The following is a 55,300-nucleotide window of genomic DNA, read 5'->3' as shown; positions in this document are numbered from 1 at the left end:
GACAGGTACGACACGAGTTTCGCGACCGTGAACACCATCGTCTTCGTGTTGCCGTTCTGGTAGCGGTGGCCGTCCACTTCGAGCCACAGGTCGAGCGCCTGCGGATTGGCCACTTCATCGCGCGTGACGAGCCACGGACCGATCGGGCCGAACGTGTCGAAGCCCTTGCCCTTGTCCCACGTGCCGGTGCGTTCGATCTGCCACTCGCGTTCCGACACGTCATTGATCACGCAATAGCCCGCGACGTAATCCAGCGCGTTGGCTTCGTCGATGTATTTGGCGGGCTTGCCGATCACCACACCGAGTTCCACTTCCCAGTCGCATTTCTTCGAGTTGCGGGGAATTTCGACGTCGTCGTTCGGGCCTACGATCGCGCTCGTCCACTTGTTGAAGACGACCGGTTCGGCCGGCACCGGCAGGTTCGATTCCGCTGCGTGATCCGCGTAGTTCAGCCCGATACAGACGAACTTGCCGATATTCGCCACGCACGGACCGATGCGCGGATTGCCTTCGACCACCGGCAGCGAAGCCGGATCGAGCGCGCGCAGTTTCGCGAGGCCTGCGTCGGTCAGCACGTCACCACCGATATCGGCGACGACTTTCGACAGATCGCGAATCTTGCCTTGCGCATCGAGCAAGCCCGGCTTTTCCTGACCTTTCGGCCCATAACGAAGCAGTTTCATCGTGGCATTTCCCTGGTGTTCAGTGAAAAAACGCGCTGGCGGCGCGGACTGCGGCCGCCGTGCAGCTAGTTGGACCAGCCACCGTCGATCACGTGCGCGTGACCGGTAGTGAACGCGGATTCGTCCGACGCGAGATACAGCGCGAGCGCCGCGATCTCTTCCGGCTTGCCGACACGTCCCATCGGCTGACGCGCGACGAAGGCCGCCTGCACGGCATCGATTGTAGCGCCCTGGGCCTGCGCCTGCGCCGCGATGCGCTGTTCGAGCGACGGCGAAGCCACCGTGCCCGGGCAGATCGCGTTGCAGCGCACGCCGCGCGTCACGAAGTCCGCCGCGACCGCCTTCGTGAGGCCGATCACGGCCGCCTTCGACGCACCGTACACGAAGCGGTTCGGCACGCCCTTGATGCTCGAAGCCGCCGACGACATGTTGATGATCGAGCCGCCGCCCTTCTCCAGCATGCCAGGCAGGAACGCGCGGATCGTCCGGTACATCGCTTTCGCGTTCAGATCGAAAGCGAAGTCCCAGTCTTCCTCGCTCGCTTCGAGAATCGAACCTGCGTGCACGAAGCCCGCGCAGTTGAACAGCACATCGATCGTGCCGAGTTCGGCGGCGAGCGCCTTGATCGCGGCGGCATCACGCACGTCCAGCCTGCGTGCCTCGACGGGCTTCCCGGCGAGTGCATCGATGCGGATATCCGTGGCGATCACGCGGGCGCCCTCGCGCGCGAAGAGCTCCGCGGTCGCGAGTCCGATGCCTTGTCCGGCGGCAGTGATCAAGGCCGTCTTGCCGGCCAGTCTTTGTATCATCTACGGCTCCAGTTGAAATGGCGTTTGAGTCATACCGGGTATTGCAGCGTGTACCGGGATAAGCCTGGCACGCGCATGAAAGATTCATAGTCGATAGAAGGCCGCCGCATTGCCGCCGAACACCGCATCGCATTGCGTCTGCGACAACGATGCCAGCAGGGCGTTCGCGACGGCATGCCACATCGGGTAATCGCCGTTCAGGTTCAGCACCGGCCAGTCGCTGCCCCACATCAGGCGCGACGGGCCGAACTGCGCAAGCAGATGGTCGGCGTACGGACGCAACGTGGCCCCGGTCCAGCCCGGCGCCGCTTCGGTGGCAAGACCGGACAGCTTGCAGTGAACCTGCGGAAAACGCGCCAGCCGTTCGATGCCGTCGGCCCACGGCTGCCAGCCCGCCGAGCCATCGCGGATAGCAGGCTTCGCGCCGTGATCGATGACGATACGCAATGACGGAAAGCGCTGGATGAACGTTTCCAGCGCATCGACGTGACGCGCGAAAATCAGCGCATCGAACGCGAGGTCGTGTGCGATGACGGCTTCGATCGCCGGCCTGAGTGCGGGGTTCGCGATCCAGCTGTCGTCGGGCAAGTCCTGAAGCATCGGCCGCACGCCCTTGAACTTCGGCTCGCGTGCAAGTTCGGCGATGAGCGCGGGCGCATCGTCGTCGAGCAGCGGCACCCAGCCCACCACGCCCGCAATCGACGCCTCATTGCGCGCGAGGTCCAGCAGATAACGCGTTTCGTCGACAGTCGGCGCCGCCTGCACGACGACGGTTTTGTCGATGCCCTCAACAGCGCGCAACGGCGCGAGATCGGCCGGACCAAACGTGCGATAGAGCGGCTTCAGATCGGGCGTGAGCCAGCCGTAGTCGCCGCGATCCGGATTCCAGTAGTGCTGGTGTGCATCGACGCGCGTTGCCATGTCAGTCTCCGGGCACGGGCGCGCGTGGATCGAGCAGCCCTTCACGCAACGCTTTCCACAGGGCGGCCGGCAATTCACGCTCGAACGATGCGACGTTCTCGCGCAATTCGCCGGGGTTGCGCGCGCCCGTCAACACGGTGGCGACAGCCGGGTGCGCATACGGAAACTGCAGCGCGGCCGCGGCAAGCGGCGCGCCATGCACGCGGCAGATCGCTTCGAGACGCGTCACGCGGTCGATCACATCCTGGGGCGCGTCGCCGTAGTTGTACTTCAGGTCGCCCTGCACGCCGCGCGCGAGGATGCCCGAATTGAACGCGCCACCGAGCAGGATGCTCACCTGCTTCGCTTCGCATGCGGGCAGCAGGTCGTTCAACGTGTCCTGTTCGAGCAGCGTATAGCGGCCCGCAAGCAACGCGCAGTCGATATCGAATTCGGCCATCGCTTCGAGAATCGCCGCGCCTTCGTTCACGCCGAGACCGACCGCCTTGATCGCGCCGGCCGAGCGCAGCTCGTCGAGCGCCTTGAAGCCGCCGCCTTCGGTCAGCTGCTTCCAGTAGTGCGCGTTACGATCGCCGTGCGTATCGCGGCCGATATCGTGAACCAGCAGGATATCGATATCGACCATGCCAAGCCGGTGCTGGCTGTCTTCGAACGAACGCAGGATGCCGTCGTGCGTGTAGTCGTAGATCGCTTCGAACGGCAGCGGGTTCTGCCAGCCCTCGCTGCCGTCGTAAGGGTGCGTGCGCGGTACGAAGCGCCGACCGGCTTTCGTCGACAGCACATACTCGCCACGCGGATATTTGCGCAGCGCGTGCCCGAGGCGGTGCTCGGCTTTCGTGTGTCCGTAGTGCGGCGCGGTGTCGAAATAACGGATGCCGGCGTCCCAGGCGGCGTCGATCGTGCTCTGGGCTTCTGCGTCGGTGAGATCGCGATACAGGCCGCCGAGCGGCGCCGTGCCAAGACCGAGGCCGGTCACTTTCAGGTCGCGCCGGCCAATGCCGCGCCGCTGGCTGACCTTCGGATTCGCCGCTGTTGTCATGCAGATGTCTCCTCTCTCATCGTTACCGCGCTTCAGACCGGCGCGATTTCAACTACGCGATGCCGCGCTACGCTCGAAGGCAGGCATGCGGGCCCCACCGGCTCGAACGTCTTGTACGTCAGGATAAACTCCTGATGACCCAGCGCTTCCGACTTCGATGCCGCGCCCCGCACGACGGCGAGCGTTGTATCGAACACCTCGCGGCCGACTTCGTCGAGCGTCGCGCGGCCCTCAAGAATACGCCCGGCGTCGATATCCATGTCGCCGGCAAGGTTGCGATACGTCGACGGATTCGCGCACACCTTGATCACCGGCGAAATCGCCGAGCCGACCACCGAGCCGCGCCCGGTCGTGAACAGGATCACGTGTGCGCCGCACGCGATCAGCTCGCCGATCTCCGCGTTGTCGCTGATGTTCGGAAAGCCGAAGCGCGGCTCGCCATCCGGCACGACGTCGAGCAGATAGAGCCCGCCAGTGGGCGGCACATCGCCAGGTTTCACGATGCCGACAATCGGCGATGCGCCGCTTTTGGCGTACGCGCCCAGCGACTTCTCTTCCTGCGTCGTCAGCCCGCCGTCGGCGTTGCCGACCGCGAAACTGCCGTGTCCGAGAATGGAATAGTAACGCGCCGCCTTCGCAACGCAAGCGACGATTTCGTCGCCCAGATCGTCCCGTGCGGCGCGGCTCTTCATGTGGAATTCGCAACCGACCAGCTCACCGGTTTCCTCGAAGATGCAGGTCGCGCCCGCGTCGATCAGATGATCGAACGCGCGGCCCACGGCGGGATTCGCGGTGATGCCGCTCGTGCCGTCGGAGCCGCCGCAGATCGTGGCGATCACGAGTTCGTCGAGCGCCATCGGCACTTTTTGCTGCGCGGCCAGCTGCCGGCGCGCGTCGCGCACCCAGTCGACGCCATACTGGATCGTGCTGCGCGTGCCGCCCTTTTCCTGGATCGTCAGCACCTCGACGGGCCGGCCGCTCGCGCGCACGACGTCGACGAGGTAGTGCTTGTTCATGCTCTCGCAGCCGAGCGAGACGAACAGCACCGCGCCGACGTTCGGATGCGTGGTGAGCTGCTGCATCATTTTCTCGGCGTAGCTGTTCGGGTAGCAGCCCGGAAAGCCGATCAGATGGACGGGCGGCTCGCGCTCGCCGGAAGGATCGTCGAACGCGTCGAGCGGCTCGCGAAACTGCGTGACGATTTCGCGCGCGACGTGATGCGCGCATTCGACGAGATACGCCACCGCGACGACATTGCGGATGCCCTTGCGGCCATCGCTGCGCGGATAGCCCTGCAGCACCGGCACCGGCGTGGCCTCGAGCGGCTGCGCGGCGGCGGATGCAACGGAAGTGTCAATCATGATCGTTGGTTCCCGCACGGCGAAACGCCGTGTTCAGTGATGCACGAATGCGTGACCCGCGTCGTGCGTGTAGGTCGGCAGATAATCGCTTTCGAGGTTGTGCGTGTGCAGGTGCGCGCCGCGTGCGACGGCTTCGGTCACGTGACCGATCACCGCGCCGTAGCGCAGGACCTTTTCGTTCTGGACGAGGGCGCGCCGCGCGACCTTGTGGCCGAGATCGATGGTCTTCGCGAGCGTGACACGCTCGCCTTCGATCATGACCTCGGACCCGGCTTCGAGACGCGCTCCTGCGATCAGACAGTTGTCCTGCGGCGTCAGCAGGATGAGACGCGGGTCGGTTGATGAACTGCTCAAAATAGTGTCTCCGTGATGCGCGCTGGCGTGTTTCCGCCAGCGCTTCTTCCAGCGTTTCGCGTTTCAGGTCAGTTCTGACCTTCGCCACCCGCGAGCCGCGCCACCATCAGCGAGCCGAGAATGATCGCGCCGTAGATCGCCTGGATCCAGAACGACGGCACCTGCGCGAGCGTCAGCAGGTTCTGCACGACGCCGAGCAGCAGCACGCCGGACAGCGCGCCGAGCATCGTGCCCTTGCCGCCATCGAGCGAAATACCGCCGATCACCGCCGCCGCGAACACCGTGAAGATCATGCCGTTGCCCTGATTCGCGTTGATCGCGCCGACGTAACCCGTCACGATCAGGCCGCCGATCGAGGCGAGCATGCTGCCGAGCACGAACACGCCCCACGTGATGCGCTCGACGCGAATGCCCGCCGCGCGCGCCGCTTCCGGGTTGCCGCCGATCGCGTAGAGCGCGCGGCCGACACGGTGATAGCGCAACATGAACGCAGCGATGGCGAACGCGGCGGCCGCGAGCCACACCGAAACCGGCAGGCCGAGCACGATGGTCGTGGCGAGCGTGAAGAATGACGACGGCATGTCGAACAGCGTGCCGCCCTTCGTCGCGCCGACCAGCATGCCGCGCAGCACGATCAGCATCGCGAGCGTGACGATGAACGCGTTCAGCCGCAGCCGCACGACGAGAAAGCCGTTGATGAAGCCGATTACCGCGCCGACCAGCACGATCGCGAGCAGGCCCATCGCGGTCGGCCATTGCAGGCCGAAGCCCGCGGACGCCGCCGGCATCACGAGCATCGCACCGATTGCGGGCGCGATGCCGACCGTCGATTCGAGCGAGAGATCGAACTTGCCGGTCAGCACGATCAGCGATTCGGCGAGCACGACGAGCGCAAGCGCCGCCGATGCGCCGAGCACGCTGATCAGGTTCGCCTTCGTCAGAAAGCTCGGGCTGACGAACGCACCGATCACGAGCAGCAGCGCGATGGCCGGCAGCAGCGCGAGGTCGCGCAGACGCGCGAATTCGATCCGCGCGCGGCGGCGCTGCGCGACGGGCGCGCCGGCCTGTGCCTGACCCGTCGCGAACGCGGGCGTGGGCGCACTATTCTTCATGGAGACTGACTCCTTCAACTGAGGCGATAAGGTCGTGGTCCTGCCAGCCTGCCGGGAATTCGGCGACGACGCGGCCACGGAACATGACCAGCACGCGGTCACAGGTGCGCAGGTCGTCGAGTTCGCCCGAGACGACGAGCACGGCCTTGCCGTCCTCGCGCACGCGGTCCACGACGGACAACAGCGCTTCCTTCGATTTCACATCGACGCCCGCCGTGGGGTCGATCAGCACGAGCACGTCCGGATCGGTCGCGAGCGCACGCGCCATCACCACTTTCTGCTGGTTGCCACCGGACAGGCCCGACACGACGTGCTCCGGTCCCTGCGCGACGATGCCGAGCGCGTCGATCATCTTCCGGCCGAACGCGTTTTTCTTCGCGGGCGGTGCAATGCCGAATTTGCCCAGCAAGCGCGTGATCGTCATCGATGCGTTTTCCGCGATCGACTGCGAGAGCACGAGGCCTTCGTGATGACGGTCCTTCGGCACGCAGCCAATGCCGGCGGCGAGCGCGGCGGGCACATCGCCCGAGGGCAGCACGTTGCCGTCCACGCGGATTTCGCCGCGCTTGATGTTGCGCAGGCCCGCGATCGCTTCGGCGACGCTCGTGCGTCCGCTGCTCGTCGCGCCTGTCAGGCCGACCACTTCGCCGCGCTTCACGGCGAACGACACGTCGTCGTAATCCACACCGGCGAGATTCGCCACTTCGAGCGCGACCGGCGTGTCGTGCGGCAGCGCTTCGCGCGCCGCGGCATCGGCGACGTTCAGGCCGCCGCGCTCGCCCGTCATCGCCTCGATCAGCTGCTCGCGCGGCAACGCGGAAACCGGCGCGCTGACGATATGCCGCGCGTCACGCAACACCGTCACGGCCTGGCAGATCTCGTACACCTCCTGAAGATGGTGCGAGATGAAGAGGAACGTCACGCCTTCGCGCTGCAGTTCCTGAATACGTTTGAAGAGGCGCTTGATTTCGTCGCCGTCGAGCTGCGCCGTGGGTTCATCGAGAATGATGAACCGCGCGCCATACGACAGCGCGCGCGCGATTTCGACGAGCTGGCGCGCTTCGACGGACAGGTCGCCCGCACGGGCGTCCTCGCGCACATCGATCTTCCAGTGGTCCAGCAACGCGCGCGCATCGCGCCGCATCGCCGGCCAGTCGATCACGCCATGCCGTGCCGGCTGGCGGTTGATGAACAGATTCTCCGCGACACTCAGATCGCGGATGATCGTCGAATGCTGATAGACGCACGCGACGCGTTCGCGCCAGGCATCGCGATCCGCGATCGGCGGCGCCGCGACGCCGCCGAAACGCACCTCGCCGGCATCCGGCTTGCGCAGGCCGCTGAGCATCGACACCAGCGTCGATTTGCCGGCCCCGTTACGCCCGACGAGTGCATGCGACTCGCCGGGCATCACGCGGATGCTCACGTCTTTCAGCGCGGCCGTCGAACCGAAGCGCTTCGTCACATCGAGCGCTTCGACCACGGCGGACACAGCGGAGGACGTCATTTCACTCATTTGACGGTGTTGCCCCAGAGGCTCTTGTCGTCGACGTTCGCCTTCGTCACGAGCGGTGCGGGCAACTGGTCTTCGAGTCGTCCCGGCGCCAGCTCGATGATGGTGCTGCCGTGATCCGTCGGACCCGGCTTGAACGTCTGTCCGGCGAGCGCGGCCTTGATGTAGTACAGGCCGTACTTCGCGTACAGGTCGGCCGGCTGCGACACCGTTGCATCGATATCGCCGCGGCGGATCGCGTCAAATTCCTGCGGAATGCCGTCATTGCTGACGATCACGACGTGCTTCGGGTTGCCCGCCGGATACAGCATCTGCTTGCGGCGCAGCGTCTGCAGCGTCGGCGACAGATACACGCCGCCCGCCTGCATGTAGATGCCCTTCACATCGGGGTTCGCGGTCAGCAGGCTGTCGAGCCCGGTCGCCGCGACGTCGCCCTTCCAGCCCGCCGGGATTTCCAGCACGGTGAGCGCCGGGAATTTCTTCATGCAGGTGCGGAACGCTTCCGAGCGGTCGCGTCCGTTCACCGAACCGAGATCGCCCATGATCTGCACGACCTTGCCCGCTTTCACGTGCTCGCCGATGTAGGTGCACGCCTTCTCGCCGTACGCGTGGTTATCGGCCCGCACGACCATCGCGACCTTGCCCTGCGTCGGTGCCACGTCGACCGTGACGACCGGCACGTTTTTCGCCGCGGCGGCGTCCAGCGCGCGGCTGATCGCCGCCGAATCCAGCGGCCCGACGACGATACCCTTCGAACCGAGGTTCAGCAGGTTGTTCATGTCGGTGATCTGCTGCACCGGGTCGCCGTTCGAGTTCACGGGCGCGAGGATATCGATGCCCATCTGCTTCGCGTACTTCGGCAGGTAGTTGTTGTACGACTGCCAGAACGGCGAGGTGAGCATCGGCAGGCCGAGGCCGATCTTGCCGACTTCCGCGGCGTGCGCGGTCGTGCCGAGGGCCGCGCACGCGACGCACGCGGCGGCGAGGCTGAGCGATAACGTCTTGCGAATGAAACGGCGGGCCGTGTGCTGCCCTGTTGCCAGATTCGACATGCTTGTCTCCGGGATATGCGTTGTTGAACCGCTGGAAGCCGAGAGTCGGCATCCGGCACGTTGCCATGCGCTTTCTTATAAATTGGTGGTTTTTCATTCACCAATGAACGTATTATTCATATGCGAACTTTCTTAAGTCAAGGGAATTGCGCTGTACCACGTGTCCGTACTTTCCCTGGCGGCTCGCCGCGCGCAACGCTCTACACTCACGCGCCAGGCAGCCGATGAATTGCACGAGGACCTGAAACACGATGGCAACCGATCTGGAAGACAAGGACGACGCCGACCGCTATCGCGCGCCCGCGCTCGACAAGGGTCTCGATATCCTCGAACTGCTGGCCGAGCAGAAGGACGGCCTGACGCGCGCCGAGATCACGAAACTGCTGGGCCGCAACGCGAGCGAGATGTACCGGATGCTGGAGCGGCTCGTCGCGCGGCAGTACGTGGTGCGCTCGCCCGGCGGCGACCGTTATTCGCTGAGCCTGAAGCTGTACGCGCTCGGACACCGGCATCCGCCGATGAACCGGCTGATCTCCGAAGCCCTCCCGCTCATGCAGCGCTTTGCCGATCGTGCCGAACAATCGTGTCACCTTGTTGTGTACGACCGCGGCAATCTGCTTGTGATCGCGCAGGTCGACGGTCCGGGCACGTGGGGCATTTCGGTGCGGCTGGGTTCGCGCGTCGGCCTGATCGACACAGGCTCGGGCCGCGTGATGCTCGCGTTCCAGACGCCCGAGCAGCGCGCGCATCTGCTCGCCGAACATACGAAGGTGAAGGGCGAAGTCACCATCGATCGCGACGCGCTGGAACGCGTATGTGAGGAGACGCGCAAGGCGGGTTTTTCGCGGAAGGACAGCCAGCAGACGGTCGGCGTCACCGACCTGACGTTCCCCGTGCTCGGGCCATCCGGCCAGGCGATCGCGGCGATGACGTGTCCGTATCTGCGCCGTATCGACGAGTACGTCGCGCCCACGCTCGAAGCGGCGACGGCGATGCTGCGCGAGACGGTCGACGCGCTTTCGATGTTTCGCGAGCGTGTCTGACGACGAATGAAGGGGCAGGCGGGAACGGACTTGTGCGAGGCGCGGGACGCGTTAGAATAGCGGCCCTTTCCGAAACCGCCGCACGATTCCCGTGTCGTGCGCGCCCAATGTATACGTCATGGCTAAACTTCTGAACGATCACGAATTCCAGCGTTTTTCCGAGCTTCAGCAGAAGCAGGCCAGCTTCACGATCACGAGCGGGGAAGCCGACGAGTTGCGCGACATCGTCGCGCGCGCGCAGAAAAAACGCGACGATCGCGCAGCGGCGATGCAGGCGATCGAAGCGCACATCCAGCAGTTCGACATCACGCCCGACGAGCTGTTCTCGTCCGAGCAGATCGCCGACGCGGCGCGTACCTTCGGCCTGATCCCGGCGGCGAAAAAGGAACGCGTGCTGCCGCCTTCGTTCACGTTCAACGGCAAGCCGTATCAGTGGACGCGGGCGCTACCCGAGGAAATCCGCGTGCCGCTGTTCGAAGCGTTCACGGGCGGCCAGTCGGTGAAGGGCTTTATCGCCACGCCGAAAGACGTGCTCCGGTGCGCTGCGGCGATCGCGCGCCTGGAAAAGGAAACCGGCGCTGTGTATGCGCAAGCGTGGCTTGAAGAACTGGCCGTCTCGCGCGCGCAGGTCGAGGAGCAGGCGGCGAAGCTGGCGGCGTAACTGGCCGTACAACTGGCCACATGGGCGGGCCAGGCTGCTGCGAAAAGGCGCATGGCATTGCGCCTTTCATTTGCGCGCGATCTGGCTGCTCACGGCTATCCCGTACAGCGGATGAGGTATCGGTGTTCTGTGACCACGCGATGCTCATCGTCACGCCCGGATCAGGATTTAGCGAGCCCTCGTAATCCTGGCCACCATAGAACACACCCTCGATGAATGCCTGTCCCTCATGAACCGCGAACGCAATGATTGTTCGCCGGCGGTAATTGGTAATACGCAGGCCCGGTCGTATGTCGTCGCGACGTGTGCCCCGGCGCGGGAAGATCCGCAAACTCTCGCAATACGCAACGATGCCATCGACGTAGCGCGCCGCCAGCGCCGGCGAAGCAGCCTCGGCGATATATCGCTCGAGTTCCTCGAGTTGCGCGAGCGCTTCAGGCGCAAACTTGACCGGCGGTGTCGTCATGCGTTTTCTATGTTCCTTTCTTTCGTCTGGCGGCAAGCGCCGAACGCACCTCGCTTACGCCAAGTGCCCGTGAGGGATCGGCCACCAGTGCGTCGTGGGCTGGCGCGACCTGCTCGCGCAGCCATGACTCGACGGCACGATCGCGAGCGACCAGCGTGCGCAGGCCATCGCGGATCACCTCGCTTTCAGTGGCGTATTCGCCGGAAGCAACCTTTGATCGCACCATGTCAGCCATTTCGTTCGGCAAGGTGATGCTGAATTGTTGGGTGGAACGCATGACGACTCCTCGAGCCAATGGTGTAGGATTTAATCCTACACCATTCCCCGCGATGACGCTGGTTCAATATTGCTGGCATCACCATGATCACACTCCGTATAACTAACTAATACGAAGCGTAAAGCAGAACGACATTCCGATAAATAGAACGTTCGGCATAGTCACCCTCACGCCCCGCTATCGCCCGCCTCTTCATCCAGCGCCATCCGGAACCCCACCACGCCCGGGTCCTCCGTCTTCGTCACGCTAAAGCCGCATGCCTGCGCGAGCCGGATCATCGGCGTGTTCTCGCGCAGTGCCTCGCCGACGAGCCAGTGCGTGCCGCGCGCCCGCGCGTACGCAATGATCCGCTCCATCAACAGACGCCCGAGCTTGCGTCCCTTCTGGTCCGAGCGCAGCGCCACCGCGAATTCAGCCGTTTCGTTATCCGGATCGGCGATCGCGCGCACGACGCCAAGCGTGTGCATCGAACCGTGCTCGTCGGTGATCGTCGCGATCAGTGCCATCTCGCGGTCGTAATCGATCTGCGTCATCCGCGCGAGCTGCGAATGATCGAAACTGCGTACCGCGCCAAAAAAGCGCAGACGCAGATCATCGGCGGTCATCGCTTTCACCAGCTCGTTGTGCGCGGCTTCGTCTTCGGGGCGAACCGGCCGGATCGTGACGCGCAGGCCGTGCCAGTCGAGCGTCTCTTCGAAGCGGCGCGGGTACGGCACGATCGCAAGGCGGCTGCGCTTGCGTCCAAGCCGCACGCACGGCGCGACGAGCACGGTGCGCGTCTGGAACACCCGCAGCGTCAGCGAGAGTCCGACGATCTCGCGCACGTCGCACACTGCCTGCGAAAGCCCGGTCAACGCAACCAGTGACGGTTCCGCGGACACGAGGCGCGCATACGGCGAACGCCCAACAATGTCGCGCGCGAGCACCGGATTGAGCGGCGGCAAACCGTACGTGTGCATCGGCGGCGACACGCCATCGGTCGAAGGCGCCGTGAAGCGGAACACGGGTCCGAAGTTTTCGTCGTCATGCAGTTCGACCGCGATGTCGACGATCGCCCGCTCCGCCGATTCCTGCTGCTCTACAACGAGGCCAAAGTGGCCGAGTAGCCGCGCGGCTTCCTCGCCGGTGAGCCTGACTGTCGTCGCGTCCGCCACCTGCCCCGCTTCGGCCGCCGTCAGCGCGGCGCATGCCAGGGCCTGCGCCGCGTCGATCGATTCGGGCAGTTGCGCGGGCAAGCCTTCCGGCGTTTGCATCAGCAATTCGCGGCCAAGCCGGTAATCGACAAGACGCGCGAACGCGCTCGCAAGACGCTGCGGCGTGGTGTGCACCGGAATGCCGTGCGCGTGCAGCGCATCGCGCGTCGCGGTATCGACGCCGCCAAAAAAACACACCAGTAGCCCGCGATACGCAAATTTCTGCTGGGCGCACAGCACGCGCGCTACCTCTGCGGCGGGCGCGCTGTGCGTCGATGCGTGGACCACGAACGCCGTGCCTGTCGCGCGCCTCGGCGCCAGCATTTCGAGCGCGATGCCGAAGTGCTCGGGCCGCGCATCGTCGCCGAGCAGCAACGGGTTGCCCGGCGTCGCTTTCGGCAGCGCGTTGGCGACGACCTCGGTGGCGTCGTCGGGCCAGCGCGCCAGCGTGTCGCCCGACGCCGCGAATGCGTCGGAGGCGAGCGCGGCGACGCCGCGGTCGCTGGTGATCAGCGTCGCCGTATCGCTCGCGGCCACGCGGCCTACGCCCAGGGTTTCGATTTCATCGAGCAGATCGTCCAGCGAATCGACCCGCACCATCCCCGCGCGACGAAACGCGGCCGTGTAGAGCGCGTCGGCCGGATCGGAGCGGCCCGCGCGCAACGCGAGCACCGGCTTGTTTCGCGCCGCCGCGCGTGCCGCCGACATGAACTTGCGCGCCGCACGCACCGTATCGAGTTCGAGCAGGATCGCGCGTGTGCCCGGATCGCTCGCGAGATAGTCGAGCACATCGCCCGCATCGACGTCCGCTTCGTCGCCGAGCGCCACGGCATGCGAAAAGCCGAGCCCGCGCGCATGCGCCCAGCCGAGCACGGCGTTCGTCAGCGCATTGGACTGCGAGACCCACGCGACGCCACCTGCCTTCACCGTGCACGACGGCGCGCCGAGATGCGCGCCGAGCGCGGGCGTCACGACGCCTAGACTGGCGGGCCCGACAATGCGCAGCAAATGCGGCTTCGCCGCGGCCAGCGTGTGGCGCAGCGCGGTCCGGTCTTCATCGCAGCGCGTTTCGCCGACGATGATCGCCGCGCGCGTGCCCATGCCGCCGAGACGATGCACGATCGCGGCCCACGTCGCGGGCGGCGTGCAGATCAGCGCGACGGTTGGCGGCCCGGGCAGATCGCCGACGTCGGACATCACGCGATGTCCGTCGAGTTCGTCGCACTTCGGATTGACCGGCCACAGCGCGCCGCCGAAGCCACCGTCGAGCACGCGTGTCCACACCATTTCGCCGATGCTGCCCGCGCGCTTCGAGGCGCCGATGACGGCAACGGATTGCGGCCGGAACAACGCGTCGAGATTGCGAACGGTCACAGGCACTCCGCGAGAGCGAGAAGATGAGCCCGGGTCGACCCAGGCAGGGAGGAGGCACGCAGGCGCTACGGACGTGCGCATCCTCCAACAGGATAGGCGAAGTCGGCGCGCCGGGCTCGCCCGGATCCCGCAGCGGCATGGCGAATCCAGGGCGGCAAGCTTGTTGAAAGTGCCGCGTGCCGTTAGAATCGCCCGGTCATTGGGGAGTAGCCTTCCTCCTTCCCCGGAGGAGAATGCGTCAACATATCTGGCCCGGCGGTTCAGTCGCCTCGGGCCATGGCGCATTCGACCGCACCGGTCTGGCGAGACCATTGGCGTACTGCTTCGTCCCGGGTCGGACGGGAAGCGGTGCGTCATGGTTCGTGTACGTCCGGCCCCGGAGACTCCCTGTGAAGCATCGCTGTTCCTTTCCAGCCGCATCGTCCATCGATACGCGATCCCGCGCTTGCCGTGCGGAGGGATGCGCGTGACCTCACTCCTCGTCGAACTCGCCATCATGCTGGTCGTCATTCTGGTGGCGGCCGAGCTCTTCACGAACGCACTCGAACACCTCGGCGAACGGCTGAAAATTTCCGAAGGCGTGACCGGCTCGCTGTTCGCGGCCGTTGGCACCGCGTTGCCCGAAACGATCGTGCCGCTCCTCGCCATCGCCAGCAGCACGGGGCCTGGCGGCGTGAACCAGGAGATCGGCGTCGGCGCGATTCTCGGCGCGCCGCTGATGCTCTCCACGCTGTCGACGTTTCTGATGACGCTCGCCGTGCTGCGTACGCGTGGCGTCAATGGACGCATCGTGCCGGAGCGCACCGGCTTTACCCGCGATCTCAACTATTTTCTGTTCGCGTTCTTTCTTGCTGCGGTAGCGATGTACGTGCCGCACGAACGCACGTCCGTGCGCGCGCTTTTCAGCGTCGCGCTGGTCGGCGTGTACGTGACGTATGTGGCGATGACGTTCCGCGCATCGAGCGGTCTCGTCGCGGAAGGACACGGCACCGAGGCACCGGGCCGCATGCTGCTCGCGCGCATCGGCCTGCCCACCACCCTGCTCACGGTCGGCGTGCAGCTGCTGCTCGCCGTCGCGCTGCTCGTCTGGGGTGCGGAGGGTTTCATCCATGGCGTGCGCGGCGTCTCCGAAGGGCTCGGCATTTCGCCGCTCCTGCTCTCGCTGCTGATCATTCCGGTCGCGACCGAGCTGCCGGAAAAGGTCAACAGCATCCTGTGGATCCGTCGCGGCAAGGACACGCTCGCGTTCGGCAACATCACCGGCGCGATGGTGTTTCAGGGCACCCTGCTGCCCGCGATCGGTATCCTGCTGACGCCGTGGGAGCCGCGTATCGAAGTGGTGACGGGCGTCGTCATCACGCTGATCGCGGCCGCGTGGATACGCATCAATTCGCGTGCGCCCGGTCTCGCGATCTGGGCGTTGCTCGTGAACGGGCTGCTCTACCTCGGCTACCTCGGCATTACGTTGATGCGATGACGCGACTGCGTGGTCGGCGTGATAGTTTAGCGCTCGTACGTGAGCTGTAAACCCGCTTTATCGCTCACATATGAGCGGTAAGGCGATGTCTTCTTGACCGCGCATCGTGCTGCGCCGGATCCTCAAGCATCGTCAGATCGGGGAATCAGTCTTCGCGGCAGGTCCGGCGAGACTGCGCGAGCGTGTAGGTCCACGAAAACGCCGAGAAGACGAAGCCCATCGCCACGGCCGACAGACCCAGCTCCTTGCTGAGTCCCGGTGCGGCGATCCCGAGCACGGACCGGTCGAGATAATTGATCGCAGTGCCGACCGCGAGCAGCGCAAGAATGCCGAACCTGACCCGCGTGCGGCGCTTCGCCTGAACCCCCGCAGCCGCGGGGTTCGTGTCCGGTGCTGTTTCCGTCGCCATACTGTCTCCTCAGGCATCGCCTGTGCTGGGTCAGATCGCCTCGTCGGGCGTTTTCTGTCATCGGGCCGCGTATCGGCAGGCGGACGCGGCTCTGTTCCCGGCGGCGAGATCGCTCGATGATATTCCTTCGACCAGCATCACGGAATCGTCAGTGTGAACGGAACGCCGCCCGCTACATCGCCTTCTTGAACGGCGCGCCGGAATGCTCGCGCAGTTCGTTGAAAACGATCTTCGGCCATGCCTTCTGCGCGACCTCGATCTCGGAGATGTGCGAGGCAAGATACGTCGGCGCGTTCGATGCGTCGAGCGCGATCCGCGCCGCGTAGGAATCCGTGAAGCGGCGCAATTCCGCCGGATCGTCACACGTCACCCAGCGCGACATGCGGTAACGCGCGGGCGCCATCCGCACGTCGACCTTGTATTCGGTCGACAGCCGGTGCGACACCACTTCGAACTGCAGCTGGCCGACCGCGCCCAGGATCGTCAGGCCGCCCAGGTCCGGACGGAAGACCTGGATCGCGCCCTCTTCACCCAGTTGCTTGAGCGCTTCGCCCAGCTGCTTCGCGCGCATCGGATCGACCACCTCGACGGTCTGGAAAATTTCCGGCGCGAAAAACGGCAGGCCGACGAACTGCAGCATCTCGCCTTCGGTCAGCGTATCGCCAAGCGAAAGCGTGCCGTGATTCGGAATGCCAATGATGTCGCCCGCATAGGCTTCGCTGACCGTTTCGCGGCGCTGCGACAGGAACGTCACCACATTGCTCGCGCGGAACGTCTTGCCCGAACGCGTCACCTTCAGCGCCATGCCGCGCTCGAAATGCCCCGAGCACACGCGGATGAACGCCACCCGGTCGCGGTGCGACGGGTCCATGTTGGCCTGCACCTTGAACACGACGCCCGTGAACTTCGGCTCGTCCGGCATGACCGGACGTTGCACGGCCATGCGCATCGAAGGCGGCGGTGCGAGATCGACGAGCGCGTCGAGAATTTCCTTCACACCGAAGTTGTTGATCGCCGAGCCGAACAGTACCGGCGACTGCTCGCCGGCCAGGAACGCTTCACGATCGAATTCCGGCGACGCGCCGGTGATCAGCTCGATCTCGTCCTTCGCACGTATCCACGCCTGGCCGAAGCGCTTTTCGCCTTCTTCATCGGAAGGGTTATGCAGTGTTTCCACCGCGCCGCCGGCCGTGTCCTGACCGGCGCGGAACACGCGCACCTGGTCGCGCTGGATGTCGTAGACGCCCTGGAAATCCTTGCCCATGCCGATCGGCCACGTGAACGGCACCGCCGCCACGCCAAGATGCTGCTCGATTTCGTCGAGCAGTTCGAGCGGCTCGCGCACTTCGCGGTCGAGCTTGTTGATGAACGTGACGATCGGCGTCTTGCGGCTGCGGCACACTTCGAGCAGCTTCAGCGTCTGCGCCTCGACGCCGTTCGCGCCGTCGATCACCATCACGGCGGCGTCGACCGCGGTCAGCACGCGGTACGTGTCTTCAGAGAAGTCTTCGTGGCCCGGCGTGTCGAGCAGGTTGATGACGGCTTCGCCGTACTCGAACTGCATCACCGAACTCGCGACCGAAATGCCGCGCTGCTTTTCGATCTCCATCCAGTCCGACGTGGCGTAGCGATTGCTCTTGCGGCCCTTCACGGTGCCCGCGATCTGGATCGCGCCCGAAAACAGCAGCAGCTTTTCGGTAAGCGTGGTCTTGCCCGCATCGGGGTGGGAAATGACCGCGAAGGTGCGGCGGCGTTTGAGTTCGGAGACTGACATCGGTGCTGGGAATCACGGTAGGGGTTCGAGCGCGCGCCACGGCGTACGGCCGGCGCTGGCTGGTGCGCCGGCTGTGCCAGACGCGGGCGGCGAAGGTGGGGAAAACCGCTCGAAAAACGGGAAATCCCGGCACAGAACAGCGCCGGGACGAATGATACACGTCATGGCCGGCCGCGTCGGGAAACGGGGCAGGCCGTCGAATGGCCGATCAGCTCCGGCTGGCTTCGTTCAGCGTGAGGGGCCTTGTTTCCGGCGCCCACGCAATCGAAACGGACATGGCGCACGCGGTGACGCGAGCCCGGTTTCCGGCAAAGGTGAGGGTTTTCGGGACCTGCCCGGCGATGGCGTTGGCGACGTGTTTCAGGTGAAGAGCGAAGGCACGCGGGTGAACCACGATGGCATGCACGCGTGGGTGCATATCGAGCCGATAACATCGCTGAAGTGTCGATCGTCAGCGCGATGCGCGCATGGTCCTGTTGGGCGGAGAGCCTTTTACTGGAAGGCTTTGCGAGACACGAGGAATAACACACGCGCTGCGCGTTCACCTCGCGCAGTCATCATGCGAGGCCGCGTTGCGTGACACCGGTGTCGCGTCGCGATACATGGCGCACGGACGTCGAGGCATCGTTCCATCTGCGGCGACAGAGAGCGGCCGATCGTCAAAGGTGAGAGTTTTCGGGACCAGAGGAAACGGTGCAGAAGCGGCAGCAGCGCAACTCACCCGCGTACGCACTAAGCGCACAGCACCGCACACTGCGTTGTGCAGCTGATCAGCTTTCGGTCAGGAAGCGTTCGCGATTCTTGCCGGCGAGCCATCCTGGTGAGCGTCCACGTCCGCTCCACGTTTCACCGGTTTTTGGATTGCGATAGCGCGCCGGCAACGCCGGTTTGAGGCCTTTTGCCTTCGCGCTCTTCGTCCCCTTCGTACCGGAGGCGGCAAAGCCGAGTTCTTCAGCCGTGATGTCGAACTCTTCGATCAGCAGCCTGATGTCGGCAACGACCTGCGCCATCTCCTTCTCGCGCGCGACCGCGACTTCCTTGTGAAGCTTCTCGAGTTGCGCAGTCAACTGCTTGTAGCTGGCCATGAGGCAGGGTCTCCAGTCAGTGTCGATGACGGTCTGACTTTACCAGTCCGAAAAGACGCTGGCCATGTGCCGTCATTCCGGCATGCTACGCGACCTGCCTTGCGTGCTGCGTGAATCAGTCGTCGATGGCGTCGTACAGGTGGCGCTCGAAGTCGACCGACATCGGAAACAGCTCGATATCGCGCCGCTGGATCAGCATCATCGCGACCATGTCTTCGACCGGGTCGGCAAGCCAGCTGGTGCCGTACGCGCCGGGCCAGCCGAACGATCCCGTCGAGCGGTAGCCGAGCGGCAGCTGCTGCGCCGGATTGTCGACGACGGCCAGCCCCAGCCCGAAACCCTGCCCTGCCCAGACGATGTGCCCGAATGACGGCTGCCGGCGCTGGTCACGGCTCAGGAAATTCGAGCGCATCAGGTCGACCGAACGATGCGACAGCAACCGCGTATCGTCCACGCGGCCGCGCCCCAGCAGCAGGCGGGCGAACTGGAGATAGTCTTCCGCGGTCGAGACGAGCCCGCCGCCGCCACTGTGAAAGCGCGCCGGATCGGCCCAGCGGCTGCGTTCCGGGTGATCCTCGACAACCCGCTGTTTCGTCGCCGGATCGATGGCGTAGGCAGTAGCGAGGCGCGAAAGCTGCGCCTCGGGCACCCAGAACGCGGTATCGCGCATGCCGAGCGGCTCGAAGATGCGCGTGCGGAAAAAGTCGCCGAGCGACATGCCCGTGATGCGGTAGACCAGCACGCCGAGCACGTCGGTTGCAATGCTGTAGTGCCAGCGCGAACCGGGCTGGAACATCAGCGGCAGCGCCGCGATGCGTTTGAGCCAGCCGTCCGGCCCTTCCGACGATTCAAAACCGTTGAAGGCGCCCAGATACGCTTCGGCCAGCGGCCCGAGCGCCGTGAAGTGATAGGCAAAGCCGGCGCGATGCGTCAGCAGGTCGAGAATCGTGACCGGCGCGCGGGCTTCGACGGTATCGTCGAGCGGGCCAGCCGGGTCGCGCAGCACCCGCAGGTTCGCGAGTTCCGGCAACCAGCGTGCAACGGGCGCATCGAGCGTCAGCCGGTCTTCCTCTGCGAGCATCATGATCGCCGCGCTCGTCACGGGCTTCGTCATCGAGGCGATGCGAAACAGCGTGTTGCGTGCCATCGGCTGCCCGGAAATGTCGTCGAGCGCGCCGAGCGTGTCCATCTGCGCGATTTCCCCGCGACGCCAGACCAGCGTCACGACACCGGCCACCTCGCCCCGGTCGACATAGCCCTGCATGGCCGCGGTCAGCTTCGCCAGCCGCGCGGCTGAGAATCCTGCGTGGATCATGAGTTGTCCTGGTTGCACGGGTGAAGCGGCACTCGCACAGGGCGGTGCGCGAGGCGCATCCGCGCCGCCGGAGGATTGTCACACGGGAATAGACCGTGGCGCGGCGGGCGAGCCGGCCACGCGCGCGGATGTGTCATTTGACCTGTATGCGCGCTTCCAGCGCGCGCAGCGCGTCATTCAGGCGCTTGACGCGACTCGCCTGCGAAGGCACGAGCGCCGCGCCCAGCACGCGATCGATCCGGTCACGCCAGTACGACAGCGGAATGCGATCCTGATCCGAAAGTCGCGAGATTACGTGTTCCAGATGCTCAATATCTTTTTCGAGTTGGTGATGATTCATTGCTTTCCCCGGAATTGCTGTTTCTGATGCTGTTCTCTCCGCTTGAAATGTGCCGCAATCACGCGTTTTACCTGAAAAAGGAAAATCCTGCTTCCCGACGCTCTGCCCGGCGTCGTCTGAAAAATGCAAGGAAACGCATGTTACGGCAATACTGCGGAACATCGGTGCAGACTATAAGACAGGGATCTTCCATTCATCCGTTAGCCGCCGCACGGAAAAACACCACCGCATGCGCGAGATTGTCGCAAAGGCTGCCAAGGTTAACGGCGGTTAATTGGACTGTATATTCCTCATTTGCGGAAAAGACCGGAAATGCGCGGCCGGTTGAATCTTCCATCGACCACCAGGGCCGCGACGACACGGGGGCGCAGTGGAACGGGACGAAGAACGGTATGACCGGCTGGTACACCGGATATATGACACCGTCACGGCTTCAGAAACCTGGCAGGTACTTTACGCAGAGCTTGCCGAACTCATTGACGCGAAAACCATTCATCTCGTTGGTTTCGATAAAAAGCACAATGCGCTTTCATTTAGCGACGGTTTCAATCTGCTTCCAGGCCGTGAACTCGGTTACATCCGTCGTTATCACCACATTGATCCGCGGCTTTCGATGCTGTGGTCTCAACCGGTACTCAAGTGGTTACATTGTCACGAGCATTTTGACGAAGAATTTGTCCGTAATAACCGGTTCTTTCAGGAATTCCTTTTACCAGGCGGACGTCGTTATGCGTCGTGCGTAAAACTCGTCGACGATGAAACGGTTACCGTTTTTTTCGCATGTCTGAGAACCATTGACCAGGGTCCATTCGCTCTGGACGCGATAGCGATACTCGAACGCCTGACGCCGCATCTCGCCCGCGCGGTCAAATTTCAGGTACAGCGCTTTGTGTTTTCGACGGACGCGCTGGTTGGGCATGCGCTCGTCAACCGCTGGCGTCAGCCGGTCATTCTCGCGAGCACGGAAGGCGACGTGCTCCGGCTCAACGGCGCGGCCGAGCGCCTGCTGCAGACCACGATGATGGTGCGCACGAACAATCGCAAGGTGACGCTGCCCGCGCCGTTCCAGCAACGCTTTCTGGAAGACTGCGCGGCGACCGAAGCGCATCTGCGCGTCGCCAACGCCGACGTGCACGCGGATGCGGCGCGCTATCGCGTGATGCGCATTCAGGACAGCACGAGCCCATTCCCGCAGGACACGCTCTACGCGTTCTATAACCTGATCGCGCCGGGCGAAGTGTCGGCCGTGTTCGGGCTGCGGGCAATCGTGATGCTGATTTTCTATCACCCGCCGTCGGCGCCGCCCGTCGACGAAGACCTGCTCGCCGCCGCGTTCGATCTGACGCCTGCCGAGTGCCGCGTCGCGCATTTTCTGGCGGAAGGCATGTCGCCGAAGGAAATCGCCGCGCGCATCGGCGTACAGCACGACACGGTGCGCAAGCAGTTGCAGGCGATCTATCAGAAGACAGCGACGAACCGGCAGCCCGATCTGGTCCGGCTACTGCTGCATTTACCTGGAAACGGCGGCGGCCAGTAGGAAAGCCGGTTCATTGCGGTGAGCCGGCTGAGGCCAGATTCAGCTCGCCTTCCTGCATGCGAAAATCAGGTTGCGCACGCCGTCGACGGTTGTCTGGCGCACGATCTCGAACGGGCCGCCGCACATGCCGCGCGCCTGCTGCTCGCAGCCATCGCCGCCGGCCGCGGAACACTGGACCTGCGTGGTGGGCAGACCATCGGGAGAAAACAGCGGCGGCGCGCTGCTGCAGCCGGCCAGCGCGGCGAGTGCCATGCCCGCGCACGCGGCAGCGGCGGCAGACAGGGCGCGTGCGGCGAAGCGCGGTTGCGCGCGGAACGGACGATTGCGTTTCATTGAAAAACCCCGGTTGATCTCTTTTTCTGCCGATCCCGCGATTTTGCCACGCGGCCGCGGCGCTGCGTCAGTCGGGCGCCGCAAGCGTCTTGTAGGGCAGCGGGCCGCCCGGCGTGGGCGTCACGCGCATGAACACCTGCTCGACGTCGGGAATCGCTTCCAGACGCTTCTGCAATGCGGCTGCATCGAACGATGCCGGCGCGCAGCCTTCCGCATAGACGAAGCGACGCTGCACCGTGATCCAGATACTCGTGCCGGCGAGCTCTTCCGGCTGGGCGAACCGCGCGCGAATCGCAGCGGCGATGTCCGGGTCGTACATATAGGAGTTGGGCTTCGTGCATTTGTGCGCGAGCCAGCACGTCGTGCCGCGCTCGACGCGATAGTGCGCGTCGTCTTCCATCTGCGCCCTCGTCATTAGCGGACCGAGTGGCACCGGACAGTCCGCCACCGCGTGCGACAGCGCGAAAAACGGGTCGTTGTACCAGTTCTTGCGCTCGACCGCCGATGCGCCCGCACCCGATACAGCCGACGCGGCCGGAGCCGTGGAAGCCATCTGCGCGGACGTGTACTGTGCGTGGAACGCGATGCCCGTCGCGAGCAGCATCACGGCGAATCGCCCGTGATTCATGTCACACCTCGATACCGTAAGCGGCGATCTTCTTGTAGAGCGTCGCCCGTCCCATACCGATACGCGTCGCGGTTTCCGTCACGCGGCCGCCGCTGGCACGCAGCGCGTCGCTCAGGAACCGTCGCTCGAACGCGGCCATCGCGCCGGTCCAGGTTTCGTGTCCGGCATCCGTCGCGGTCGTGGAACCGGAGCCGGCCGCGCCCGTGACGTCGATGCCCGCTTCGCGTGCCGCGACGGGCGCGCGCGCCGGCCCGAGGAACGGCGCCAGCGCCCGGGCGTCGATGCGCTCGCTGTCCGACAGCATCACCGCGCGCTCCAGCGTGTTGTGCAGTTCCCGCACGTTGCCCGGCCAAGCGTATGCGGACAACAGGCGCAACGCGTCGTCCTGCACCTCGAAATGCGCGCCCGGCACGTTCAACGACAGATCCTCGAGTATCGCGTACGCCAGCGCTTCGATATCCGACACGCGTTCGCGCAGCGGCGGCGCGTGGATCGTCAGCACGTTGAGCCGGTAAAAGAGGTCCGCGCGAAAGCGTCCGGCGGCGACGAGCGCCGGCAGGTCCGCCGAGGTCGCCGCGATGATCCGTACGTCCGCACGCACGATCCGGTTCGAGCCGAGCGGCTCGAACTCCTTGTCTTGCAGCACACGCAGCAGCTTGCCCTGCAGGGGTAGCGGCATGTCGCCGATTTCATCGAGAAAGAGCGTGCCGCCGTCGGCGAGTTCGAACTTGCCGACGCGGCCCTTGCGGTCGGCGCCCGTGTAGGCGCCCGCCGCCGCGCCAAAGAACTCGACTTCGAGCAGCGTATCCGGGATCGCCGCGACGTTCACTGTCACCAGCGGTTTGTTCGCCCGCGCGGAAGCGCCGTGAATCGCATGCGCCAGCAATTCCTTGCCGGTGCCTGTCTCGCCGAGCAGCAGCACCGGCGACTCGACCTGCGCCGCGCGCCGCGCCTGGCGCTTGACTTCGAGGCTCGCCGCACTCGTGCCGACGAAACTCGCGAACGTATATTTCGCCCGCCGCGCCTGCGCGAGCGACTGACGCGTCGCGATCAGTTCCTGCTGGACGCGCGAGTAATGCGAAAAGAGCGGCGTGAGCGCCTTGAGTTCGTCGAAGAGCGCAAACCCGACAGCGCCGACTGTCGCGCCCGCGTCGTCCTTCAGCGGCAGACGGGTGACGACGAGCGGCTCGCGGTCGGTTTCAAGGATATCGAGCAGGATCGGCTTGCCCGTCGCGACGACGTCGCGCATCAGGCTGTTCGGAATCACCGCTTCGCAATCGCGGCCAATGGCCTGCTGTGGATCGGAGAATCCGAAACGCGCCGCGTAACGCTTGTTGATCCAGACGACGCGCGCATCGGCGTCGACGATAAAGGTCCCTTCGCTGAAATTCTCGAACGTGCGAAAGAGCGAATCCATCGCCCTTCGCAATACATCGCTGTAGTTATCAGGCAGGCCTGCCCAGTCGTTCATCATGATGTCGCTGTCTCCCACTATCGTTTTATGTGCGCCGCCGTCTACATATGTAGACAGCTTATCTCAACGTCGAGATCGCCAGCAAGGCCGTCTGTCTTGATATTGCCATGTTTCAGGCGCCCGGGATTGCAGCTTTCAATCTCCAATTCGAGACTTTATGTACAATCGGTCGCGCCGCGCGCTGGACAGCGGGCCGCTCACGTACCTGGCACCCCCACTCCGACGCCGTCTGGCGGCGATTGGCACGGAAGCTGCGTACGCGAGCGCCGGCTCGTTGCGTCCACGGTCAGGCCGTCGACGCGCGTGCGCACAACAAACCAGTTCTGGAGACTTAATGTCCTTTGTCATCGTCCTCGCCGCACTGGCGTTTCTGATGTTCGCCGCCTATCGCGGCTACAGCGTGATCCTCGTCGCGCCGATTGCCGCGCTTGGCGCCGTGCTGCTGACCGACCCGGCCGCCGTCGCGCCGGTTTTTTCCGGCATCTTCATGGAAAAGATGGTCGGCTTCGTCAAGCTCTACTTCCCTGTGTTTCTGCTCGGCGCCGTGTTCGGCAAGGTGATCGAGCTGTCGGGCTTCTCCGAATCGATCGTTGCCGCCGCGATTCGCTACATCGGCCGTTCGCGGGCGAATGCGGTGATCGTTGCGGTGTGCGCGCTGCTCACATACGGAGGCGTTTCGCTCTTCGTGGTCGTGTTCGCGGTGTACCCGTTCGCCGCTGAACTGTATCGCCAGAGCAACATCCCGAAGCGCTTGATGCCGGGTGCGATCGCGCTGGGCGCCTTCTCGTTCACGATGGATTCGCTGCCGGGCACGCCGCAGATCCAGAACATCATCCCGACGACGTTCTTCAAGACCACCTCGTGGGCCGCGCCGTGGCTCGGCGTGATCGGCTCGGTCTTCATCATCGTGGTCGGGCTCACGTATCTGGAATGGCGTCGCCGTGCGGCGATGGCAACGGGCGAAGGCTACGGCACCGAACTCGTGAACGAGCCGGAACGTGTCGAATCGAAGGCGCTGCCGCATCCGCTGCTGGCCGTCGCGCCGCTCGTCCTCGTGGGCGTCGCGAACTTCATGCTGACGCGCATGATTCCCGAATGGTATGGCGCAAGCTACACCGTCGCGCCGGAAATCCTGCCGGGCGTGCACGCGCCGGTGACGACATCGGTGAAAGCCGTGGTCGCGATCTGGTCGGTGGAAGGCGCGCTGCTGCTGGGCATCCTGCTCGTCATGCTGACGGCGTTCGGCCGCGTGCGCGAGCGTTTCGCGACCGGCACCAAGGCTGCCGTGGGCGGCGCGTTGCTGGCTTCGCTGAATACGGCCTCGGAATACGGTTTTGGCGGCGTGATCGCCGCGCTGCCGGGGTTCCTCGTGGTCAGCGACGCGCTCAAGAGCATTCCGAATCCGCTCGTCAACGCGGCGGTGTCGGTCAGCTCACTGGCGGGGATTACCGGATCGGCGTCCGGCGGCATGAGCATCGCGCTGGCCGCGATGTCGGATCTGTTCATCAAGGGCGCGGAAGCCGCGCACATCCCGATGGAAGTGCTGCACCGCGTGGTCGCCATGGCCAGCGGCGGCATGGACACGCTGCCGCACAACGGCGCCGTGATCACGCTGCTCGCGGTAACCGGCCTCACGCACCGTCAATCGTATCGGGATATCTTTGCGGTCACCGTCATCAAGACGCTGGCGGTGTTCTTCGTGATCACGGTGTACTACACGACCGGGATCGTCTGATTCTGGCTGGCGGGCGGGCCGGTAGACGCGCAACGCGCCGCCGACCCGCTTGCCGGCGCTCTGGTGACGGACCTGAAAGGCTTGAACGCCTACAGCTCCGGGTGCGCCAGGTCGCCGGCGACGATCTGCTCGCCCTGCACCTGGGCGGCCGCCAGCGCCTCGTTTTTCGTCGCGAAAGGGCCGAATTCCGGCGCACCGTCGAAGGGAAACAACACTTTCCCATCCGTCTTTCGAACCACCCGCAAAACCCCGTAGAACCGGAGATAGCCGGCGAGTTTCGTCGCGGCGAAGACGTCGAAATCGTCTTCCGACGTGGCGGGCATACTGGGGATAAATCTGAAGTTGGGCATGACAGGCTTCTGGATTGCTGTGCCGGGCGGCCATCCAGCGACCTCAAGGCCCGCTGTCGCACCGCTGGCGAAAGAGACAGGGACGGTGACGTCCCTTTTACCGCGTTACTGCCAGGTTTCCCGCTGCCACGGACCCCATTCAGCGCCCGCGAGCTTGAAACGGGTGTAGGTCGCACTCTGCCCGGTCGGATTTTCCGATGTATCGCCTGCCGGTTTGACGTCGGTGGTGTGAAGCGCGAAGGCCTGATGGTCGTCGGTATCGATCGTCACGCGGCCGATGGGATCGGTTCCATCCTGTTGATTTGACTCAAGAATTACGAAATAAGGGGTGAGCCGGCGCCAAAAGGCAGTCAATTCATCTTGCAAATAATGTGTCATGGAGTTCCTGGATGTGTGGGTCCAGTTTACCCTGGTCACTATCGGCAACGATTTGTGACCACCCGGGCGCACCAAAAGAATGCGCGAATATCGCAAAAAATCGTTACCCCGTGTACTTGCTGATAGGCGGTTTTCATAAAGGCGTGGTACAACTCTAACTTCGCGTCTGCCGATCCAGAAATACGGCGGCCGCGATGGAACACAACTTTTACTGGATTAAAAATGGCAACTGGTACCGTGAAGTGGTTCAACGATGCGAAGGGTTTCGGATTCATCACGCCGGATGACGGCGGCGAAGATCTGTTCGCACACTTTTCTGAAGTTCAAGGTAGCGGCTTCAAGTCGCTGCAAGAAAATCAGAAGGTTAGCTTCGAAGTGAAGCAAGGACCGAAGGGCAAGCAAGCCGCCAACATCCAGCCGCTGTAAGCAGCTGGACAAGTCGGTTTTGCGACTACGAATGGCCCGCCCTCGCGGGCCATTCGTACTTTAACGGCAGCGAAACAGTCGCCGCCGCGTGACGGGTCGTTGGTGTTGCGCGTGTCGTGCGCTTCATGCCGCTCTACCCGCACGGGTATTCAACGTGTTGATCCATCGCCTCGTCGTTCGTATCGCGCGACGGCAACGGCACATCTACGCATCGCACAACAGCTTGCGCGCGGCCCGCACGCGCCGCCTGCGCTCCTGCTTCAGCCATCGCAAGACGGAATCCCGGGCGCCGCGGTCCTCAAACAGGTTTTCGTTCTGTTCAAGCAGTGCTTCACTCGCGACGACGTCGTTCAGCGCACCAAACCGCTTCTGGATTTTCGTGAGGCGTTTGAGCGTCCGGCGATGATCGCCGTTCAATACCGGTTCAAACAGCTCGAGCAGATAGCGCAGTGTCTTGCCTGCTTTTCGCACTTCATGCAACGACGCGTAGTCGGATTTCTTCGCACATGAAGCGCGCTTCATCCGTTTGCGCAGTAACTTTTCGCACGCCGCGACCCGACGGTCTCCAAATTTCCGGAGCGATACGCACTCGTGCACAGTGTTCAGCGCCTTCGCTGCGTCCGAAAGCGTTGCGCGCAGCACGTCTTTCACGCCCGCGTTCGCGAGTGTCTCCACACTCATGGTCAGTGCCTGTGCACGCACCGCTTTTAGCTCGCTCGAAGAGGCGGATTCTGCCTCTACTTCTTCTTCGAGCAACTGCAGGAGAATGTCCCAGTCGCGCGTTTTGCCGGCAGTCGTCGCGAGGAATTTGAGCAGCGAACGCTGTTGCCTGACGACGTCTTTATCGAAGAGCGGCCTGTAGGCCCACCACAGCGAACGCAAGCGTCGCAGCACGACACGCAGCCCGTGAATCGATTCGGGCTCGGCGCCCTCGCTTAACAGCGCAGCGCATGCGATTGCCTCGTGAACGAGTGGCGACGCAAGCGATGAGAATGCGGCAGCAGCGTCCTGCCGGGCTTCAATGCCGGTACCTGTGTCAGTTGTATCGTCGCGCTTCATTCGATCCCCCACACGAAGAGGGTTTTATGCGAACCCGGAAAAGAGATTGCCAACGCGCGTGCGCATCCTCTTGCTTCATCATAGACGCACGGGAGAGCAGTGCTCTCGACCCTATGACGGGAGAGTGGACACTGAAAAACAAGCCATTGAAAAACAAACATGGACCACGGGGCGCGTAGTGAGCAACATCGTCTGGCCAGAATTGCCAGATCGCCGCCCGGCAGAACTTTCATCCAGGCGGCGCTCGCGATCGTGCCTGGCATCATTGCGGCACTCGCGCTTCACATGGTGTTCGGTGATGAATTCGCTACCCGCAAGGCAGCGAAATTCTATGCGCCTGTCGAAGGCAAGGCTTACGGAAGCGGATCGCGAGATTTACATACCCAAGCCGGTATTCATGGACATCGTCTTTAAAAACGGATCAGGTTTTCAGTCGAAATCTAAAGTCACCCGAGCGATCATGGCGCCTTCAGGTGGCGATCGCTAACAACATGGCGAGCACGACGGCAAAACCGGTTCCGGTTCTGGCCGTGTCCACTGCGTCGTCGAACCATTTGCGCCCGACGACGCGCATCCACGACTTACGACGCAGCAACAGTGTCCGCAGCAGCAGCGATCTTTTTGACCGCGACCTTCTTCACCGCTGTTGCCTTTTTAGCCGCCCCTTTTTTAGCTGCCGTCTTTTTGACAGCAGCCTTTCTACCGGCAGTCGCGACAGTACGCTTTACTGCCGTTTTTACACCGGCGGCTTTTTTCACGGTCACTTTCTTTGCAGCCGCCGTTTTCTTTGCAACGACCTTCTTTGCCGTTGTCTTTTTAGCAGCAGCGCCGCGTTTAGCCGTGACCTTCGCTTTCCCGGCGGCACCCGATACCGCAGCGGCCGATTCCGCCGCCGCATCGATCAGAAACTTCGTGCGGTCCTTGACGTTCTTGATCCAGACTGGCGGACGTGCGTGGCCACTCCATGTAGCACCTGTTTTCGGGTCGCGATACTTCGCCGGAAGTTTGCCTTTGGCAGCACCGACTGGTTTTGCCTTGCCATTCGCCGAACGACCGCTTAAAGCATTTGCCTCACGTCGTGCTTTTGCTTTCGCTTCGATATCCGCTGTCGTCAGACCATGCTTGAGCATCAGTTCACGAATCTGGTTTACCGCTACTTGTGTCTTGCGCGCGATAAGCGCATCGGCTTGCGCCTGGAGTTTTTTCAGTCGCGCCTGGATCTGTTCCAGTGTGGCCATCAGAGCCTCCCTTCAGGTTTAGATGGTCGCACTATGCCACGTACAACCACTCAATGACAAAAGTTTTGTCAATACTTCACGTTTTTAAAGCAACAGCTGCATCATTCACCGCTCGCTTCTTTCGCTTTCGACATTCACTTTAAAGCCGCTTTTCAAGCTTGCTTCATATCTCCGCCAACCGGATTCAGATTCTGAAAGCCGTTCGCTTTAGCTGCATAAACCAAAATCACGACAGCCGGTTGCATCGCTTTCGAAAGCTCCGTCCCGGACTGGAATCAGCACTGCTGAAAAACACCATCCATGGGTTCCAGACGGCAGGCCGTCATGACTACGCCCCGCGGACACTCAGGATCCACGTCGCAAACTGTTCCGGCAAAGCGCTTACCCGTGTCTCGGGCGACCTCGGATTCTTCGACGGGCTGGGCGCAGATGTCGGGACTGTTTATCTTTCAATACGCGAGAACATCCGGCCGGGTGGCGAATATGCCGGGTCGGATCGTCTCGAATATGATGCTTTCCTTGAAGAGCAGCAAGCCGTCTGGAACCCCGGGAAAAGAGGTATCAGACGCTTTTCATTCCACATTCAATCGTGTTTGCCGATGAAACGGAACTCGTCGCCCCCGAATAAGGTGGCGGTATTAAAGCGACCGACAACAGGCACGCGGCGGCATCTCGCGAATCTCAAGCTACGGTTCGCGAAGCATGCGTCTAAACAGGCTGTGGAGTTAGCAGTTGCTAAAAAGGCACGCGTGAAACCAGCACCGCTGTCGCAGGTATTGCCTCAGGCGTCTTCGCCGGAAAGTCGCACACGCCTTCCGGGAACGTGAGCCATGAGTGTCGCGACAATCTCTTCCGCGCTGCTTTCCGCAGGCACGACGCGGCGACACGCATCTTCTTCCGCATGCGGCGACCACTCGACAAACCGGTACGGGCGCCCCCAGAGCGGCTGAAAAGGCTCGGAAATCCGGCACGTCCGTGGTGCGAATCCGCGCTCCGCGCTGGACATGGCCCGAAGCTGTTCACGCACATTATCCTGAACCATCGTCGACTCTCCATTGCTGGTTGCATTTCGCTTCACGTCGAACTCCCCTCGTGCCTAAAAAAATTGCCGCCGATGAACTGGCGGCCAAACAGGGGTCGACTCATAGTCGCAGCGAACAATTAAGCGAGCCTTAAGGCGAACGTAAAAGGTTGGATTTAAACAGGCCTGGCAGCGAAACAACGTATGCAGCGACGCGCGAACCAGTCGGCCGTGTGTATTCCGCAATCGTTACGGCGGGCACGCAGCTTGCGCGACCGGTGAATGACACCGGTGAGGAGAGCGTCATAAGCGCACCCGGTCCCACCTCGCAACCACCCGCGGGCGACGACGGCGCGAATAGCGTCGGTGCTCTCCCAGGTGACAACCCAGGTCCGGCCTTGCAATACCCGCAGGGGTGACTCCCCGAAAGCCCGAGCCAGATCCCGCATATATGACATTACCGTGCGGCGGCTAACGGTCTGGTACACGAATTGCTGATGAAATGTCCCGCGTGGCCTCCTGCCGGAGCATGGACGCTACCGGGCGGCGCGTTCCGGTGGCAACGCTAAAACGCGCACGCTCCGTGCTTCTGTTAGTTAAATTAATCCGGGCGCCACGCGAAGTGTGAGGTTTCGCTGGCCAACCGGATGCTGCGAGGAACGTCATGGAGACTGTGCAGATCGAGCCCAGTATCTCGCCCGACAGACGGGCAGTGATCTTCGTTCTGTCACTTCGGGAGAAGGACCATGAGTGCTCGATAACGCGCGAAGCGCTGGAGCAGCATTTCTGGCTGCAGCCCGGCGCATCCGAAGCGCGAATCCTCAGAACGTTCAACGACGGCCGCAAACGCATTTTCGCCGTCGCGGAAAGAAAACTGCTGGCTAATCCTGGTGGACGCGTCGTCGTTACCGCGAGCGACTTCGGCACGCGACGCTAGCCCAACGCATGATCGACACGGCGAGCATGGTCCTGGTTATCAGCGGGCACCGCATCCACATCTGCAATGACTAAAGCTTTTTAGCGCCCGCAACTGTCTCCAGCGTTTTGCTGATTGCGGGTTTCACACGTGTCGCTTCGGGCCGCATTTTCGCTGCTGGCGGCACGGCGCCAGTGCTGTGATGCATCGCGCGATGGTAAGCAACCGTCGATACAAGCAACGCCGCAAACACAACGGCCAGCAGATAGTGAACGGCCGTGCACGGTTCGCGAATCACACGAAACTTCAGACGCGCATCCCATGCGGTAATCCCGTCGCGCTTAAGTAGTACCGCATTCAGGATCATGACAAGCTGCTGCGCAGCGGGCAGGCCAAACGCAAAGCCGCGCGCCCACACCGAGAAATTACGCGCGAGATAACGGCCAAATGAAGGCGCGGCGCCATCCGGCTCCACGACGCGAATGCCCAGCAATGCCTTGCCGATGCTATTCCCGCACGCGGCGTGAACCAGGGCGTCGAGAAAGAGCGCAAGTGGCAGATAAACCATGCCCAGAAAACTCATGTTCACCATAAGCATCGAGCGAAACTGCAGCAGGTGCCAACCCGTCACCGTGTTGACAAACGCCACGACGTAGCCGGCAAGGAACGTCCAGAGCAGCAGGTCGAGTGTCCGCGCAGCGTAGCGACGCCATGCGCCCGTCGCCGCCGGTGCGACCGTCGTCGGATCGGCGCTCACGGCTGCCAGATGCGGCGCACCGGCGGGCGATGTTGCATGCGGGACGCTGGCTAACGGCTGCGTTTTAAACGTGACATCGCCTTGCGTCGCCGGCAGCCTTTCCTTGCCCATCGCGCTTGCGAAGAGCCACACGATGGCCCACAGCAAGGCAATCGGCCCCATTCCGAGCGCCAGCATCGCGAACAGTGGATTGAGTGTGTGAACGGCGAAACCGCAGGCAAACGCCAGCCAGATTGCCGAAGGGACAGCGAGTGTCCTGACCGTCCATGACCTGTATGTCATGTCGCCCCCGCGTTCTTTTCAGATAGAATTTTTCTGAACTCTACTGCGGCGCCCGGAGTGCGTCTACAGGCGAGAGTGCGGCACCACTCAGTTCCGCACAAGGGGTACCTTCGATCAGAGCCGTAGTCCGCTCAGGAACTGATACCACAGCGTACCGAGGCCACCGCCCGGCACATCTGCTTTTGCATTTGCATGACGGGTATCTCCGTCGGATGCAGCGGAGTGATGTGCGGCGTCAGCGGCTGCGACCTGAGCCTCCTCGACCACCGGTGATGTCTGCCGCGACGCGTGCAACGCCACCGCGCTTGCCGCGATCTGCGCAGCGAGACCGGCTTCGCATTGCTGACCGATGAGCACGCCGAAAACGACATCGCGATTATGTCCCTCGTCAGCGAAGCGCATTGCCACGGCGACCCGTTCCGCGTATTCCGCTTCGGCCACCCGGCGCGCCTCCGCTTCGCGTTCGGCCTGCTCGCGCGCTTCACGTTCCCGGTGCGCTTCCCACCAACGCATCTGCTCGGCGTACACGGCGTCGTAGACCTCGCGCTGCGAGACGTCGGAGAGGATCGCGTACGCGCTCTTGATGTCCTGAAACGCCGCGCGCGCAAGCTCCTCGTGTCCGGCGTTGCGGTCCGGATGCCAGCGCATCGCGGCTTTCCGGTAAGCACGCTTGATTTCTTCGCCCGTGGCGCTCGCGGACACGCCCAGCGTGTTATAGAGGGTTGTCATTGCCTGTCAGCCTGTCGATCACATTGCGGGTCATCGTAGCATGTGAAAAATGCGCGCCTGTTACAGCAGTCCGCCGATTGCGTGCCGGATGGGGGAACCAGCAGGTTATCCCCACTTTGTGTTGGCAAGCCTGTGGACAACCGCGCCGGATACGTCGCAAGTGCATGACCGGAAACGACTATCGCCCACCGATGCAAACGCAGGCGCGTGATCTGCGCAGCGCTTTTTTTGGCGCGCTACCTTCTGACGGAACCCCATCACGCCGGTCGCCCACACAAGGAGACGCCCATGAGTCACGACATCAAGTTCTGGATGGTCCCGGGCGCGCCGACGCCGGTCGGCCCGTTCTGTCACGCCACCGAATCAGACAGCTGGATCTTCATCACCGGACAGATGCCGACGTCACCCGACGACGATCACGCGGCGTTACCCGAGGGCGTCGTCGCGCAGACAAAGCGCGTGATGGATAACCTCGTGCTCGTGCTGCAAGGCATGGGATCTGGACTCGGACACGTCGTATCGGCACGCATCTTCCTCACCGAATTCAAACGCGATTTTGCGTCGATGAACGAGACGTACCGCGCGTATTTTCCGAAGAACGCATTGCCGGCCCGCACATGTATCGGCGTGACGGCGCTCGCGTGCGACGCGCTCGTGGAGATCGATTTCATCGCGCGCAGGCCGTAAGTGCTTCGTAACGTAGCGTTACCTTTCTCGCATCGCTGTTTCACCTGTGTCCGACCTCGCCTCATAGACTTCGAGCCGTGGTCACTGACAACGCACACGACGTGCAAGGAGAAACAGATGAACAAGAAGATCCTTGGAACAGTACTGGGTATCGCCGTGCTCGCGGCGTCGTCAGCCGCATCCGCGCATGTCGATGTGGCGATTGGACTCGGCATTCCGGGCCCTGCGGTGTACGCACCCGCACCTGTCTATGTGGCGCCCGCGCCGGTCGTCGCAGGCTACGGCTATGGCGGCTACGACGACTGGCGCGCGCGTCAGTGGCGTGAGCGCGAATGGCGTCAGCGTCAGTGGCATCGTGAAGCCTGGCGCGAACACGAATGGCGTGGGCGTCACGGCGGATGGCGCGGGGATTGAGTTCAGCCCGACGCTCAGGGGAAACAGAATCGGCGCAAGTGACGGCAATCCGCCCTTTGCGCTTTTTTCATCATTGACCGCGTGCAAACGCCGTTTGTCGCGCTTCAGCCTGTTCGCCGTTCGCTTCGCCAGTGCAATTGCTGTCAGGCCCGGCGACTCTTCGCTTTCACTGCCGCATCGCCGAATGCGTCGCTGCAACGATATCGCTTGCCACCGAAGCGAGGGCTCGACTATATGCGCTAGCGAGGGCGTCGTAGCCAGGACCGGTAGCCGTCCCGGTTACAACAGAGCGCCCGCTCATTTTTTCTCCCTGCTTCGGCGGACGCACGGACCAGATCACACGTAGCATCACTGTGCCGTCCATTGATGAATCGAAGTTTTGCACGTCGACCGATACGCGGTATGCGTTTTCGCCCACACGCTGCGGATAAGTGGATACGATGGCTCCCGGAATTAACTGTGCAAGATCCGCAGCAAGTACGCGTGCGATCTGACTCTTCAGGGGCTCCGCCCAACGAGCAAATTCGTCGATCGACACACGGTTCGCGCTCAGCCTCGAGACTATTTGCGGTCGATCGATCAGTTCGGGAACCGAAACCGGATCGATCGCGATGATCACGCGATCTACCGCTTTCGACGGTTCGGCAACCTGAGCCGGGCTCAACGTGTAGAACTTCGACTCCGGCGATGTTGCGCACCCCGCGAGAAGACCCAGCGCGATTATCGTGAAAGATAACGACGTCAACCTGTTCATGGCTTGTCCTCGACCTTGCCACGGAGAAGCGCCTCTGGATGCCGGTCGAGATACTCCGCAAGCGAGTGGATCGAGACGGCAGCCCGTGACAGTTCCTGCATTGTTTCCGCGGCGTTTTGCTGCAACGGCGAGTCGCTTTGCAACGTGCGATTCGCCGACGTGAGTGCCTCACGAGCCGCGCTTAGTGTTGCTTTTGCCTCAGGCGCAATATCTGTATTGAGCTTGTTTAGCAACGTGTCGGCGTCATTGAGCGTTTTACGCAGGTCCGTGCTGATTCCCTCGAATGGAATGCTGTTCAGTCTGGCGACGAGGCTTGTAATGGAGTCCTGCAAGCCCTGCAGATTGCCTGGCACCGTTGGGAGTTGCGGCGTCTTTTTTCTCCAGTTCATGGTCGCCTTAGGCGCGGCGGGGAAGAAGTCGAACGCGATATACAGTTGTCCGGTAAGAATACTCGCCGTCCTCAACTGCGCCCGCAGCCCTTTCGCGACCAGGTAGTCAGCGAACGTTTTTCGTTCCGACTGCGTACCCTCGACGTTGCCGTGCCAGTCGTCGCGCGATATCAGGCGCTCAGGAAAAATGCTTACCTCGACAGGGATGCTGAATTCCTTCCTGACCGGATCGAACTGCGAACGGATCGCCGAGACTTCACCGATAACTATTCCGCGAAAGTCGATGGGGGCGCCAACCGTCAGGCCACGCACAGATTCGTTAAAGGTCAGCACATATTTGTCGACGATCGCGTCATGCCGTTTCATGGCGTCGGCCCGGTCGAGAAAAAGCGCGTACCGGTGTTGCGCGTCTGCTTCATTTTTGTCCGTTGTATCTGGCGGGTTCTCGAATGCGAGGCCACCGACCAGGATCGATACGAGCGATTCGGTGTTGATCTTCACGCCGGTTGTATCCAGAGTCACATCGACGCCGCTCGCGTGCCAGAAGCGCGTGTCATTCGTCACATACTTGTCGTAAGGAGCATTGATAAAGACGTGCAGGGTCATTCCGGTGCCATCGGCGTCAAGTGCGTAAGAGACGATCTGACCCACCTGAAGGCGCCGGAAGAATACTGGCGAGCCGATATCCAGTGAGCCGATGGTGTCGCTCTTCAGCACGAACTCCCGTCCTGGCGCCCCCGATGCGAGGACCGGCGGCGACTCGAGACCGGCGAAGTCGCGTCGCGCCGTGTGCGATGTGCCGATGTCCATGCCGATGTGAGCACCAGATATCAGTGTGCTGATGCCCGACACGGTGCCGCCTGTAATCCGTGGCCGCACCACCCAGAAGCGCGTGTTGTCGACGAGCATGCGTGAGGCACTGCGGGACATTTCGGCGGTGGCAAGCACGGTCTTGTGATCGTCGGAAAGTGTCAGGCTCCTGATTACGCCAATATCCACATTCTTGAACTTGATCTTCGTCTTGCCGGCCTCGATACCTTCACCGGTAGCAAAGCTGATCGTGATGGTCGGACCTCTTTGCAGGACCGACTGTGCTGCCAGCCAGCCGGCTAGCAGCACGGCGACTAGCGGGACTAACCAGACAAGCTGCATGCGCCACTTCGATGGCGTGACAGAAACCGCGACGGGAAAATCGGGTGCGGTGAGATCATCGTTCTGCTCAGGTAACTTATTCACCGCCCGGCTCCACGGCGTCCCATATGAGTCGCGGATCGAATGACAACGTGGCGAACATGGTCAGCACGACGACCGCACCGAATGCAAGCGCCCCAGGGCCCGCATCGATCGTTGCAATCGAGCCGAATTGCACAAACGCGACCAGAATCGTGATGACGTAGATATCGAGCATCGACCAGCGGCCGATGAACTCCACAATCCGGTAGATACGTGTTCGCCCACATGGGATGAGAGGGGAGTTCAGCTGGGTACTCCAGGCTAGAAAAGCCAGTGACAGGATTTTGAGCATCGGCACTACGATGCTCGCGATGAAGACAATGACTGCAAGCGTCCACGATCCAGCGTTCCAGAGATAGACGACGCCGCTCAGTATCGTGTCGGCTTGAACGCCGAACAGGGTACTGGTGACCATGACCGGGAGAAGTACGGCCGGGATATAGAGAACCATGGCCGCGAAAAGGAAGGCCCAGGTGCGTGTGAGGCTGGCGGATTTTCGCAGATGCAGGGATGCACTACAACGTGGGCACTTCCTGGTTCGAACATCAGCGGGGAGCGGGCTGCCGAGCATGCCGCAGTCGTGACAGGCGAATAGACCGGCGCGTGCGGCGGTAGTCCCGGTGGTAATGGTCTTGATGGCGTGCGGCATGACGCCGTTGCCTCGTGCAGACTCGATACGTGCCCATATTTCACGCGGATTGAACTCGGCGGCCGCGGCCGCGAGCAACACCATCACCGCTCCAAACGCCCATGTCGCGATGCCGGGGACAACGGTTGCGAAATGCTGAAGTTTGACGAGCGCAACCAGCATGGCAAGAACAAGCACCTCGATCATTCCCCATGGCGCGACATGTCGCAGCAGACGAAGACCGGACTCGGGCCGTCGGGGAATATGTCCAAGATGCAACGGCAAGAGTAGATAGATCACAACCGCTATGTTCAGCGAAGGCATCAATAGCGTGGTCACGAGGACCAATCCTGCAATGGGCCACATACCGTTCACGTACAGATGTGAAGCTGCTCCGAAAAGCGTGGCTTCAACGAGCGTGCCGTTGACCCAGAGCCCGAAGACCGGAAAGCAGTTGGCAACCACGAACAGGATCGCGGCGGCCAGCGTGAATGCCAGCGCCCGATCGAACGTCGCGGGCGAATTTTTATAGAGCGCGGCATCGCAGCGTCGGCATTTCGCGGTACCGCCCTGCGGCAGTAGCGTCTCCCACTGGAGAAACTCGCATTCGCGACAGGCAATCAACTTCATTTCATTCATTTTCGGCATCCGGTTTCTGGCGCACGATCCCGACGCCCCATGCCTTTTGACCTGCGGCTCCGGCTTGCCGGCAGGGGGCGCGCAACGCGTCGGACTCCAGTCAGGTCAATGAAGCTGTGCTACTAGCGCATCAGCTCCCTTGTCGAGACCCGTCTTTGCAGCACTCAATGAACCGAAGGCTGCCGGCAGATTCATGGCATTCGGATACTGCTTCGAAACGTATGCCTTTAGCAGCTGGCCGCTCGCGCTGTCATAGACTTCCACCGCGTAGGAAACCGATCCGCTGAATGCGCCCTGCCCTCCGCGGATCGACTGCACTCCGTTATAGAGATTGCCCGCAAGGTCGAAATGCATGACCTGTCCGACAAGCAATGTCGTGCTTTCGGCGCCCGTAAGCGTCAGCTTGACCCGCAAGGTGTTCGGGCCGGCCTGCTTCGCAATGTCGAACCGCTTCGCCAGCCTGTCCGAAAACGTCTTCGCCATGTAATCGGCAAGCGCGGTCCTGTCGGCGGCCTTCATGTCGCCGAACTGGTTGTCATGACCCTGATACACGACCACCGGGTCCAGCACGATCTGCGTGTATCGCGCCAAGACCACAGGAGCCGTGTATTTGTAGGGCACCTTGCCCGCATCGTCATCCCGGTTCTGCTTCAACTGCGACGAAGAAGAGATGCCCGTGTATGCAACGGGTTGCACACCCGCGCATGCCGTGAGAGCCAGTACCACCGTGCCGGCGAAAAGAAGCGGGACGAGTTTGTTCGTGAACATTGCGTGTTCCTTGAAGGGCAAATTGACTGCCAGGTGGTGAGTGCCGGACGGCGTTCAGTTCAGGCGAGAACCGATAAGGCCGAACAGTAGCATCACCATGGCCGGATGTAAACCGTCCAGACGGTTTGTTTATTTGACAATCAGCGCGGTACAATCCGGTCCTTCAGAGGCGAACGCTTTTCACGCTGGCAGCTGGCGAGGCCGCGTGCCGAACCGGTTCACTTCAACGAATTACCCGCACAACACCATAACGTCGCGGCAGCCATCAGGGCTGCACCACAATCGTCGCGACGTCATCAATATCGATAATGGACAACCAGACCCGTTCGGAGATTTCCCGCAGAAAGGCCATTGAGGCTGCTCTCGTCATTCTGACCCGGGACGGTGTCGGTGGGCTCACGTTTGATTCGCTGGCGCGCGAAAGCGGCATCAGCAAAGGTGGACTGCTGCATCAGTTCCGCACCAGGCACGGCGTGTTGTGCGCGTTGCTGGAATATCAGCAACAGCAGTTCGAGCAGATTGCGCGCGACTATATGGCAAAGGAAGGCGCATCGAAGGCCGAACCGAACCTGGCGGCCCAGATTGCGATTTATCGGGAGTCCATCAACCAGCCGCATTCCGTGGCGCGGGCGGTGCTCGCCGCACTGGTCGAAAATCCCACTCTGCTCGACGATATGAAGACGTCCGATGCAGCGAAAATGAAAGCGTTGCAGGATGAAGCGACCGACCTCGATCTATCGCTGTTGCGATACTTCGCTGCCAGCGGTCTGGCATTTCACTCTCTGCTAGGACTGTCACCTTTGAGCAACGCTGCGCGGAACAGGCTGTTCGAGCGTCTCCTCGACGAAGATAGCTGGCAAGCCCGGAAGCCGCAGCCGAAAGCGCGCAGGAAGCCCGCGCGCTGAGTGTCGACCGCATCGGCACATGTCGATGTGGCGCTTGAGCCTGCCTGAAACGACACGGGCGGCCTGCCCGGCCGCCCGCCCTGCTCACGACGTCACTAACATCCCCGGCCCACGCAGGTTATCCCCACATTTTGTTCACAAGGCTGTGGACAACCTGCGCACACCTCGCTCAAGTCCCTGACACGCAACGACTATCTGCCTGCGGCGAGACCGCAGGCAGCGCTCATTTCGAAGCCGTCGTCACAAGCACCGGCTTGTCGCGATAGAGCGTCGGGAAAAGCCGCTTGAGGTTCGCGACCTTCGGCAGGTCGTTGATGGCGATATACATCGAGTCCGGGTGCAGCGTCAGATAGTTCTGGTGATAGCCCTCGGCCGGATAAAACGCCTTCAGCGAATCGGTCTTCGTCACGATCGGCGCGGGGAACGCGTGCGACTTGTTGAGCTGCGCGATGTAGCTCTGCGCGACCTGCTTCTGCATGTCGTTTGCCGGAAAGATCGCCGACCGGTATTGCGTGCCGACGTCCGGGCCCTGCCGGTTCAGCTCGGTCGGATCGTGCGCCACCGAAAAGTAGATCTGCAGCAGCCGGCCATACGTGATCTGCGACGGGTCGTACGTGATCTGCACGGATTCCGCATGGCCTGTCTGCCCGGTGCTGACCGTTTCATATTCGGCCGTATCGCGCGCGCCGCCCGAGTAGCCGGAGACGACGTTCGTCACGCCGCGCACATGCTGGAACACGCCCTGCACGCCCCAGAAGCAGCCGCCCGCGAGCACCGCCGTCTCCGTATGCGCGGCCGTTGGCGGTTCGTCCATGGCCGGCGGTGCGATCACGACAGCGGCTTCCGCCGACATCGCCGTGCGCTGCGTGACGACAAGCGCGCCGCCAGCGAGGCCAAGCGCCACCACGACGGCCAGCGCGCGCGTGCGCGTCGACCGTCTGAAAGTTTGAGTCAGGAACTTCATGATCCACGTCCTCGTTCAGCGCGCCGTTTCGCGTCATGCCCGGCCGGCGCAGGACCGTTGCTGCCTTACGTGCGGATAACCGCGCCGGGACACGGCCGTCGCGGCACAGGCGTCATACGGCCTTGGGCGTAAACGTCATCGCAAGGCCGTTCATGCAATAGCGCAGACCGGTGGGCGGCGGGCCGTCATCGAAGACGTGTCCGAGGTGCCCGCCGCAGCGCCGGCAGTGCACCTCGTTGCGCGCCATGCCGAACGACGTGTCGGTCTGCGTCGCGACGGCGCCATCCAGCGGCTTCCAGAAGCTCGGCCAGCCGGTGTGGCTCTCGAATTTCGTCTTCGATGAAAACAGGTCCAGCCGGCACCCGGCGCACGCGAAGATGCCCGCGCGGTGCTCGCTGTTAAGCGGGCTGCTGTACGGGCGCTCGGTGCCTTCCTCGCGCAGCACGTTGTATTGCGCGTCAGTCAGAATCTTGTGCCACTCGGCGTTCGAATGGCTGACTTCGAACGACGTGCCGGCCGCCTGCGCCTGCGCGGGCGCGGCGCCGAACAGGCGCCACGCGGCCGTGCCGCCTGCGAGCGTGGTCGCCCCGAATACCTTCAGGAAAATCCGTTTCGAGCGTTTCATGATATTCATCCGCGTAATGTCTCCGGCCCCGGTGTCAGGGCCGCCACGGCGCCTGACGCTGGCCGGAATCCGCACGTTTGCCTGCGGGGCCCGCCAAACGTTTTTGCGCGTTCGTGAACGTAAGTCGCGCGACGCGCCGATAAATGACAGTACGCCTGCACTGTTTACACATCCAGTACCAGGTTATTCCGTGAAATATCCGGAAATGTTCGAAAGGGGGCATCCGGAATAAAGTACGCGCGAGCGGCGTTTGACTTGAGACCATGACAGGGTCGCGAGCGGGATACACTAGCGCCCCATTTCTAACAGCTTTCATCGCCTCATCCTTCTAAAGACGCCACCGATGAATACACAAGCCAACCCGTCGCGCGCCGAGCGGGCCGCCGCGACGACGCCTTCGCAGTACTCCCGCACCGCGATGCTGCTGCACTGGATCATCGCGGTGCTCATTCTCGTCAACGTTGCGCTCGGGTTGAGCGCGGAATCGCTTCCGGACGACTGGGTGCGCCCCGTCATCGATACGCACAAGTCGATCGGCATTACGGTGCTGGGCCTCGTGCTGTTGCGCATCCTGTGGCGCGCGTCGCACCGGCCGCCGCCGCTGCCGCGCAGTTTTCCGGACTGGGAGCGCGGTGCGGCGCACGTCGCGCACTTTCTGCTCTACCTGCTGATGATCGGTCTGCCGCTCTCGGGATGGATGCACGACTCCGCGTGGAAAGGCGCGGCAACGCATCCGATGCGTCTCTTCGGCATCGTGCCGTGGCCGCGCATCGGATTCATCATGAACATCGATCCGGCCGTGAAGGAACATCTGCATCTGCACGACAGATTCGGCACGCTGCATACGTGGCTTGGCTACGCGCTGTATGCGCTCCTCGCGATGCATATCGGCGGTGCACTCAAGCACGAATGGATCGACCGCAAATCAGTACTGAAACGGATGCTGCCGTGACCCAGGATGTCGACCTTCCCGTCGAGAACGCGCCGGTGAATTCCGCCGACGCGGCGCGAAGCGCGAAAGCTTCGCTCGAAAGCGCGCTCGCGCTCGCCTCGCCGCGCATCCTGCCGCGTCCGGCGACGATGCTGGGCATGGCGATTCATTGCAGCGTCGTCGCCCTGTGGCTGGTGCTGTTCGCGCGGGCGTTCTTCCTGCACGGCGTCGTCGCGTGGTCGACGGGCATCGCGTACGTGATCTACGACACCTTGCTGCTCGCGTTCGTCACGCTGAAAACGCTGCCCCTGATCCGCCCGGTGCAACCGCCAGCCGCGCCGGCACGCGCGGCTAACCTGGCTAACCTGGCTAACCCGACGATGCCGGACATGGGCGTCATCGTCGCGTCGCATAACGAGGCGGCCGTGCTGCCCGTAACGCTCGCCGCGCTGCTGCAGCAGACGCACGGGCCGGCGCAGATCGTCATCGCCGACGACGGTTCGACCGACGGCACACACGATCTCCTCACACGTCGCTTTGGTCTGATCTCGCCCGCCGAAGGCGAGCTGAGCGCGCCGAGCACGCTGTATCCGAACCTCTACTGGCTGCGCGTGCCGCACGGCGGCAAGGCGCGCGCGCTGAACGCGGCCATTACCGTCATGACGACCGGGACGGTGATGACCGTCGACGCCGACACGCTGCTCGCCGCCGACGCCACCTTCGCGATGCGCGCCGCGTTTGCCGGGAACCCCGATCTGGTCGCCGCCGCGGGCATTCTCGTGCCGGTCTGCAGCAAGACCGTGGCGGGGCGGCTCTTTCAGTTTTTCCAGACGTACGAGTACATGCGCAATTTCATCGCGCGCTTTGCCTGGATGCGCGCGGACAGCCTGCTGCTGATTTCAGGCGCGTTTGCCTCGTTCCGGCGCGACGCGCTGCTCGCCGTCGGCGGCTTCGATCCGCAGTGTCTGGTCGAGGATTACGAGCTGATTCACCGCCTGCGCCGTTACGCGGTCGATCACGGTTTGCACTGGGACGTAAGCGTGATCGGCAACGCGCACGCACGCACCGATGCGCCCGGCACGCTGGCGGGTTTTCTTCGCCAGCGGCGTCGCTGGTTCGCGGGCTTCCTGCAGACGCAGTACTGGAATCGCGACATGACGGGCAATCCGCGCTACGGCACGCTCGGCATGCTGATGCTGCCCGTCAAGGCAATCGATACGATGCAGCCGGTCTACGGGCTCACCGCATTCGTGCTGCTGCTCGGCTTCGTGTTCGGCGGACATGGCGCAATCGTCATTTCGATCTTTGGCGTGATTGGCCTGAAAACCGCCATCGATCTCATGTTCTACCTGTGGTGCGTGCATCTGTACCGTCGCTGGACGGGCGACCGTTCGGGCTCCAGCATCGGAATGGCAATGGTGGCCGCGATCGCCGAACCGTTCACGTTCCAGTTGATTCGCCATGCGGGCGCGGTGCTGGGCTGGCTGCATTTCCTGCGCGGCGGACGCTCGTGGGGCAAGCAGCGCCGTTCAGGTCTCGTCGCACCGGACGAGCATTGATGTGCTGCGCCTGACAGTTGCGGCTGGCAGGCGCGCGAGCGAGCGAGCGCTTTTTAGTGTTTCTGATGCGCCTCGCCGCCGATGCCGGGGAAAAACGCGTTCCATGCCGCGCGGACGCCTTCGGCCGCCGTGACTTCGGCGTCGATGGTTTCTGTTTCGTCTGACTGGGCGGGATCGGAAACAAGGCCACGCCAGTGTGTAAAAACGAGCATCGGTTTCTCGGTCCACTCGCCTTCGCTGAACTTCGCGAAGGCCGTGTCTCCGTTAACGAGCTGCACCTCGTACCAGCCGTCGCGGACAGGCGCGTGCTGGTCTGACGGGAACCACGCAGTTGATTCGATTTCCATATTGACCTCATTGATCCACGGAGTGTGAGATCAGGAAGAGGCATTCTTCGTGCCTGATTTCAAGGTCGAAATCCCATCCGGCACGCTGCGGCGCATCAAACGGTTTCGGGTTCGGGCAGATGAAATCCGGCGCCGGTCACCGCGGGCTGCTATGCGATTTGCGCCACTGCTGGTAAGCGGCCAGCGTTTCTTCGTTCGGCGGATAGGTGCCGCGCAGCGGCGCGCCCGCCTCGATGCGCTCCGTGATGAACGCTTCCATCAGTTCCTGCTCGCCCGCCGCGTGTGCGATCTCTTCGGCGAGATGGCGCGGGACGATCACGACGCCATCGGCATCGCCGACGACGATATCGCCCGGATACACCGCCACGCCGCCGCAGCCGATCGGCACGTTGACGTCGATAGCGTGATGCTTCGCCAGATTCAGCGGCGCGCTTGCGCCCGCGCAGAAGAGCGGCAGACCGAGCGCGGCGATCGTCGCGCTGTCGCGGATCGGACCGTCCGACACGATGCCCGCGACGCCGCGCATTTTGAGGCGCGTCGCGAGAATCGAGCCAACCGATGCGACACTGCGCTCGCCCCGGCAGTCCTGCACGAACACGCTGCCAGGCGGCGCGGTCTCGATGGCCTTGCGCTGCGGATGATCAGGGTCCTGAAAAATGCCGACGTGATCGATATCCTCGCGCGCCGGGATATTTCGCAGCGTAAAGGCCGGGCCGACGAGATTCGGCGCACCGGCCGCGGGCTTCACGAGCGGCACGATGCCCTGGATGAACACGTTGCGCAGGCCGTGCTTGAAGAGTTGCGTCGTGAGCGTGGCGGTGCTGACATGGCGCAGTTGTTCGAGCGCTGCTTCGCTGACGGGGTGTTCGGTCGAAGTCATCGGATGGGTTCCGTGGTGAGATTCAGACGGGTTCGCGACATGACATGCCGGCGCGTTTTGCCGGCCGATGTTATCGCTACGACCATGCCCACACCCTCCAGGGATTACGCGTACACGCACGCTGTCCACCATCGCGAAGCGCAGTATGCTGGCGGCAGCCGCGCTGCGCTTCCTGCAGCGAGCCAATCGCAAAGGATCATGACCATGCCTGCCTTCACCGCGCCGCCCGCCGTCGTCACATTGCAAAGCCGTTTCGATTTCGACCGCACCGTGAACCTTGTCACCGAGGCACTGACTTCACGCGGCATGACGATTTTCGCCGACATCGATCAGGCCGCCGCCGCGGAAAAATCTGGAACGACGCTGCGTCCGACGCGGCTGATTCTCTTCGGCAATCCCAGGGGCGGAACGCCGGTCATGCAGGCCAATCCGCACGCCGCGCTGGAATTGCCGCTGAAGATCGCGATCTGGCAGGACCCGCAGGAACCGGTATGCGTCGATTATCTTGATCCCGGCGCGTTGCTGAGCGAGCGATACGGCATCGATGCCGCGCTTACCGGCGCATTCCGGCAGGTCGCGCAGCTATTGGCACAGACGTTCCAGTAAGGCCGGTCAGTGAAACGGGTTGGCGAATGAATACATCATCGCGATGCCGGCGCCGATCAGGAAGTTCGCGTCGATCAGTCCGGCCAGCAGGAACATCCGCGTTTGCAGCTCGGTCATCATCTGCGGCTGACGGCCGGATGTTTCGATGAAGCGGCCGCCCATGATGCCGATACCGATACACGCGCCGATCGCGCCGAGTCCGATGATGAGGCCGCATGCGAGCGCGACGAACGAGACGTTGGTCATCTGCTTTCTCCGGTGGGTTGCATGGCTCGACTACGACCCGATTCTCGCCAGTCCCGCGCGGACGTTCAATTACCTCACAGGTAAGCAGATCGTTGCACCGTTCGCTTACGCGACCCGCAGTCCAAGCTCCTCCATCAGCAACGCGGCCTGTGCGTGCGAAATCGTCGCGCCACGAAACTGCGCGGCATCCGTGAGGCGCAGGCCGCCGAGGTCGGCGTCCCGCAGATCCGCGCCGGCGAAGCGCGCGTTCTTCAACAGCGCGTTGCGCAGACTGCCGCCGTTGAACACGGCATCGCGAAAGTCAGCGCCGCCGAGATCGGCATCGGAAAAATCGAGCTGATCGAGCGCCGCCTTTCTGAACGACACGCCGCGCAGGTCCGCGCCGATCAGCAGACACTCGCTGAACTGCAATCCGAGCGTCGATGCATGTTCGAAAGTGGCGCCCGTCAGCTTGCTCTCGCTGAACGATACCGACGCGAGTTTCGCGCGCCGCCAGCTGGTGTTGTTGAGATCGCAGGAGCGAAACGTCGCATCGTGAAGATCGGCGGCGCCGAAATCGGCCTGCCGCCCGCGGCAGCTGCGCCAGCGCGTGCCGTTGAGCTGCGCGCCGAAGAACGACGCCTCCACCAGTGTGCAGCGCGTGAAATGGCATCCGCTCAGGTCGAGTCGCGAAAGATCGGCCATGTCGAACGCGCAGTCTTCGAATGAGGGCGGTGTCGTGGCGCCGGCAAGCAGCGCTTCGAGCGATTCGCGCGTGAAGGTTGTCGATGCAACGGGTTGGCTGGTGTGACCGACGCGGCCAGGAGCAGCGTCCGGAAAGAGTTCGTGGTTCATGTGAGGTCGGAGTGTGCCGCGCACGATGCGCCGCGCGGCATGGGTAAGGCACATGAGCCATTTTAACTTCAGCACCCTGGCCGCCATCCCGGGCAGGAAATCATGGAAGTGTTTATATTTATCGTCCTGTCCGACGAATACCGCCGCATACCGCCGAATACCGCCAGATATGCATTGAATGGCGCGGCGTCACCGCTCACCACCCCGAATCAGGAACTCGAGATGACCGATCTTTCCGCCTTTCCGATTACAACGAAGTGGCCCGCGCAACATCCTGAGCGTATCCAGCTCTATTCGCTGCCGACACCGAACGGCGTGAAAATTTCCATCATGCTCGAAGAAACGGGCCTCGCTTACGAGCCGCATCTCGTCAGCTTCGAGACGAACGACCAGATGTCGTCCGCGTTTCTTTCGCTGAACCCGAACAACAAGATCCCGGCGATCATCGACCCCAACGGGCCGGACAGCAAGCCGCTGGCGCTGTTCGAATCCGGCGCGATCCTGATCTATCTCGCCGACAAGTCCGGCCGGTTCATGCCGCGGGACGCCGCCGGCCGTTACGAAACGATCCAGTGGGTCATGTTCCAGATGGGCGGCATCGGGCCGATGTTTGGACAGGTCGGCTTCTTCCACAAGTTCGCGGGCAGGGAGTATGAAGACAAACGTCCGCGCGACCGCTATGTCGCCGAATCGAAGCGTCTGCTGGGCGTGCTGAACGGACGTCTCGCCACACGCCAGTGGATCATGGGCGACGATTACACGATCGCCGATATCGCGACGTTCCCGTGGGTACGCAACCTGGTCGGCTTCTACGAAGCGGGCGACCTGGTCGCGATCCATGACTTCCCGCACGTCACACGCGCACTGCAGGCGTTCATCGCGCGCCCGGCCGTCGGGAAAGGGTTGACGATACCCGCTCGCACGCCTGCCTGAAGAAGTGTTGCAGCGGAGGATTCCCCCGCGCTGCGCCGCCATGCGCGTGGACAAAAAAATGGCCGCTGGAAACCAGCGGCCATTTACCCCCATGCATGCGGATTTGAATCCGCTGCGTTTTCTTTTGTTTTTGTTTTTGTTTTTGTTCTTCTTCTGGTTGCTTCTTCGTTTCCCCGAACTACCTTTCCCCGAACTTTCGTTTTCCCCGACTTACCGGTCCCACTCGCTTCCAACCTCGTGCTTATCTTTACTGCTTAGTCACACTTGGTTACGTTTGGTTACAGTCTAGTCGTTCCGGTTTGACACGCTATTGTCGTTTTCTCTCTCAGGGTTTTCCCTTAATCAAGAGGCAGTTCTTCTGGCTTTTGACACTGCGTGCAGCGGCCACACTGAGGATGGCTGCGCCCTCCCGGCCGGCACTCAGCTTGATGATGGCGCCGGCGCCTGGAAACCCGGCTCCTGATACAAGTCCCTGCGACACGCAGCTCATCTGGTCCTGCGAAGGCCACTTTGTAACGACACATGTACAAACGGCGCCGGGCGCGAGGCCATGCCTGCGCTTGCCCGTGCGTCCCGTCGAAAGGATCACCGGATCAATCAAATGGCTTGCTGCTTTCAATTCGCGGTGCGACATTCATGGAGCCCGGCATCCGCAGGCATGCTGGCTGCCCATCCGCGCGTCACCCTTCCCGACATTCCGTGGAACACGTCATGACTCCCGGCATCGCTGCCTTTGATCCAGACAGGCAACTGCTGCCCTTTCGCGAATCGCTCATGGCCATGCTTGGCGTGGCCTTCGTCGCGATGCTCGTGGCGCTCGACCAGACCATCGTCAGCACCGCGTTGCCGCGCATCGTCGCGGACCTCAAGGGCTTCGATCTCTACGCGTGGGTCGCGACGTCGTACATGCTGGCGTCCGTGATCACGATTCCGATTTTCGGGCGGCTCGGCGACCTGTTCGGACGAAAGCCGTTTCTTGTCGCGGCGGTTCTTGTATTCACGATCGCGTCGATCCTGTGCGGCGTCGCGACGAACATGCTGTTTCTGGTGGTCGCGCGCGGGCTGCAAGGCATCGGCGGCGGCATTCTGATCGGCACGATGTTCGCCACCGTTGCCGATCTCTTTCCCGATGCAAAGCTCCGACTGCGCTGGCTGGTGTTCGTTTCGACCGCATTCGGCGTCGCCAACATCGTCGGGCCGACGCTAGGCGGCATGCTCACCCAATACGGCGGCTGGCGGCTGGTGTTTTTCGTCAACGTGCCGATCGGCGTCGTCTCGCTGCTGTTTGTGCTGCGCTTTCTGCCGCACATCCGCCACGCGCGTCAAAGCGGACCGGTGCGTCTCGACTGGCTCGGCGCAGTCGTGCTCGCGATTACGTTCGGCGCGCTGCAACTGCTGATCGAACTGTTTCCCCGTCAAGGTGTAACACGCGCGACGATGGCACTCGGCGCGGTCACCATCGGCTGCGCCATCACGCTCTGGTTCTGGGAAAAACGCATGGGCAACCCGATCGTGCCGATCGACATGCTGCTCGACCGCAAGCTCGCCGCGCTCTTCGCGATGGCGGTGCTTGGCGGCTTCGCGCTGTTTTCGCTCGTGTTTTACGTGCCGTTGCTGTTTCAGGGCGGCTATGCAATGTCGCCGCACGATTCCGGCATGCTGATCACGCCGCTCCTGCTCGGCACGACTGTCGGCAGCGTGCTGAACAATCGCATTGTCACGCGCGTGCGGCGCGCGAACGCGATCATGTATGTGGGTTTTGCGTTATTCGCGCTGGCGTGTCTCGTGCTCGTCGCGCTAAACGGCATGGAGCCGCACATCGTGTGGATGTCGTGCATGGGCGTGAGCGGCCTGGGTCTGGGGCTCGTCGCCGCGAACCTGACGATCTTTTCGCAGCAGATCGTCGAGCGCGATCATATCGGCGCGGCCACCGCGCTGCTGCAATCGCTACGCACGTTCGGCGGCATGCTCGGCACGGTGATGACCGGCGCACTGCTCGGGCATCTGTACACGATGGGCGTGCACCGCTCGCTGGATGCGTATCAGGCGACGCAATGGTTCAAATCGTTCGCCAGCCCCGAACTGCTCGTGGATCGCGACGAACAGGCCGCGCTGATCAACCGTCTGATCAGCGCGGGGCATTCCGGCAATGCGATGATGAATTCCGCGCGCGATGCGCTGGTCTCATCGATACATGTCGGGCTCGCGCTCGCGACCCTCGCCGCGCTGATCGGCCTGTGTCTCGCGTGGTTCGTGCCGCCCGTGCATGTGGGCCACGAGGCGCCGGCCGTGCGCAAGCCCGGATAGGCGACCGGCGTGCGTGTGCGCATGCACGTCGCGGCGAAGCTATTTTCGAAAACCAGACAGGGAGTATGAATGACCGGACATGAAATCCTCCATCCGTTAAGGCCTTTTCTGAAGAATTACGTCTGGGAGCATGGACACGTCGGCACACGTTTTCTCGACTGCACCGACGGCGGCGTGAAATTCGACGAAGGCAAGAAGTCCCGCTTTGCCGCGGAAAAGTATCGGTATGTGCCCCTCGGCAAGGATGTCGAAGACGACCCCACCGTGGAAGGTCCGGCGATCCATGAAGCCGGCCTCGCCCGCTTTCTGCGCGCCGCGCAGATGGGCAAGCCCGAGGAGGCCGGTTCAGCCGCGGAAGTGCAGCGCGCCGTGCACGACTGCGTGGAGCTCGGCGTATTCAGCGCCTACCAGCGCGAAGCGCACGCCGCCCACGCACGCTATTCCGAAGAAGCGATGTTCGACGACGAAATCCGCGCGGCGGTGGTCGGCGATATCCGCAGGATGTACGCACCGATGCGCGGGCAGCTCGCGCTTTATGACTTCACCGTGCTTTACGGGCTGCCCTCGCCGCTCATGTGCAGCGACGCGCCGTTCATCGACTGGCGCGTGCGGATCGTGCCCGCGCTGCCGTTCGTGTCATTGCCGCTCGGGCCGTACGCGCTGCTCGTCGGCGGCTCTTCGGGACGAACGAGCAAGGCGGCGCCCGTGGTGTGGAAAGCCGCAAGCGCGCTTGGGCCGCTCAAGGACCATAACCGGCATCAGGTGGAACGCGCGCACCGCTGGATCGTCGCGACCAGCGACGACCAGCTCGTCGCCGTGCAGCCGCGCTTCGCGCCGCCTGCCGCAACCCCTGACGCAGCGGCGGGGCCGGCATGAGCGACACGCTGATGATCACCAACGTGCGTCTCGCGGATGGCCGGCACGTCGACATTTCGATTGCCGGCTCGCGCATCGCGGCGATCGGTCCCGACCTGAAGCGCGAACCCGGCGTGACGGAAGAAAACGGCGAAGGTGCGCTCGTGCTGCCGGGTTTCGTCGAAGGTCATACGCATCTCGACAAGACCATGTGGGGCATGCCGTGGTATCGCAACGAGGTCGGCCCGAAGCTCACCGACCGCATCGAGAACGAGCGACGCTGGCGCGCGACGAGCGGGCATGACGCAGGCGTGCAGTCGCTCGCGCTCGCGCGCGCGTTTCTGCATGCGGGCACCACGCGGCTTCGCACGCACGTCGACGTCGACACGGATGCCGGCCTGCGCCATCTCGAAGGCGTGCTCGCCACGCGCGAAACGCTCAAGGGCGTGATGGACCTGCAGGTTGTCGCCTTCCCGCAGTCGGGTCTGCTCAGGCGCGACGGTACCGCCGCGCTGCTCGATCGCGCGCTCGCCGAAGGCGCCGACGTGCTCGGTGCGCTCGACCCCGCTTCGATCGACGGCGATCCGGTCGCTTCGCTCGATACGACGTTCGATATCGCGTCGCGACATCAGAAGCCCGTCGATATCCATCTGCACGAGCCCGGCGAAACCGGCGGGCGCACGATGACGCTGCTGCTCGATCGTGTCGAAGCGCTCGGCATGCAGGGGCGCGTCGTGATCAGCCATGCGTTCTGTCTCGGCGATCTGCCGGAGCGCGCGCGTGATGCGCTGCTTGAGCGCCTCGCCCGTCTGCGGGTCGCGCTTTTGACGACGGCGCCGCCTTCCGTGCCAGTTCCGCCGCTCAAGGCATGTATGGCGGCCGGCGTCACGATCTTCGCGGGCAACGACGGCATCCGCGATACGTGGACGCCGTATGGTTCGCCCGACATGCTCGAACGCGCGATGCTCGTCGGCATGCGCTACGACCTGCGCCGCGACGACGATCTCGAACTCGCCTTCGACACCGTCAGCGGCGCCGCGGCGCGAGGCTGCGGCTTCGCGGATCACGGTCTTTCGGTGGGCACGCGCGCCGACCTCGTATTGCTTGACGCGGAGACGGTCGCCCATGCGCTCGCCGCGCGACCGGTGAGGAGGCGCGTCATCTCTCACGGACGGATCGTCGCCCGAAACGGCGAGGGCGTCGCGCGGTAACGGCCAGTTTCAGCGCTCACGTCTTCTCACACCAGCCGCGTTGAAAAAACTCACACCACATTCGTTACACCAATACGGAAGGCGGCTGAAGTCCGCGCATTGCGCGCGAGCCGCAAGGAAATCCTCATGACCATGCCGCAGAGCTTTCGCAATCCGTTTGTTTCGCTCTACCAGTCTGTCGTGGATCAGGTCGCGCGCGCGGCCTGCGATCTGACGACCAGCCTTGCGTCGCGACCTGGTCTCGAAAACGGCCTCGTGCATGCGGCGGAACAGGTGGCGGCACTCAAGGCAAAAGGCGCGGCGGCGTTACCCGACGCGCCGCCCGACGGCATCGCACAGGACTTGTGGAAGTGCGCGAAGCTGGGTTTCGCCCTCATGGAAGCGCGGGCGCACGGCGATACGGCCGCGGCGGAGAGCATCGAAGACGTCATGCGCTACAACGTCTGCGACCCGCGCTGGGCAGGCACGATTTCCAGTTACGTGCAGTACTTCGGACCTGACGGCAGCCGCGCCAAAATCCCCTACATCCGGCCCGCGACAGTCGGCCCTGTCACCGTGCCGCTCAAGGCCGGCGCGAAAGTCGCGCTGATCGCCGACTGGGGAACCGGCACCGACATCGCCGTGAATCTGCTGAAGGAAGTGGCGCTGCAGAATCCGGATGTCGTGATTCATCTCGGCGATATCTACTACTCCGGCACGGCGCATGAGTGCGACGTGAACTTCAGGCGAATCATCGATGCGGTGCTCGAGCGCGACACAAAAGACCTGCCGGTATACACGCTCTCAGGCAACCACGACATGTATTCAGGCGGTGCCGGTTATTACAGCCTGATTGCCTCGCTGAACGATCGCCCGTGGTTGCAGCCGGCCAGCTACTTCTGTCTGCGTAACGACGACTGGCAGTTCATCGCGATGGATACCGGCCTGCACGACTACATCCCGGTCATCGGCGAGGACGTGCTGACGTTCATCGAGCCCGAGGAAGAAGCCTGGATCATCGATCGTCTCAGCGAATTCGACGGCAAGACGATCCTGATGTCGCACCACCCGCTCTTTTCGGCGTTTTCGCAGATCGGCCCGCGCGGCGCCGACGGCACGTTCACCGCATACAACCCGAAGCTCGTCGCGAGCTATCAGCGCTTCGCGAAAGCCGCGAAGCAGCCGGTTGCCGCGTGGTTCTGGGGCCACGAGCACAATCTGTCCGTCTACGATCCGTTTCAGGGGCTGCAACGTGGGCGCTGCATCGGCCACGGCGCGGTGCCGGTGTTCGTCGACGATGACACAGCACCGTTCGCGCCGATGCCCGGCATCGCCAGGCCGCCCAAAGTGGCGGACGTGCAACTGGGTGTCGAAGGCCGCACGTACATGCACGGCTTCACGATTGTCCGGCTCGGGACGGGCGGCGCCGCGAGCGCCGAATACTACGAGGACAACAACGGCACCCAGCCGATGTTTACCGAAAACCTCTAGCTGGCACGGTCGCGCAAGCGGGTCATTCAGAAAAAATGCAGCGTCTTCGCTGCCTGCTGGATGGCCTTGCGGATACGCGGATACGTACCGCAGCGGCAGATGACGCCGCACAGCGCCGCATCGATTTCACCATCCAGTTCCGCCGGTTTGACTGGCCGCTTCACGTTCCTGAGCAACGCGCAGGCCGCCATGAACTGCGCGCTCTGACAGTAGCCGCACTGCGCGACATCGACGTCGAGCCACGCGGCCCTGAGCGCATTCGCATCGGCGCCCTGCACGCCTTCGATCGTCGTGATCTTCTCGCCGTGCAATTCGCTGAGTTTCGTCTGGCAGGCAAGGCTTGCCTTGTCGTTCAGATGAACCGTGCAGCCGCCGCAGACGCCGACGCCGCAGCCGAACTTCGTGCCGGTCAGATGCAGCTCGCACCGCAGCACCCAGAGAAGCGGCGTCTCGGGGTCGGAGGCGACGGTCACCGTCTTTCTGTTCACGTTGAGGGAGGACATGTTTTCGTCGTCGCAGTGTTGGCGGGGTTGAGCGGACAGGGCGTTTTCAGGCGCACGCCGACGGGGTCGAGCGGCAGCGAATAGCGGCGCTCGCCGGTAAGCGCGAAGAGCGCGTTCGCGACGGCCGGCGCAACCGGCGGCACGCCCGGCTCGCCGACGCCTTGTGGATGCCCGTCGCCCGGCATGATGTGAACCTCGATCGCGGGGCAGTTCGACATGCGCACGACCGGGAAATCGAGGAAATTCGTCTGCATCACCTGCCCTTCGCAGAGCGTGATCTCGTTCTGCAATGCGCTGGAAAGACCAAAGATGATTCCACCTTCCATCTGCTGCGCGATCAGGTTCGGATTGACTGCCGTGCCGCAGTCGATGACACAGACAACCCGATGCACGCGCACGCCTTTGTCCGGATCGAGCGAGACTTCGGCGACCTGCGCGACGATGCTGCCAAACGCCTGATGCATCGCGATGCCGCGCGCGCAGCGCACGCCTTTAGGGCCGACAACCGGCTTGCCCCAGCCCGCCAGTGCAGCCGTGGTGCGCAGCACGGCCAGATGCTTCGGATGCTGCGTCAGGAGGCTCGCGCGAAACTCGACCGGGTCCTTGCCCGCGAGCGCCGCGACCTCGTCCATGAAGCACTCGGTGAAAAACGCCTGATGCGAATGGCCGACCGAGCGCCAGAAACCCACCGGCACCGGCAACTCGACGAACGCGTGCGCCACGCGCGCGTTCGGCCATTCGTAGGGCTGGTCGAACGCGCCTTCGGATGTCGTCTTGTCATACGGAAGATGCAGGTCCGGGAGGCCGAACGTGCGCGTGAGCACCTGTGGCACGATCGCCTGGCCCGCCGACGTGTTGCGCCATGCCACCAGCTTGCCGTCGGCATCGAGCCCGGCCTCGAACCGCGACAGGCACGCCGGCCGGTAGAAATCGTGCTGGGTGTCCTGCGTGCGCGACCAGAGCGTCTGCACCGGCCGGCCGCCCGCCTCCTTCGCGATGGCCGCGGCCTGCGTGATGAAGTCGATTTCGAGGCGCCGGCCGAACGCGCCGCCCAGCAGCGGGACCTGCATGTCGACCTTGTCTTCGTCGATGCCCAGCACTTTAGCGACGTGCCGGCGCGCGAGCGTCGGCATCTGCGTGGCGGCCCAGACGGTCGCCGTGCCGTCCTTGAACTGCACCGTGCAGTTGACCGGCTCGACCGGTGCATGCGCGAGATACGGCGCGCGATATTCCGCCTTGATCGTGCGGTGCGCCGTTTGCAGCGCGGCATCGACGTCGCCCACGGTATAGAACGCGTGGCCGCTGTCCTTGTCGAGTGTCTCGACAAGGCGCGCGTCGATGTCCGCGCTCGACAGTTTCGCGGCGGCGCCCGCGTTCCATACCGGCTGGAGATCCGCTGCGGCGGTCAGCGCGCCGTATGCGTCGCGCGCGATCACCGCGACGCCGCCCGTGGGCCCCGGGTCGGGCGGCCGGCCCCCCGCGCGGCGGGCA

57 protein-coding genes, 2 pseudogenes and 1 riboswitch (1 of these 60 cut by a window edge) are annotated in these 55,300 nt (G+C 63.2%); of the genes and pseudogenes, 20 read left to right on the top strand and 39 right to left on the bottom strand.

All coding sequences use genetic code 11. From position 1 onward, the window contains the following. The 9 genes from LPA34_RS12015 to LPA34_RS11975 form a co-directional block, all read right to left on the bottom strand. Positions 1–683, bottom strand: the 5' portion of a protein-coding gene (locus tag LPA34_RS12015) for an ureidoglycolate lyase (RefSeq protein WP_228978308.1). It extends 166 nt beyond the left edge of the window; only the first 683 of its 849 coding nucleotides appear in the window; its start codon is at positions 681–683; the stop codon falls past the left edge of the window. 65 nt (positions 684–748) lie between these two features. Further along, entirely contained in the window at positions 749–1,492 is a 744-nt protein-coding gene (locus LPA34_RS12010) for an SDR family oxidoreductase (protein ID WP_228978306.1), read from the bottom strand. An 84-nt stretch (positions 1,493–1,576) separates the two neighbouring features. Next, entirely contained in the window at positions 1,577–2,413 is an 837-nt protein-coding gene (locus LPA34_RS12005; protein ID WP_228978304.1) for an amidohydrolase family protein, read from the bottom strand. A 1-nt stretch (position 2,414) separates the two neighbouring features. After that, a complete protein-coding gene (locus tag LPA34_RS12000; protein ID WP_228978302.1) occupies positions 2,415–3,452 on the bottom strand; it encodes an aldo/keto reductase in 1,038 nt (345 codons plus the stop codon). Positions 3,453–3,484: 32 nt separating this feature from the next. Continuing rightward, positions 3,485–4,813, bottom strand: coding sequence for a UxaA family hydrolase (locus LPA34_RS11995; protein WP_228978299.1), 1,329 nt, complete (start codon positions 4,811–4,813; stop codon positions 3,485–3,487). A gap of 33 nt (positions 4,814–4,846) precedes the next feature. Then, entirely contained in the window at positions 4,847–5,167 is a 321-nt protein-coding gene (locus LPA34_RS11990) for a UxaA family hydrolase (protein WP_228978298.1), read from the bottom strand. Between the two features lie 68 nt (positions 5,168–5,235). Beyond that, positions 5,236–6,279, bottom strand: a complete 1,044-nt coding sequence (locus tag LPA34_RS11985) for an ABC transporter permease (protein WP_228978296.1) — start codon at positions 6,277–6,279, stop codon at positions 5,236–5,238. Further along, entirely contained in the window at positions 6,269–7,795 is a 1,527-nt protein-coding gene (locus LPA34_RS11980) for a sugar ABC transporter ATP-binding protein (protein ID WP_228978294.1), read from the bottom strand. The genes LPA34_RS11985 and LPA34_RS11980 overlap by 11 nt, the downstream gene beginning before the upstream one ends. Next, entirely contained in the window at positions 7,792–8,844 is a 1,053-nt protein-coding gene (locus LPA34_RS11975; RefSeq protein ID WP_228978291.1) for a sugar ABC transporter substrate-binding protein, read from the bottom strand. The genes LPA34_RS11980 and LPA34_RS11975 overlap by 4 nt, the downstream gene beginning before the upstream one ends. A gap of 251 nt (positions 8,845–9,095) precedes the next feature. On the opposite strand from LPA34_RS11975, the gene LPA34_RS11970 reads away from it, so the two are divergent. Continuing rightward, positions 9,096–9,887: an IclR family transcriptional regulator gene (locus tag LPA34_RS11970; RefSeq protein ID WP_228978290.1), complete on the top strand. Its 792-nt coding sequence runs from the start codon at positions 9,096–9,098 to the stop codon at positions 9,885–9,887. A gap of 118 nt (positions 9,888–10,005) precedes the next feature. Next, the gene (locus LPA34_RS11965) at positions 10,006–10,548 is read left to right on the top strand and encodes a hypothetical protein (RefSeq protein WP_228978288.1); all 543 of its coding nucleotides are present in this window, start codon (positions 10,006–10,008) and stop codon (positions 10,546–10,548) included. Positions 10,549–10,753: 205 nt separating this feature from the next. Here LPA34_RS11965 and LPA34_RS11960 read toward each other — a convergent pair. From LPA34_RS11960 to LPA34_RS11950, 3 genes and pseudogenes are all read right to left on the bottom strand, one after another. Further along, a pseudogene (locus LPA34_RS11960) lies at positions 10,754–11,014 on the bottom strand (type II toxin-antitoxin system RelE/ParE family toxin); the annotation flags it as partial. 7 nt (positions 11,015–11,021) lie between these two features. After that, positions 11,022–11,291 (bottom strand): type II toxin-antitoxin system ParD family antitoxin, encoded by a 270-nt coding sequence (locus LPA34_RS11955; RefSeq protein ID WP_228978287.1) that lies wholly within the window; start codon positions 11,289–11,291, stop codon positions 11,022–11,024. 167 nt (positions 11,292–11,458) lie between these two features. After that, complete coding sequence (locus LPA34_RS11950) at positions 11,459–13,858, bottom strand: GNAT family N-acetyltransferase (RefSeq protein WP_228978285.1); 2,400 nt, start codon at positions 13,856–13,858, stop codon at positions 11,459–11,461. 189 nt (positions 13,859–14,047) lie between these two features. Next, a riboswitch (yybP-ykoY riboswitch) is annotated at positions 14,048–14,234 on the top strand. A 90-nt stretch (positions 14,235–14,324) separates the two neighbouring features. On the opposite strand from LPA34_RS11950, the gene LPA34_RS11945 reads away from it, so the two are divergent. Beyond that, positions 14,325–15,335, top strand: coding sequence for a sodium:calcium antiporter (locus LPA34_RS11945; protein ID WP_228978283.1), 1,011 nt, complete (start codon positions 14,325–14,327; stop codon positions 15,333–15,335). A 172-nt stretch (positions 15,336–15,507) separates the two neighbouring features. On the opposite strand, the pseudogene LPA34_RS11940 reads toward LPA34_RS11945, so the two are convergent. The 5 genes and pseudogenes from LPA34_RS11940 to LPA34_RS11920 all read right to left on the bottom strand — a co-directional run. Next, a pseudogene (locus LPA34_RS11940) lies at positions 15,508–15,744 on the bottom strand (MFS transporter); the annotation flags it as partial. 172 nt (positions 15,745–15,916) lie between these two features. Then, positions 15,917–17,518: a peptide chain release factor 3 gene (locus tag LPA34_RS11935; protein ID WP_228978282.1), complete on the bottom strand. Its 1,602-nt coding sequence runs from the start codon at positions 17,516–17,518 to the stop codon at positions 15,917–15,919. A 770-nt stretch (positions 17,519–18,288) separates the two neighbouring features. After that, positions 18,289–18,603, bottom strand: coding sequence for an H-NS histone family protein (locus LPA34_RS11930; RefSeq protein ID WP_228978279.1), 315 nt, complete (start codon positions 18,601–18,603; stop codon positions 18,289–18,291). A gap of 115 nt (positions 18,604–18,718) precedes the next feature. Beyond that, positions 18,719–19,918: a serine hydrolase domain-containing protein gene (locus LPA34_RS11925; protein WP_228978277.1), complete on the bottom strand. Its 1,200-nt coding sequence runs from the start codon at positions 19,916–19,918 to the stop codon at positions 18,719–18,721. A gap of 133 nt (positions 19,919–20,051) precedes the next feature. After that, the gene (locus LPA34_RS11920) at positions 20,052–20,258 is read right to left on the bottom strand and encodes a hypothetical protein (RefSeq protein ID WP_228978492.1); all 207 of its coding nucleotides are present in this window, start codon (positions 20,256–20,258) and stop codon (positions 20,052–20,054) included. Between the two features lie 889 nt (positions 20,259–21,147). Here LPA34_RS11920 and LPA34_RS11915 point away from each other — a divergent pair. Continuing rightward, positions 21,148–21,795, top strand: coding sequence for a helix-turn-helix transcriptional regulator (locus tag LPA34_RS11915; protein WP_228978275.1), 648 nt, complete (start codon positions 21,148–21,150; stop codon positions 21,793–21,795). Positions 21,796–21,834: 39 nt separating this feature from the next. Here LPA34_RS11915 and LPA34_RS11910 read toward each other — a convergent pair whose 3' ends face one another. The 3 genes from LPA34_RS11910 to LPA34_RS11900 form a co-directional block, all read right to left on the bottom strand. Beyond that, positions 21,835–22,128, bottom strand: coding sequence for a hypothetical protein (locus LPA34_RS11910; protein WP_228978274.1), 294 nt, complete (start codon positions 22,126–22,128; stop codon positions 21,835–21,837). A 67-nt stretch (positions 22,129–22,195) separates the two neighbouring features. Continuing rightward, positions 22,196–22,681 carry a BON domain-containing protein gene (locus LPA34_RS11905; protein ID WP_228978490.1) on the bottom strand — a complete coding sequence of 162 codons (486 nt, stop codon included), beginning with the start codon at positions 22,679–22,681 and terminating at the stop codon, positions 22,196–22,198. Between the two features lie 76 nt (positions 22,682–22,757). After that, positions 22,758–24,230 carry a sigma-54 interaction domain-containing protein gene (locus LPA34_RS11900; RefSeq protein ID WP_324251729.1) on the bottom strand — a complete coding sequence of 491 codons (1,473 nt, stop codon included), beginning with the start codon at positions 24,228–24,230 and terminating at the stop codon, positions 22,758–22,760. A 334-nt stretch (positions 24,231–24,564) separates the two neighbouring features. On the opposite strand from LPA34_RS11900, the gene LPA34_RS11895 reads away from it, so the two are divergent. After that, the gene (locus LPA34_RS11895; RefSeq protein ID WP_228978272.1) at positions 24,565–25,965 is read left to right on the top strand and encodes a GntP family permease; all 1,401 of its coding nucleotides are present in this window, start codon (positions 24,565–24,567) and stop codon (positions 25,963–25,965) included. 89 nt (positions 25,966–26,054) lie between these two features. Here LPA34_RS11895 and LPA34_RS11890 read toward each other — a convergent pair whose 3' ends face one another. Both LPA34_RS11890 and LPA34_RS11885 read right to left on the bottom strand, forming a co-directional pair. Then, a complete protein-coding gene (locus LPA34_RS11890; RefSeq protein WP_228978270.1) occupies positions 26,055–26,315 on the bottom strand; it encodes a DUF6723 family protein in 261 nt (86 codons plus the stop codon). Between the two features lie 105 nt (positions 26,316–26,420). Next, on the bottom strand, positions 26,421–26,693 hold the full coding sequence (locus tag LPA34_RS11885; protein ID WP_228978267.1) for a hypothetical protein: 273 nt from the start codon (positions 26,691–26,693) through the stop codon (positions 26,421–26,423). Positions 26,694–26,915: 222 nt separating this feature from the next. Between LPA34_RS11885 and LPA34_RS11880 the strand changes: the two genes are divergently transcribed. Continuing rightward, entirely contained in the window at positions 26,916–27,119 is a 204-nt protein-coding gene (locus tag LPA34_RS11880; protein ID WP_090535384.1) for a cold-shock protein, read from the top strand. A gap of 204 nt (positions 27,120–27,323) precedes the next feature. Here the strand turns inward: LPA34_RS11880 and LPA34_RS11875 are convergent, their stop codons facing one another. Beyond that, complete coding sequence (locus tag LPA34_RS11875; protein WP_228978265.1) at positions 27,324–28,178, bottom strand: CHAD domain-containing protein; 855 nt, start codon at positions 28,176–28,178, stop codon at positions 27,324–27,326. Between the two features lie 124 nt (positions 28,179–28,302). Here LPA34_RS11875 and LPA34_RS11870 point away from each other — a divergent pair, with 124 nt between their 5' ends. Beyond that, a complete protein-coding gene (locus tag LPA34_RS11870) occupies positions 28,303–28,665 on the top strand; it encodes a hypothetical protein (RefSeq protein ID WP_228978263.1) in 363 nt (120 codons plus the stop codon). A gap of 94 nt (positions 28,666–28,759) precedes the next feature. Here the strand turns inward: LPA34_RS11870 and LPA34_RS11865 are convergent, their stop codons facing one another. Then, positions 28,760–29,416 carry an H-NS histone family protein gene (locus tag LPA34_RS11865; RefSeq protein ID WP_228978261.1) on the bottom strand — a complete coding sequence of 219 codons (657 nt, stop codon included), beginning with the start codon at positions 29,414–29,416 and terminating at the stop codon, positions 28,760–28,762. Between the two features lie 158 nt (positions 29,417–29,574). Between LPA34_RS11865 and LPA34_RS11860 the strand changes: the two genes are divergently transcribed. Continuing rightward, a complete protein-coding gene (locus LPA34_RS11860) occupies positions 29,575–30,243 on the top strand; it encodes a hypothetical protein (RefSeq protein WP_228978508.1) in 669 nt (222 codons plus the stop codon). Here the strand turns inward: LPA34_RS11860 and LPA34_RS11855 are convergent. Continuing rightward, positions 30,198–30,422, bottom strand: a complete 225-nt coding sequence (locus tag LPA34_RS11855; protein WP_228978486.1) for a DUF2866 domain-containing protein — start codon at positions 30,420–30,422, stop codon at positions 30,198–30,200. The genes LPA34_RS11860 and LPA34_RS11855 overlap by 46 nt on opposite strands. A gap of 679 nt (positions 30,423–31,101) precedes the next feature. On the opposite strand from LPA34_RS11855, the gene LPA34_RS11850 reads away from it, so the two are divergent. Then, positions 31,102–31,374, top strand: coding sequence for a DUF1488 family protein (locus tag LPA34_RS11850; RefSeq protein ID WP_228978260.1), 273 nt, complete (start codon positions 31,102–31,104; stop codon positions 31,372–31,374). Between the two features lie 70 nt (positions 31,375–31,444). Here LPA34_RS11850 and LPA34_RS11845 read toward each other — a convergent pair whose 3' ends face one another. Next, positions 31,445–32,392 carry an RDD family protein gene (locus LPA34_RS11845; protein ID WP_228978257.1) on the bottom strand — a complete coding sequence of 316 codons (948 nt, stop codon included), beginning with the start codon at positions 32,390–32,392 and terminating at the stop codon, positions 31,445–31,447. Between the two features lie 114 nt (positions 32,393–32,506). Next, positions 32,507–33,121, bottom strand: a complete 615-nt coding sequence (locus LPA34_RS11840; RefSeq protein WP_228978255.1) for a J domain-containing protein — start codon at positions 33,119–33,121, stop codon at positions 32,507–32,509. A 288-nt stretch (positions 33,122–33,409) separates the two neighbouring features. On the opposite strand from LPA34_RS11840, the gene LPA34_RS11835 reads away from it, so the two are divergent. Together LPA34_RS11835 and LPA34_RS11830 are read left to right on the top strand one after the other, a co-directional pair. Continuing rightward, positions 33,410–33,808 carry a RidA family protein gene (locus LPA34_RS11835; protein WP_228978254.1) on the top strand — a complete coding sequence of 133 codons (399 nt, stop codon included), beginning with the start codon at positions 33,410–33,412 and terminating at the stop codon, positions 33,806–33,808. Positions 33,809–33,925: 117 nt separating this feature from the next. Next, positions 33,926–34,222, top strand: a complete 297-nt coding sequence (locus tag LPA34_RS11830) for a PXPV repeat protein (protein ID WP_228978251.1) — start codon at positions 33,926–33,928, stop codon at positions 34,220–34,222. A 166-nt stretch (positions 34,223–34,388) separates the two neighbouring features. Here the strand turns inward: LPA34_RS11830 and LPA34_RS11825 are convergent, their stop codons facing one another. The 4 genes from LPA34_RS11825 to LPA34_RS11810 form a co-directional block, all read right to left on the bottom strand. Beyond that, on the bottom strand, positions 34,389–34,976 hold the full coding sequence (locus LPA34_RS11825; RefSeq protein ID WP_228978250.1) for a PqiC family protein: 588 nt from the start codon (positions 34,974–34,976) through the stop codon (positions 34,389–34,391). After that, positions 34,973–36,517, bottom strand: coding sequence for a PqiB family protein (locus LPA34_RS11820; protein WP_228978248.1), 1,545 nt, complete (start codon positions 36,515–36,517; stop codon positions 34,973–34,975). The genes LPA34_RS11825 and LPA34_RS11820 overlap by 4 nt, the downstream gene beginning before the upstream one ends. A gap of 76 nt (positions 36,518–36,593) precedes the next feature. Beyond that, positions 36,594–37,865 (bottom strand): paraquat-inducible protein A, encoded by a 1,272-nt coding sequence (locus LPA34_RS11815; RefSeq protein ID WP_228978246.1) that lies wholly within the window; start codon positions 37,863–37,865, stop codon positions 36,594–36,596. A gap of 105 nt (positions 37,866–37,970) precedes the next feature. Continuing rightward, positions 37,971–38,633 carry a DUF3313 domain-containing protein gene (locus LPA34_RS11810; RefSeq protein WP_228978244.1) on the bottom strand — a complete coding sequence of 221 codons (663 nt, stop codon included), beginning with the start codon at positions 38,631–38,633 and terminating at the stop codon, positions 37,971–37,973. Positions 38,634–38,941: 308 nt separating this feature from the next. Here LPA34_RS11810 and LPA34_RS11805 point away from each other — a divergent pair, with 308 nt between their 5' ends. After that, positions 38,942–39,538 (top strand): TetR/AcrR family transcriptional regulator, encoded by a 597-nt coding sequence (locus LPA34_RS11805; RefSeq protein ID WP_228978237.1) that lies wholly within the window; start codon positions 38,942–38,944, stop codon positions 39,536–39,538. A 223-nt stretch (positions 39,539–39,761) separates the two neighbouring features. On the opposite strand, the gene msrA is transcribed toward LPA34_RS11805, so the two are convergent. Together msrA and msrB are read right to left on the bottom strand one after the other, a co-directional pair. Further along, the gene (gene msrA / locus LPA34_RS11800; RefSeq protein WP_228978236.1) at positions 39,762–40,502 is read right to left on the bottom strand and encodes a peptide-methionine (S)-S-oxide reductase MsrA; all 741 of its coding nucleotides are present in this window, start codon (positions 40,500–40,502) and stop codon (positions 39,762–39,764) included. Positions 40,503–40,614: 112 nt separating this feature from the next. Further along, the gene (gene msrB / locus LPA34_RS11795; protein WP_228978234.1) at positions 40,615–41,127 is read right to left on the bottom strand and encodes a peptide-methionine (R)-S-oxide reductase MsrB; all 513 of its coding nucleotides are present in this window, start codon (positions 41,125–41,127) and stop codon (positions 40,615–40,617) included. Positions 41,128–41,470: 343 nt separating this feature from the next. Between msrB and LPA34_RS11790 the strand changes: the two genes are divergently transcribed. Together LPA34_RS11790 and LPA34_RS11785 are read left to right on the top strand one after the other, a co-directional pair. Further along, positions 41,471–42,079, top strand: coding sequence for a cytochrome b (locus LPA34_RS11790; RefSeq protein ID WP_228978232.1), 609 nt, complete (start codon positions 41,471–41,473; stop codon positions 42,077–42,079). A 35-nt stretch (positions 42,080–42,114) separates the two neighbouring features. Beyond that, positions 42,115–43,617, top strand: coding sequence for a glycosyltransferase family 2 protein (locus LPA34_RS11785; protein ID WP_228978485.1), 1,503 nt, complete (start codon positions 42,115–42,117; stop codon positions 43,615–43,617). A 53-nt stretch (positions 43,618–43,670) separates the two neighbouring features. Here LPA34_RS11785 and LPA34_RS11780 read toward each other — a convergent pair whose 3' ends face one another. Beyond that, positions 43,671–43,964 (bottom strand): hypothetical protein, encoded by a 294-nt coding sequence (locus tag LPA34_RS11780; protein ID WP_228978231.1) that lies wholly within the window; start codon positions 43,962–43,964, stop codon positions 43,671–43,673. A 136-nt stretch (positions 43,965–44,100) separates the two neighbouring features. After that, entirely contained in the window at positions 44,101–44,844 is a 744-nt protein-coding gene (locus tag LPA34_RS11775; protein WP_228978228.1) for a ribonuclease activity regulator RraA, read from the bottom strand. A gap of 198 nt (positions 44,845–45,042) precedes the next feature. On the opposite strand from LPA34_RS11775, the gene LPA34_RS11770 reads away from it, so the two are divergent. Continuing rightward, entirely contained in the window at positions 45,043–45,450 is a 408-nt protein-coding gene (locus tag LPA34_RS11770) for a DUF302 domain-containing protein (protein ID WP_228978226.1), read from the top strand. Positions 45,451–45,456: 6 nt separating this feature from the next. On the opposite strand, the gene atpE is transcribed toward LPA34_RS11770, so the two are convergent. Both atpE and LPA34_RS11760 read right to left on the bottom strand, forming a co-directional pair. Further along, positions 45,457–45,696 carry a F0F1 ATP synthase subunit C gene (gene atpE, locus LPA34_RS11765; protein ID WP_228875659.1) on the bottom strand — a complete coding sequence of 80 codons (240 nt, stop codon included), beginning with the start codon at positions 45,694–45,696 and terminating at the stop codon, positions 45,457–45,459. Between the two features lie 105 nt (positions 45,697–45,801). Beyond that, positions 45,802–46,530 carry a pentapeptide repeat-containing protein gene (locus tag LPA34_RS11760; protein ID WP_228978222.1) on the bottom strand — a complete coding sequence of 243 codons (729 nt, stop codon included), beginning with the start codon at positions 46,528–46,530 and terminating at the stop codon, positions 45,802–45,804. A gap of 222 nt (positions 46,531–46,752) precedes the next feature. On the opposite strand from LPA34_RS11760, the gene LPA34_RS11755 reads away from it, so the two are divergent. The 5 genes from LPA34_RS11755 (at position 46,753) to LPA34_RS11730 (ending at position 53,306) form a co-directional block, all read left to right on the top strand. Then, the gene (locus LPA34_RS11755) at positions 46,753–47,463 is read left to right on the top strand and encodes a glutathione binding-like protein (protein WP_228978484.1); all 711 of its coding nucleotides are present in this window, start codon (positions 46,753–46,755) and stop codon (positions 47,461–47,463) included. A 711-nt stretch (positions 47,464–48,174) separates the two neighbouring features. Further along, complete coding sequence (locus LPA34_RS11745) at positions 48,175–49,770, top strand: MFS transporter (RefSeq protein WP_228978220.1); 1,596 nt, start codon at positions 48,175–48,177, stop codon at positions 49,768–49,770. 69 nt (positions 49,771–49,839) lie between these two features. Then, positions 49,840–50,646 (top strand): hypothetical protein, encoded by an 807-nt coding sequence (locus tag LPA34_RS11740; RefSeq protein WP_228978218.1) that lies wholly within the window; start codon positions 49,840–49,842, stop codon positions 50,644–50,646. Next, positions 50,643–51,836, top strand: a complete 1,194-nt coding sequence (locus LPA34_RS11735) for an amidohydrolase family protein (RefSeq protein WP_228978216.1) — start codon at positions 50,643–50,645, stop codon at positions 51,834–51,836. Before LPA34_RS11740 ends, LPA34_RS11735 begins: the two co-directional genes overlap by 4 nt. A gap of 126 nt (positions 51,837–51,962) precedes the next feature. Further along, on the top strand, positions 51,963–53,306 hold the full coding sequence (locus LPA34_RS11730) for a metallophosphoesterase family protein (protein ID WP_228978214.1): 1,344 nt from the start codon (positions 51,963–51,965) through the stop codon (positions 53,304–53,306). 26 nt (positions 53,307–53,332) lie between these two features. Here the strand turns inward: LPA34_RS11730 and LPA34_RS11725 are convergent, their stop codons facing one another. Then, positions 53,333–53,809, bottom strand: a complete 477-nt coding sequence (locus LPA34_RS11725) for a (2Fe-2S)-binding protein (RefSeq protein ID WP_228978212.1) — start codon at positions 53,807–53,809, stop codon at positions 53,333–53,335. Next, on the bottom strand, positions 53,791–55,300 hold a 1,510-nt coding region (locus LPA34_RS11720; protein WP_228978210.1), incomplete at its 5' end, for a xanthine dehydrogenase family protein molybdopterin-binding subunit. The genes LPA34_RS11720 and LPA34_RS11725, both read right to left, overlap by 19 nt.

Origin of the sequence: Paraburkholderia gardini (assembly GCF_907164575.1) — a bacterium.
Lineage (GTDB): Bacteria > Pseudomonadota > Gammaproteobacteria > Burkholderiales > Burkholderiaceae > Paraburkholderia > Paraburkholderia gardini.
The sequence above is the reverse complement of the archived record's forward strand: the minus strand, read 5'-3'. Positions and strand labels throughout refer to the sequence as shown.

Coding starts and splice junctions, on each gene's coding strand:
- LPA34_RS12010 (WP_228978306.1), bottom strand. CDS start 1,492: ATGATACAAAGACTGGCCGGCAAGACGGCCTTGATCACTGCCGCCGGA.
- LPA34_RS12005 (WP_228978304.1), bottom strand. CDS start 2,413: ATGGCAACGCGCGTCGATGCACACCAGCACTACTGGAATCCGGATCGC.
- LPA34_RS12000 (WP_228978302.1), bottom strand. CDS start 3,452: ATGACAACAGCGGCGAATCCGAAGGTCAGCCAGCGGCGCGGCATTGGC.
- LPA34_RS11995 (WP_228978299.1), bottom strand. CDS start 4,813: ATGATTGACACTTCCGTTGCATCCGCCGCCGCGCAGCCGCTCGAGGCC.
- LPA34_RS11985 (WP_228978296.1), bottom strand. CDS start 6,279: ATGAAGAATAGTGCGCCCACGCCCGCGTTCGCGACGGGTCAGGCACAG.
- LPA34_RS11980 (WP_228978294.1), bottom strand. CDS start 7,795: ATGAGTGAAATGACGTCCTCCGCTGTGTCCGCCGTGGTCGAAGCGCTC.
- LPA34_RS11975 (WP_228978291.1), bottom strand. CDS start 8,844: ATGTCGAATCTGGCAACAGGGCAGCACACGGCCCGCCGTTTCATTCGC.
- LPA34_RS11970 (WP_228978290.1), top strand. CDS start 9,096: ATGGCAACCGATCTGGAAGACAAGGACGACGCCGACCGCTATCGCGCG.
- LPA34_RS11965 (WP_228978288.1), top strand. CDS start 10,006: ATGGCTAAACTTCTGAACGATCACGAATTCCAGCGTTTTTCCGAGCTT.
- LPA34_RS11955 (WP_228978287.1), bottom strand. CDS start 11,291: ATGCGTTCCACCCAACAATTCAGCATCACCTTGCCGAACGAAATGGCT.
- LPA34_RS11935 (WP_228978282.1), bottom strand. CDS start 17,518: ATGTCAGTCTCCGAACTCAAACGCCGCCGCACCTTCGCGGTCATTTCC.
- LPA34_RS11930 (WP_228978279.1), bottom strand. CDS start 18,603: ATGGCCAGCTACAAGCAGTTGACTGCGCAACTCGAGAAGCTTCACAAG.
- LPA34_RS11925 (WP_228978277.1), bottom strand. CDS start 19,918: ATGATCCACGCAGGATTCTCAGCCGCGCGGCTGGCGAAGCTGACCGCG.
- LPA34_RS11920 (WP_228978492.1), bottom strand. CDS start 20,258: ATGAATCATCACCAACTCGAAAAAGATATTGAGCATCTGGAACACGTA.
- LPA34_RS11910 (WP_228978274.1), bottom strand. CDS start 22,128: ATGAAACGCAATCGTCCGTTCCGCGCGCAACCGCGCTTCGCCGCACGC.
- LPA34_RS11905 (WP_228978490.1), bottom strand. CDS start 22,681: ATGGCTTCCACGGCTCCGGCCGCGTCGGCTGTATCGGGTGCGGGCGCA.
- LPA34_RS11900 (WP_324251729.1), bottom strand. CDS start 24,230: ATGATGAACGACTGGGCAGGCCTGCCTGATAACTACAGCGATGTATTG.
- LPA34_RS11895 (WP_228978272.1), top strand. CDS start 24,565: ATGTCCTTTGTCATCGTCCTCGCCGCACTGGCGTTTCTGATGTTCGCC.
- LPA34_RS11890 (WP_228978270.1), bottom strand. CDS start 26,315: ATGCCCAACTTCAGATTTATCCCCAGTATGCCCGCCACGTCGGAAGAC.
- LPA34_RS11885 (WP_228978267.1), bottom strand. CDS start 26,693: ATGACACATTATTTGCAAGATGAATTGACTGCCTTTTGGCGCCGGCTC.
- LPA34_RS11880 (WP_090535384.1), top strand. CDS start 26,916: ATGGCAACTGGTACCGTGAAGTGGTTCAACGATGCGAAGGGTTTCGGA.
- LPA34_RS11875 (WP_228978265.1), bottom strand. CDS start 28,178: ATGAAGCGCGACGATACAACTGACACAGGTACCGGCATTGAAGCCCGG.
- LPA34_RS11865 (WP_228978261.1), bottom strand. CDS start 29,416: ATGGCCACACTGGAACAGATCCAGGCGCGACTGAAAAAACTCCAGGCG.
- LPA34_RS11855 (WP_228978486.1), bottom strand. CDS start 30,422: ATGTCCAGCGCGGAGCGCGGATTCGCACCACGGACGTGCCGGATTTCC.
- LPA34_RS11850 (WP_228978260.1), top strand. CDS start 31,102: ATGGAGACTGTGCAGATCGAGCCCAGTATCTCGCCCGACAGACGGGCA.
- LPA34_RS11845 (WP_228978257.1), bottom strand. CDS start 32,392: ATGACATACAGGTCATGGACGGTCAGGACACTCGCTGTCCCTTCGGCA.
- LPA34_RS11840 (WP_228978255.1), bottom strand. CDS start 33,121: ATGACAACCCTCTATAACACGCTGGGCGTGTCCGCGAGCGCCACGGGC.
- LPA34_RS11835 (WP_228978254.1), top strand. CDS start 33,410: ATGAGTCACGACATCAAGTTCTGGATGGTCCCGGGCGCGCCGACGCCG.
- LPA34_RS11830 (WP_228978251.1), top strand. CDS start 33,926: ATGAACAAGAAGATCCTTGGAACAGTACTGGGTATCGCCGTGCTCGCG.
- LPA34_RS11825 (WP_228978250.1), bottom strand. CDS start 34,976: ATGAACAGGTTGACGTCGTTATCTTTCACGATAATCGCGCTGGGTCTT.
- LPA34_RS11820 (WP_228978248.1), bottom strand. CDS start 36,517: ATGCAGCTTGTCTGGTTAGTCCCGCTAGTCGCCGTGCTGCTAGCCGGC.
- LPA34_RS11815 (WP_228978246.1), bottom strand. CDS start 37,865: ATGAATGAAATGAAGTTGATTGCCTGTCGCGAATGCGAGTTTCTCCAG.
- LPA34_RS11810 (WP_228978244.1), bottom strand. CDS start 38,633: ATGTTCACGAACAAACTCGTCCCGCTTCTTTTCGCCGGCACGGTGGTA.
- LPA34_RS11805 (WP_228978237.1), top strand. CDS start 38,942: ATGGACAACCAGACCCGTTCGGAGATTTCCCGCAGAAAGGCCATTGAG.
- msrA (WP_228978236.1), bottom strand. CDS start 40,502: ATGAAGTTCCTGACTCAAACTTTCAGACGGTCGACGCGCACGCGCGCG.
- msrB (WP_228978234.1), bottom strand. CDS start 41,127: ATGAAACGCTCGAAACGGATTTTCCTGAAGGTATTCGGGGCGACCACG.
- LPA34_RS11790 (WP_228978232.1), top strand. CDS start 41,471: ATGAATACACAAGCCAACCCGTCGCGCGCCGAGCGGGCCGCCGCGACG.
- LPA34_RS11780 (WP_228978231.1), bottom strand. CDS start 43,964: ATGGAAATCGAATCAACTGCGTGGTTCCCGTCAGACCAGCACGCGCCT.
- LPA34_RS11775 (WP_228978228.1), bottom strand. CDS start 44,844: ATGACTTCGACCGAACACCCCGTCAGCGAAGCAGCGCTCGAACAACTG.
- LPA34_RS11770 (WP_228978226.1), top strand. CDS start 45,043: ATGACCATGCCTGCCTTCACCGCGCCGCCCGCCGTCGTCACATTGCAA.
- atpE (WP_228875659.1), bottom strand. CDS start 45,696: ATGACCAACGTCTCGTTCGTCGCGCTCGCATGCGGCCTCATCATCGGA.
- LPA34_RS11760 (WP_228978222.1), bottom strand. CDS start 46,530: ATGAACCACGAACTCTTTCCGGACGCTGCTCCTGGCCGCGTCGGTCAC.
- LPA34_RS11755 (WP_228978484.1), top strand. CDS start 46,753: ATGACCGATCTTTCCGCCTTTCCGATTACAACGAAGTGGCCCGCGCAA.
- LPA34_RS11745 (WP_228978220.1), top strand. CDS start 48,175: ATGACTCCCGGCATCGCTGCCTTTGATCCAGACAGGCAACTGCTGCCC.
- LPA34_RS11740 (WP_228978218.1), top strand. CDS start 49,840: ATGACCGGACATGAAATCCTCCATCCGTTAAGGCCTTTTCTGAAGAAT.
- LPA34_RS11735 (WP_228978216.1), top strand. CDS start 50,643: ATGAGCGACACGCTGATGATCACCAACGTGCGTCTCGCGGATGGCCGG.
- LPA34_RS11730 (WP_228978214.1), top strand. CDS start 51,963: ATGACCATGCCGCAGAGCTTTCGCAATCCGTTTGTTTCGCTCTACCAG.
- LPA34_RS11725 (WP_228978212.1), bottom strand. CDS start 53,809: ATGTCCTCCCTCAACGTGAACAGAAAGACGGTGACCGTCGCCTCCGAC.